At 70.8% G+C, this 40,407-nt stretch carries 36 protein-coding genes and 1 pseudogene; 16 read left to right on the forward strand and 21 right to left on the reverse strand.

Going from position 1 to position 40,407, the window contains the following annotated elements:
* Both ACFWYS_RS24450 and ACFWYS_RS24455 read left to right on the forward strand, forming a co-directional pair.
* Nucleotides 1-475: pseudogene (locus ACFWYS_RS24450) on the forward strand (hypothetical protein); the annotation flags it as partial.
* A 115-nt stretch (nucleotides 476-590) separates the two neighbouring features.
* A complete protein-coding gene (locus ACFWYS_RS24455) occupies nucleotides 591-1,820 on the forward strand; it encodes a lactonase family protein (RefSeq protein WP_384772717.1) in 1,230 nt (409 codons plus the stop codon).
* On the opposite strand, the gene ACFWYS_RS24460 is transcribed toward ACFWYS_RS24455, so the two are convergent.
* Entirely contained in the window at nucleotides 1,788-2,513 is a 726-nt protein-coding gene (locus tag ACFWYS_RS24460) for a DUF2470 domain-containing protein (RefSeq protein WP_384772720.1), read from the reverse strand. The genes ACFWYS_RS24455 and ACFWYS_RS24460 overlap by 33 nt on opposite strands.
* 103 nt (nucleotides 2,514-2,616) lie before the next feature.
* Nucleotides 2,617-3,225 carry a TetR/AcrR family transcriptional regulator gene (locus ACFWYS_RS24465; protein ID WP_384772723.1) on the reverse strand — a complete coding sequence of 203 codons (609 nt, stop codon included), beginning with the start codon at nucleotides 3,223-3,225 and terminating at the stop codon, nucleotides 2,617-2,619.
* A 107-nt stretch (nucleotides 3,226-3,332) separates the two neighbouring features.
* On the opposite strand from ACFWYS_RS24465, the gene ACFWYS_RS24470 reads away from it, so the two are divergent.
* A complete protein-coding gene (locus tag ACFWYS_RS24470; RefSeq protein ID WP_384772726.1) occupies nucleotides 3,333-4,856 on the forward strand; it encodes a cytochrome P450 in 1,524 nt (507 codons plus the stop codon).
* Here ACFWYS_RS24470 and ACFWYS_RS24475 read toward each other — a convergent pair.
* Nucleotides 4,818-5,657, reverse strand: coding sequence for a pentapeptide repeat-containing protein (locus ACFWYS_RS24475; protein WP_384772729.1), 840 nt, complete (start codon nucleotides 5,655-5,657; stop codon nucleotides 4,818-4,820). The genes ACFWYS_RS24470 and ACFWYS_RS24475 overlap by 39 nt on opposite strands.
* Before the next feature lie 160 nt (nucleotides 5,658-5,817).
* Between ACFWYS_RS24475 and ACFWYS_RS24480 the strand changes: the two genes are divergently transcribed.
* Nucleotides 5,818-6,018 carry a DUF5999 family protein gene (locus tag ACFWYS_RS24480; RefSeq protein WP_384772731.1) on the forward strand — a complete coding sequence of 67 codons (201 nt, stop codon included), beginning with the start codon at nucleotides 5,818-5,820 and terminating at the stop codon, nucleotides 6,016-6,018.
* A gap of 4 nt (nucleotides 6,019-6,022) precedes the next feature.
* On the opposite strand, the gene sigJ is transcribed toward ACFWYS_RS24480, so the two are convergent.
* The 10 genes from sigJ to ACFWYS_RS24530 form a co-directional block, all read right to left on the reverse strand.
* Nucleotides 6,023-6,922 (reverse strand): RNA polymerase sigma factor SigJ, encoded by a 900-nt coding sequence (sigJ, locus tag ACFWYS_RS24485; protein WP_384772734.1) that lies wholly within the window; start codon nucleotides 6,920-6,922, stop codon nucleotides 6,023-6,025.
* Between the two features lie 50 nt (nucleotides 6,923-6,972).
* Nucleotides 6,973-7,716, reverse strand: coding sequence for a PIG-L deacetylase family protein (locus ACFWYS_RS24490; protein WP_384772736.1), 744 nt, complete (start codon nucleotides 7,714-7,716; stop codon nucleotides 6,973-6,975).
* A 28-nt stretch (nucleotides 7,717-7,744) separates the two neighbouring features.
* Nucleotides 7,745-9,046, reverse strand: a complete 1,302-nt coding sequence (locus ACFWYS_RS24495) for an alpha/beta fold hydrolase (RefSeq protein ID WP_384772739.1) — start codon at nucleotides 9,044-9,046, stop codon at nucleotides 7,745-7,747.
* Between the two features lie 101 nt (nucleotides 9,047-9,147).
* Nucleotides 9,148-10,173, reverse strand: a complete 1,026-nt coding sequence (locus tag ACFWYS_RS24500) for a LacI family DNA-binding transcriptional regulator (protein ID WP_384772741.1) — start codon at nucleotides 10,171-10,173, stop codon at nucleotides 9,148-9,150.
* Nucleotides 10,174-10,260: 87 nt separating this feature from the next.
* On the reverse strand, nucleotides 10,261-11,691 hold the full coding sequence (locus tag ACFWYS_RS24505; protein ID WP_384772744.1) for a BNR repeat-containing protein: 1,431 nt from the start codon (nucleotides 11,689-11,691) through the stop codon (nucleotides 10,261-10,263).
* 25 nt (nucleotides 11,692-11,716) lie between these two features.
* Nucleotides 11,717-12,037: an L-rhamnose mutarotase gene (locus ACFWYS_RS24510; RefSeq protein ID WP_384772747.1), complete on the reverse strand. Its 321-nt coding sequence runs from the start codon at nucleotides 12,035-12,037 to the stop codon at nucleotides 11,717-11,719.
* Nucleotides 12,038-12,054: 17 nt separating this feature from the next.
* A complete protein-coding gene (gene rhaS / locus ACFWYS_RS24515) occupies nucleotides 12,055-13,134 on the reverse strand; it encodes a rhamnose ABC transporter substrate-binding protein (protein WP_384772749.1) in 1,080 nt (359 codons plus the stop codon).
* Nucleotides 13,135-13,234: 100 nt separating this feature from the next.
* Nucleotides 13,235-14,209 carry an ABC transporter permease gene (locus ACFWYS_RS24520; RefSeq protein WP_384772752.1) on the reverse strand — a complete coding sequence of 325 codons (975 nt, stop codon included), beginning with the start codon at nucleotides 14,207-14,209 and terminating at the stop codon, nucleotides 13,235-13,237.
* Nucleotides 14,202-15,242 carry an ABC transporter permease gene (locus tag ACFWYS_RS24525; protein ID WP_384772755.1) on the reverse strand — a complete coding sequence of 347 codons (1,041 nt, stop codon included), beginning with the start codon at nucleotides 15,240-15,242 and terminating at the stop codon, nucleotides 14,202-14,204. The genes ACFWYS_RS24520 and ACFWYS_RS24525 overlap by 8 nt, the downstream gene beginning before the upstream one ends.
* Entirely contained in the window at nucleotides 15,239-16,756 is a 1,518-nt protein-coding gene (locus ACFWYS_RS24530; protein WP_384772758.1) for a sugar ABC transporter ATP-binding protein, read from the reverse strand. Before ACFWYS_RS24530 ends, ACFWYS_RS24525 begins: the two co-directional genes overlap by 4 nt.
* A gap of 282 nt (nucleotides 16,757-17,038) precedes the next feature.
* Between ACFWYS_RS24530 and rhaI the strand changes: the two genes are divergently transcribed.
* From rhaI to ACFWYS_RS24560, 6 genes are all read left to right on the forward strand, one after another.
* Complete coding sequence (gene rhaI / locus ACFWYS_RS24535) at nucleotides 17,039-18,199, forward strand: L-rhamnose isomerase (protein WP_384772760.1); 1,161 nt, start codon at nucleotides 17,039-17,041, stop codon at nucleotides 18,197-18,199.
* A gap of 141 nt (nucleotides 18,200-18,340) precedes the next feature.
* Nucleotides 18,341-20,380: a bifunctional aldolase/short-chain dehydrogenase gene (locus tag ACFWYS_RS24540; RefSeq protein ID WP_384772763.1), complete on the forward strand. Its 2,040-nt coding sequence runs from the start codon at nucleotides 18,341-18,343 to the stop codon at nucleotides 20,378-20,380.
* Nucleotides 20,377-21,840 (forward strand): rhamnulokinase family protein, encoded by a 1,464-nt coding sequence (locus ACFWYS_RS24545; protein WP_384772765.1) that lies wholly within the window; start codon nucleotides 20,377-20,379, stop codon nucleotides 21,838-21,840. The genes ACFWYS_RS24540 and ACFWYS_RS24545 overlap by 4 nt, the downstream gene beginning before the upstream one ends.
* Nucleotides 21,841-21,911: 71 nt before the next feature.
* Complete coding sequence (locus ACFWYS_RS24550; RefSeq protein WP_384772768.1) at nucleotides 21,912-22,676, forward strand: (Fe-S)-binding protein; 765 nt, start codon at nucleotides 21,912-21,914, stop codon at nucleotides 22,674-22,676.
* Entirely contained in the window at nucleotides 22,673-24,160 is a 1,488-nt protein-coding gene (locus tag ACFWYS_RS24555) for a LutB/LldF family L-lactate oxidation iron-sulfur protein (protein WP_384772771.1), read from the forward strand. Before ACFWYS_RS24550 ends, ACFWYS_RS24555 begins: the two co-directional genes overlap by 4 nt.
* A complete protein-coding gene (locus ACFWYS_RS24560) occupies nucleotides 24,157-24,825 on the forward strand; it encodes a lactate utilization protein C (protein ID WP_384772774.1) in 669 nt (222 codons plus the stop codon). Before ACFWYS_RS24555 ends, ACFWYS_RS24560 begins: the two co-directional genes overlap by 4 nt.
* Here ACFWYS_RS24560 and ACFWYS_RS24565 read toward each other — a convergent pair.
* From ACFWYS_RS24565 to ACFWYS_RS24575, 3 genes are all read right to left on the reverse strand, one after another.
* On the reverse strand, nucleotides 24,798-27,920 hold the full coding sequence (locus ACFWYS_RS24565) for a family 78 glycoside hydrolase catalytic domain (RefSeq protein WP_384772777.1): 3,123 nt from the start codon (nucleotides 27,918-27,920) through the stop codon (nucleotides 24,798-24,800). The two genes, ACFWYS_RS24560 and ACFWYS_RS24565, sit on opposite strands and share 28 nt — an antisense overlap.
* A gap of 189 nt (nucleotides 27,921-28,109) precedes the next feature.
* Nucleotides 28,110-29,039, reverse strand: a complete 930-nt coding sequence (locus ACFWYS_RS24570) for a hypothetical protein (protein WP_384772780.1) — start codon at nucleotides 29,037-29,039, stop codon at nucleotides 28,110-28,112.
* Between the two features lie 105 nt (nucleotides 29,040-29,144).
* Nucleotides 29,145-29,735 carry a hypothetical protein gene (locus tag ACFWYS_RS24575; protein WP_384772783.1) on the reverse strand — a complete coding sequence of 197 codons (591 nt, stop codon included), beginning with the start codon at nucleotides 29,733-29,735 and terminating at the stop codon, nucleotides 29,145-29,147.
* Between the two features lie 268 nt (nucleotides 29,736-30,003).
* On the opposite strand from ACFWYS_RS24575, the gene ACFWYS_RS24580 reads away from it, so the two are divergent.
* From ACFWYS_RS24580 to ACFWYS_RS24590, 3 genes are all read left to right on the forward strand, one after another.
* The gene (locus ACFWYS_RS24580) at nucleotides 30,004-31,200 is read left to right on the forward strand and encodes an IS110 family transposase (protein ID WP_384772786.1); all 1,197 of its coding nucleotides are present in this window, start codon (nucleotides 30,004-30,006) and stop codon (nucleotides 31,198-31,200) included.
* A 160-nt stretch (nucleotides 31,201-31,360) separates the two neighbouring features.
* Nucleotides 31,361-32,152: an ABC transporter ATP-binding protein gene (locus tag ACFWYS_RS24585; RefSeq protein WP_384772789.1), complete on the forward strand. Its 792-nt coding sequence runs from the start codon at nucleotides 31,361-31,363 to the stop codon at nucleotides 32,150-32,152.
* Between the two features lie 3 nt (nucleotides 32,153-32,155).
* Nucleotides 32,156-33,466, forward strand: coding sequence for an FtsX-like permease family protein (locus ACFWYS_RS24590; RefSeq protein ID WP_384772792.1), 1,311 nt, complete (start codon nucleotides 32,156-32,158; stop codon nucleotides 33,464-33,466).
* A gap of 43 nt (nucleotides 33,467-33,509) precedes the next feature.
* On the opposite strand, the gene ACFWYS_RS24595 is transcribed toward ACFWYS_RS24590, so the two are convergent.
* Nucleotides 33,510-34,076, reverse strand: a complete 567-nt coding sequence (locus tag ACFWYS_RS24595) for a TetR/AcrR family transcriptional regulator (protein ID WP_384772795.1) — start codon at nucleotides 34,074-34,076, stop codon at nucleotides 33,510-33,512.
* A gap of 121 nt (nucleotides 34,077-34,197) precedes the next feature.
* Here ACFWYS_RS24595 and ACFWYS_RS24600 point away from each other — a divergent pair, with 121 nt between their 5' ends.
* Together ACFWYS_RS24600 and ACFWYS_RS24605 are read left to right on the forward strand one after the other, a co-directional pair.
* Nucleotides 34,198-35,055, forward strand: a complete 858-nt coding sequence (locus ACFWYS_RS24600) for an AAA family ATPase (RefSeq protein WP_384772815.1) — start codon at nucleotides 34,198-34,200, stop codon at nucleotides 35,053-35,055.
* On the forward strand, nucleotides 35,052-36,410 hold the full coding sequence (locus ACFWYS_RS24605; protein ID WP_384772797.1) for a VWA domain-containing protein: 1,359 nt from the start codon (nucleotides 35,052-35,054) through the stop codon (nucleotides 36,408-36,410). Before ACFWYS_RS24600 ends, ACFWYS_RS24605 begins: the two co-directional genes overlap by 4 nt.
* A gap of 29 nt (nucleotides 36,411-36,439) precedes the next feature.
* Here the strand turns inward: ACFWYS_RS24605 and ACFWYS_RS24610 are convergent, their stop codons facing one another.
* Nucleotides 36,440-37,144 (reverse strand): SDR family oxidoreductase, encoded by a 705-nt coding sequence (locus ACFWYS_RS24610; protein WP_384772799.1) that lies wholly within the window; start codon nucleotides 37,142-37,144, stop codon nucleotides 36,440-36,442.
* A gap of 206 nt (nucleotides 37,145-37,350) precedes the next feature.
* Between ACFWYS_RS24610 and ACFWYS_RS24615 the strand changes: the two genes are divergently transcribed.
* Nucleotides 37,351-38,328, forward strand: a complete 978-nt coding sequence (locus ACFWYS_RS24615; RefSeq protein ID WP_384772802.1) for an NAD(P)-dependent alcohol dehydrogenase — start codon at nucleotides 37,351-37,353, stop codon at nucleotides 38,326-38,328.
* Between the two features lie 24 nt (nucleotides 38,329-38,352).
* Here ACFWYS_RS24615 and ACFWYS_RS24620 read toward each other — a convergent pair whose 3' ends face one another.
* From ACFWYS_RS24620 to ACFWYS_RS24630, 3 genes are all read right to left on the reverse strand, one after another.
* Nucleotides 38,353-38,712 (reverse strand): cupin domain-containing protein, encoded by a 360-nt coding sequence (locus ACFWYS_RS24620; RefSeq protein WP_272112316.1) that lies wholly within the window; start codon nucleotides 38,710-38,712, stop codon nucleotides 38,353-38,355.
* Between the two features lie 141 nt (nucleotides 38,713-38,853).
* On the reverse strand, nucleotides 38,854-39,831 hold the full coding sequence (locus tag ACFWYS_RS24625; protein ID WP_384772805.1) for a threo-3-hydroxy-L-aspartate ammonia-lyase: 978 nt from the start codon (nucleotides 39,829-39,831) through the stop codon (nucleotides 38,854-38,856).
* Nucleotides 39,828-40,407 (reverse strand): transcriptional regulator (locus ACFWYS_RS24630; protein WP_384772808.1); only part of this gene is annotated, 580 nt, incomplete at its 5' end. The genes ACFWYS_RS24625 and ACFWYS_RS24630, both read right to left, overlap by 4 nt.

Below are 40,407 nucleotides of genomic sequence, written 5' to 3' on the forward strand. Positions count from 1 at the left end.
CTGGGGCCCCGCGCGCCCCTGGGGGCCCCGGGCCCCCGGGGGGGGGGTCCGGGCCCCCGGGGGGGCTCGGGGGGGGGGGGGGGGCGGGCCCCCCGCGGCGATGGGGCTGGGGGTCGGCGGCTCGATGCGCCAGGAGGTCTACGAGGACGACCGGCCGCTCTCGGACTGGGAGGACCGCCCCCGCGGCCGGGTCTTCGTCCATCTGGTGACGCCGCCCGAGTGGCGCCGCATCACCGGCGAGGCTCCCCCGCCGTCGCCGGTGGACCGGGCGGCGTACACACGCGCGGGGCTGCCCTGGTTCGACTACTACGACGAGGACGCAGAGGATCTCGCCCCCACCGACACCCTGGAGGCGGTGAAGCCGGTCGGCGACTGGCTCGGCGACGACCACGAGCCCTGGCAGGCGCCGACGCCGGGCCAGGTGCTGCCGCTCAAGGACGCCCAGGGCAAGCCGGTGGAGGACGGCGACTGGTAGGCGACTGCACGCCATTGCACACAATGCAACGCCCGTTGCCCTTCTTGCGCTCGGCGGGTGATCCACGCCAAGGTGGCTGTCGCGACCACGACGACCGACGACCTGAGGTGTGGACATGGGCAGTGGTGGGCTGAGCAGGCGCCGATTCGTCGGCACCCTCGCGGGATCGGCCGCCGGTGTGACACTCCCGGCGGCCACGGCGTGCGACGACGCGCCCGCCCCCGCGGACACACCGGACGCGGCCGACGCGGCGACCTCCGGGACGAACAGCCCCGGGACCCGCCCGAGCGCCCAGACCGAGAGCCGTGAGCCGTCCGGCCCGCGCCCGCTCTACCTCGGCACCTACACCTCCGTCGAGGGCGGCGGCCAGGGCATCGGCCTCGCCACGTACGACCCGGTCACGGGCCGTATCACCGGCACCGGAACGATCAAGGGTGTCGGCGACCCGTCGTATCTGGCGCTGCACCCGAACCGCCGGACGCTGTACGCGGTCGACGAGCGCGAGGACGGCGCCGTGACCGCCGTCCGCCTCGCCGACCGCGAGATCCTGGGGAGCCGGAGCACCGGCGGGGCGGCGCCCTGTCATCTGTCGGTGCATCCGAGCGGACGCTGGCTGCTGAGCGCCAACTACGGCACGGGCAGCGTCGCCGTGCATCCGGTCGACGCCTCGGGCGCGCTCGGTGAGCGCACCGACCTGGTCACGCACTCCAGCCCGGCGCCCGGTCCGGGCCAGGAGGGCCCGCACGCCCACCAGTTCATCACCAGCCCCGACGGCCGCCATGTACTCGCCGTCGACCTGGGCACGGACACCGTGTACACCTACCGCCTCGACCAGAAGGCGGGCACGCTCACGGAGGTCGCTCAGGCCCGGACCGAGCCGGGTGCGGGGCCGCGTCACCTCACGTTCCACCCGGGCGGCCGGTACGCGTATCTGGCCAACGAGGTCGACAACACCGTCGCGGTCTGCACGTACGACGCCGACTCGGGCCGGCTGACCGTCGGCGCCGAGCAGGAGACGGGCACGGGCTCCGGCACCAGCTATCCGGCGCAGCTCGTGGTGACGCCGAACGGCCGCTACGCCTATCTCGCCAACCGGGGCCACAACAGCCTCGCGCGCTACGCCGTCGAGTCGGACGGCGCCCGGCTCAGGCTGCTCGGCACGGTGCCGGTGTCCGGGGACTTCCCGCGGCAGATCGCCCTCTCGCCGGACGGGACGCTGCTGTTCGCCGCGAACCAGCGGTCGAGCACCGTCAGCGTCTTCCACGTCGCCGAGGACAGCGGTGAACTGCGGCTCGCGGACAAGCCGTTCGCGTCACCCGTCGCCGTCTGTGCGCTGCCGCTGTAGGGCGCGCGGGCAGGACGCGGCGCTGGCCTGGGCGAGCAGGATGTGCATGCGCTCGGTGAGCTGCCCGACGTCGTCGGCGGGCCGGTGGAACGCCAGCCGTACGTCGGCCTGTGCGCGGGTGCGCTCGATGCGCAGCGTCAGTCCGTGCCGGTCGACGGCGAGAGGCTGGACGCGGACGGCGCCGTGCAGGCTGTCGGAGTCGACCAGGCGGGTGAGCCGCTCGACGGCGTCCGGGTGACAGTCGGCGAGGTGGGTCAGCAACTGGGCCTCGGCGGTGGCCAGCGGGTCGGGCTCGGCCACGGCGAACTCGTCGAGGTCGACGACCACCGCGCCGGACTGCTGCCGCAGCACCGCGCGCGTGGCCTGGAAGGCCAGTCTGCCCTCCTCGGGGGCGAACCAGCCGGACAGCCACAGCCGTGTGCGGATACGTTTGCGTACGGGCACGGGGGCGACGTCGGCGAACTCCAGGACGGCGGACGGCTCCCCGCGGGGCGCGCAGATCGCCGCCGTGACGAGCACACTGTCCTCCGGCACGTCCAGCAGGACGCGGCCGTCCTCGGTCACACTGTGCGCACCGACGAGTTCCTCGCGGCAGCCCTCCGCGGTCACCGCCACGGACCACGCGGCGGCGAGCACGGACCGGGCCCGTTCCGCCGCGGACGGCGCGGCCGCCCAGGTTTGGCTGTCACCCATCCATTCCTCCTTAGGTAAGGCTTGCCTAACCTATCGAAGATCGGGCCGCACGCCAACCGGCCACGCCGATCCGGCGTGATCTCTTTGCAGGAGTACGGGGCACTCAGGGCGCGATGACGCCCAGCAGCGCACGGGCGCACAGGTCGCGCACCTGCTCACGGGAGAGCTCCGAACCCCTCAGCCACTCCAGGCACACGGCCGTGGTGAACGCCAGCCAGCCGCGTACGGCGATCCGGACATCGGGGCGCCCCTCGAAGACGGGGCCGAACTCGGGATCCGCCGCCATCGCCGCCAGGATCTGCTTCTCCTGTGCGGCCAGGGCGCGTTGGTAGACCTTGCGCACGGCCTGGTCACCGGCCGCGTCGGCACGATGGAAGGCCCGGTAGCCGTGGGCGTGGTCCTGGACGTACTCCAGGAACGTGTCGAGGCCGGCGGGGAGCTGCTCGCGCACCGGGACCCCGGGCACGGCGGCCGTCATCCGCAGCATGCGCTCGCTCTCCCGCTCGACGACGGCCGCGAAGAAGTCCCGCTTGGTCGGGAAGTAGTGGTAGAGCAGCCCGCGCGAGACACCGGCGATCTCCGCGACCTGCTCGATCCACACGTCGTCGTACGGACTCTCCGAGAACAGCCGCGCCCCGACCGCGAGAAGCTGCTCACGACGCTCCTCGGTGCTGAGCCGGCGGCGTGTGCGCCCACCCTGTTTCGCGGCCATGTCCGCACTTTACTTGACGTGGATTCAACAGCGGGACCAGACTGACCGCGTTATTGAACCCATGTACAACTAGCTCGACCTGCCGCTGGATCAAGGGAGATCGCGTCATGGCGGAGACGACGACCGGGACCGGACTTCCGAAGGGGTTCCGCAGCGCCGAGCAGGGCTGGCCGGAGCTGTTCCGGATACCCCATCCCCCGCACCGGCTCCCGCTGCTCGGCGATGTGCTGGGCGCGAGCAGGCGTACGCCGCTCCAGGACTCCCTGCGTTTCGCCCGCGAGCTGGGGCCGATCTTCCGGCGCCGGGCGTTCAACCGGGAGTTCGTGTTCGTGTGGGGCGCCGAACTCGCGGCCGACATGGCGGACGAGTCGCGCTTCGCCAAGCATGTCGGGCTCGGCGTCGCCAATCTGCGGCCGGTCGCCGGGGACGGCCTGTTCACGGCGTACAACCACGAGCCGAACTGGCAGTTGGCGCACGACGTCCTCGCCCCCGGGTTCAGCCGGGAGGCGATGGCGGGCTACCACCCGATGATGCTGGCCGTGGCCGACCGGCTCATGGCCCACTGGGACCGCGCGCTGGCGGCGGGCCGGTCGGTGGACGTGCCCGGCGACATGACCAAGCTGACCCTGGAGACCATCGCCCGCACCGGCTTCGGACACGACTTCGGCTCCTTCGAGCGCGCCCGCCCGCATCCCTTCGTGACGGCGATGGTCGGCACGCTCACCTACGCCCAGCGCCTCAACTCCGTACCGGCACCGGCCCTGCTACGACGTGCCGCGCGCCGCCACCAGGCCGACATCGCCTACCTCAACCGCACGGTCGACGACCTGGTCCGCGCCCGTACGGCGGACGGGCCCGGCGACGGGGACCTGCTGGACCGCATGCTGGAGACCTCGCATCCCGAAACGGGCGAGCGGTTGTCCGCGCAGAACGTCCGCCGGCAGGTGATCACCTTCCTGGTGGCCGGCCACGAGACCACCTCGGGTGCGCTCTCCTTCGCCCTGCACTACCTCTCCCGGCACCCCGAGGTCGCGGCCCGGGCGCGCGCCGAGGTGGACCGGGTCTGGGGCGATGCGGCGGTGCCCGCCTACGACCAGGTGGCGAGGCTGCGGTATGTGCGCCGGATCCTCGACGAGTCGCTGCGGCTGTGGCCGACGGCGCCCGCCTTCGCCCGGGAGGCCCGCGAGGACACCGTGCTCGGCGGGGAGCATCCGATGCGGCGGGGCGGCTGGGCGCTGGTGCTCACGGCGATGCTGCACCGCGATCCCGAGGTGTGGGGCGCGGACGCCGAGCGGTTCGATCCGGACCGCTTCGAACCCGGTGCCGTACGCACCCGTCCGCCGCACACCTTCAAGCCGTTCGGGACGGGGGCGCGGGCGTGCATCGGGCGCCAGTTCGCGCTGCACGAGGCCACGCTGGTACTCGGGCTGCTGCTGCGCCGGTACGAGTTCAGGAGCGACCCGGCCTATCGGCTGCGGGTGACCGAGCGGCTGACGCTGATGCCGGAGGGGTTGCGGCTGCGGCTGGAGCGGCGGGCGCCGACGCCGACGGACCCGGCAGGTGTCCCGCCCCAGGCGGACGAGGGCGTGCCGTCAGAACTGCGCTGTCCAGTGCACCGGGCGGGCGACTGAGCCGGGCAGCCGGGTGCCCGCGCTGCCGCGGGCCGCGTTCAGCTGGGGCTGGGTCAGGAAGAAGGCGTCCGTCAGATCGGCGTCCGTGAGGTCGGTGTCGCGCAGGTCGGCGCCGATGAGGTCCGCGCCGCGCAGGTCGGCGCCGGTCAGGTCGGCGGCGATCAGGTAGGCACCGCGCAGGTTCGCGCCGCGCAGGTCGGCGCCCTTGAGACGGGCGCCCATCAGGTCGGCGCCCCGGCGGTTCTTCTTGCGGCCCCGTACACCCGCCCGCGCCAGCTCGCTGGTCTTCAGCAGCAGGACGTTGACCTCCTGCCGGTGGGCGGCGACGTCCAGCGCGGCGAGTGCCTCCGGGGTCCCGCGGGTGAGCTCCTCGGTCGTCTCCCGGATCTTGCGCAGCTCGGCGTGCAGGGGACGGGCGGCGGGCAGGGTGAGCGCCTCGGTCAGGTACCAGAGCAGCTCCTGGAGCTGGCGGACGACCGGGAAGACGTCGAACATCCGCCGGGCGTGCTCGCGGGAGGCGGTGCGCCAGTCCTTCCCGGCGAAGGTGACCTGCGAGACCTTCTGTCCGGCGCCGAAGCAGTCGTAGACCGTGCAGCCGCTGAAGCCGCTCTGCCGCAGCCTGGCGTGGATGCCGCAGCGGTGGTCGTCCTGGAGGTTGCGGCAGGGCGTCCCGGCGTCCTTGTCCAGCGCGAAGTCCGCCGAGGCGGTGAAGGGCAGCGCGACACAGCACAGCCCGAAGCAGTTCGCGCAGTCTCCGCGCAGGTCGGTCAGGTCAGTCGGGCCGACGGGATGATCTTGCATGCCCTCAAGCCTAATGTCCGCCGCGGAACAAAACCTCACCGATAGGTTTCCGCCGCTGTGGGGGGCCTCTCATACAACGGAAAACAAGCTCGGCTACTACAGAGATACGAGCCGACGGAAACAGGAGCATCGCCCCGCAACGAACCCGAGGAGAGCCGTCATGTGCAGCCACCAGCCCGCCTGCCCCACCGCCGACAGCCCGGAACACCACACCGCTCTGATCGTGTCGGCCCACCCCGAACAGGGCTGGAGCCTGCTGTGCAACGGCACCATCGTCTTCGACGACACCGGTGAACTCCTCCCGGACGGGCGGGTGGTGAGCCCGCACCGAACGGTCGGCGTGCTGGCGGTGGCCGCCTGAGACGTCAGGCGGCCAGGCCGGTCAGGTCCAGGCGTCCGAGGCGCTCGGGGTCGGCCAGGATGTACATCTCCGTGATGCGGCCGTCGGCGATGGTGACGGCCATGACCGACTGCGGCTTGCCCTCCGGGGCGTTGAGGATCCCGATCGTGCCGTTGACGAGGACGAGCGCGAACTGCGTGTGCCGCGCGAACTGCCTGAACAGCAGCGCCTGTTCGGCCACCGGCTTGGCGCCGCGCACCACCTTCGACGCCGCGACACCGCGGGCCAGCGGCCCGGAGTCGGCGCGCAGCACGACCTCGGGGTCGAGGACCGCGAGCAGCGCCTCGAAGTCCCCCGCGCGGGAGGCCGCCATGAAGGCGTCCAGGACCTGCCGCTGTCTGCCGAGGTCGGGCTCGGCCGAGGGCGTGGCGCCCCGCACCCGGCGCCGGGCCCGGCTGGCCAGCTGGCGGGTCGTGGCCGAGGTGCGTTCCACGATCGGCGCGATGTCGTCGAAGGGCACCGCGAACATGTCGTGCAGCACGAACGCGATCCGCTCGGCGGGCTCCAGCGTCTCCAGCACGACCAGCAGGGCCAGGCCCACCGAGTCGGCCTGGAGCACTTCCTGCTCCGGGTCGATCTGCGACAGCGGCCGGAGCACGGGGTCCGGGACGAAGGTGTCGTCCAGCGGCTCCTCATGGCGCCGGGTGCGTGAGCGCAGCATGTCCAGACAGACCCGGCCGACCACGGTGGTCAGCCAGCCGCCGAGGTTCTCGATCCCGTCCGCGTCGCTGCGGCTCAGCTTCAGCCAGGCCTCCTGGACGGCGTCCTCGGCCTCGGACAGCGAGCCGAGCATGCGGTAGGCGACCGCCTTGAGATGGCCGCGGTGCTCCTCGAAGCGGCCCGCCAGCAGTTCCGTGTCGTTCACGTCTCCCACGTCTCCCCCGTCACCCCGTCTCTTCCGTCAGCCGGTCGGCGCTACCGGCTGAACAGCTCGAACGCCACGGCCGGCTTCCCGCCGAACCGCTCCCCCGTCGCCTGCGCGTTCCCGGTGAGGAAACGGCGGGCGTATGTCTCCGGGTCCTCGTCGGTCAACACCTCGATGTAGGTGCGGTGTTCGAGCAGCGAACGCACCCCGCGCTCCAGACCGGCCGTCGCGTCCACCGCGTGCGTGGGCGTGCTGGAACCGGCGACCGCGACCCAGCGGACGCCGTTCCACGGCTCCAGGCCCTGTGCGGCCAGCTCCGGGAAGATCCAGCGGTTGCCCGCGTCACCGGCCGCGTCCAGCGTGGCCCGGCCGACCGCCACATGGTCCGGCGTGTTCCAGGCGACGCCGCCCCAGGTGTCCCGGTGGTTGAGCGTGATCACCAGCTCGGGCCGGTGCCGGCGGATCGCGGCGGCGATGTCGCGGCGCAGGGCGGTGCCGTACTCGATCACGCCGTCCTGGTGGTCGAGGAACTCCACCGCGCTCACGCCTACGACAGCGGCGCTGGCCCGCTGCTCGCGCTCCCTGAGCGGGCCGCACTTCGCGGGCTCCAGGGTGTCTATGCCCGCCTCGCCGCGGGACACCAGGACGTAGGCGACCTCACGGCCTCCGTCCGTCCAGCCGGCGATCGCCGCCGAGCAGCCGTACTCAAGGTCGTCCGGGTGCGCGACGACGGCGAGTGCGCGCCGCCAGTCGTCGGGCATGGGCTTCAGCTGAGTGGTCGTCGGCTCGGTCATGTCCGCACCCTAACCCGTGACCCTGACATCACGCTTCGTCACGGGTGAGCGCGAGCAGCCGGTCCAGGACGCGGGGGCCGCCGGCCCGTACGCCGTCGTGCTCGAACTCGTCCGTGACCCAGGTCCGCAGACCGCGGATGGCGCGGGCGGTGGCGAGGGAGTGGGCGGTGTCGACGTACATGTCGTCGTGGTAGACGGCCGCCGCGACCGGCACCTCGTTGGCGGCGAGGCGCGCGGAGTCGTACAGGGGCGTCCAGTCGGTGCGGGCGGCGAGGAGGTCGGCGGTCTCGCGCAGCGGGCGCAGGGCCGGGTCGCTGTCGAACATCCAGGGGTGGATGGTCTCGCCGGTGAACAGCAGCGGTCCGTCGCCCGCGAGCGTCTTGGCCGCGTCGAACTGCGGGAACTCGGCGCGCACCCGCTCGGCGGACCAGGCGGTGGGGCGGGTGTCCTGGCCGTAGATCGCCTCGTGGACGAGGGCGTACAGCGGGTGGCCCGCGTACGACAGCAGGCCCTGGGCCTCCTCCTGGAAGGCGTCCGAGAGGGCCGGGCCCTGCGGGGTGCGGACGAAGGCGTTCTCCAGGAGGTAGTGCAGGCGGTGGCTGCCCTCGCTGCCGCCGAGGACGATGCCGAGGGACTGGAAGGCCTCGGCGGTGAGGCGGTAGCCGTTCGGCAGGACCACGTCGTGCGCGAGGAGGTGGTCGGCGATCCGGCGGGCGCGCTCGACGTCCTGCGGGTAGCGGGCGTAGTGCGCGGCGACCTTGCGCTCGATGCGCGGGAAGGCTGCACGGTAGACGTCGTCGGCGTGGGCGTCGAGCGAGGGCAGGCCGCCGGTGATGACGGCGGCGGTCAGTCCCTCGGGGGCGGTGGAGAGGTAGTTGACCGTGCAGAAGCCGCCGAAGCTCTGGCCGAGGACGGTCCAGGGGGCGCCGCCGGTCACCTGGCGGCGGATCGCCTCGCAGTCGCGGACGATCGCGTCGGCGCGGAAGTGCGTGAGGTAGTCGGCCTGGGCGGCTGGGCCGCCGCGCAGCGGGAGCGTCTGCCGGTTGGCGGGCGTGGAATGGCCGGTGCCGCGCTGGTCGAGGAGCAGGACGCGGTACTCCTTCAGCGCACGGGCCAGCCAGGCGCCCCGGCCGACGAAGCGGTTCGCGCCGAAACCGGGGCCGCCCTGGAGGTAGACCAGCCAGGGCAGGTCCTGGTGCGCCTTGTCGCTCGCGACGACCTCACGGGCGTAGAGCTCGATCGTCTCCCCCGTCGGGGTGTCGTGGTCGAGGGGCACGGTGAAGTGGCGGTCGGTGAGGACGACGCCGGGCTGGCGGTAGCTGACGGTCAACAGGGCTCCCGGGACGCAGGGTTTTCTGGCCGCGTCCCAGTTCAGCACATGTTCGTCCGCCGACCGAGCCCCGGGATCATGAAATCGTACTGAATGGCGGATCAGCGGGCCGAGAGACTGGACCGGCGCACCACCAGCTCCGGCTGGAGGACGACACGCCGGTGCTCGTGCCGCCGCGTCCCGGTCTCCTCCTCCGTCTCCTCCAGCAGCATCTCCGCCGCGAGGGTGCCCATGGTGACGGCCGGCTGCCGTACGGAGGTGAGGGGGACGGCCGCCGCGGCCGCGAACTCGATGTCGTCGTAGCCGACGATCGCGAGGTCGTCGGGGACGCCGACACCTGCGGCGTACATGGCCTGGAGGACGCCGAGGGCGAGCAGGTCGTTGGCGCAGAAGACGGCGGTGGGGCGCTCGGCGAGGCCGAGCAGGCGGGCGCCGGCGTCGCGGCCCGCGGCGACGTCGAGCCGTTCGGTGGGCAGCTCGCGCAGGGAGTCGGGGCCGAGACCGGCCTCCTTCAGCGCGTTCAGGGCGCCGGTGCGGCGGTCGCGGACCTGGTTGAGGCCGGGCGGGCCGCTGACGTAGGCGATGGAGCGGTGCCCGGCGTCGACCAGGTGCCGCACGGCCAGCGCGCCGCCCGCGACGTCGTCCACGGAGACCGAGCACTCGGTGGTGCCCTCGGCGACCCGGTCGACCAGGACGAAGGGGATGTTGTGCCGCCGGAACGTCTCGATGTTGCGGCCGGTGGCGTCGGCGGGGGTGAGCAGCACGCCGCGTACCCGCTGTTCGGCGAAGAGGGAGAGGTAGTCGGCCTCCTCGCTGGGGCTCTGCGCGCTGTTGCAGACCATCACGCCGAGCCCGGCGTCGCGTGCGGTGCGCTCGGCGCCGCGCGCCACGTCGACGAAGAAGGGGTTGCCCATGTCGAGGACGAGCAGGCCCATGATCCGGCTGCGGCCCGCGCGCAGCTGGCGGGCGGACTCGCTGCGGACATAGCCCAGCCGGTCTATCGCGGACTGCACCCGCGCCCGGGTCTCGGTCGCGACCGTGTCAGGACGGTTGATGACGTTCGAGACCGTACCGACGGAGACTCCGGCGGCGCGAGCGACATCCTTGATACCCACCGACTGGGCCATCGGGCAGGGACCTCCAGGGAGACGGTTGAGACGTGGGGCGGCGGGAAGGCCTTCACATTACCGTCAAGCCGCCCACAACGACTGCGATCAGGCAGGCAGCCGGAAGTTGAGGTTACGCAGCGCCGAGGGCGTCGTACCGGTGGACTTCTCCTGGTACATGATCGACAGGAAGTTGTCCTGAGCGACGCGTGTCTCGTCGATGACGACCTCACCGAACGCGTTCAGCCCGGCCGTGACGCCGTCGTACAGGACCGACCAGTCCGTGTACCCGGAGGCCTTGGACGCTCCGGCTATCCGGCAGAACGGGAAGATCGCGTACGCGTTGTCGTACTTGTCCAGGATCAGCTTGGTGCGCTGGCTGGAGTTGAGCGGGACCGGGATCTCGGTCTTCTGCCAGGCGCCCGAGGAGTTCTTGCGGAGATGGAAGGCGCGGCCGTTCGCGGTGCGGTCGGCGACGTAGTTGGTGGTGCACTGCCCGAACCGGCCGGGGACGTAGCTGATGATCGCGTGCGGTCGGCCGGCGGAGTCGGTGAACTGACTCTCCTGGTTCATCAGGGAGTGGTCCGGGTTGAGCGCGTCGATCACCAGGCCGCTGTCGGTGACGGCGACCTTGTCGGAGCCGCCGGTGGTGCCGACGACGGTGCCGGCGTTGTTGCGCCAGGTGCGACCGCGGTCGTCGGAGTAGACGTAGCCGGTGTCGTGGTTGGTGATGCCGCCGCCGTTGCACATCACGGCGCCGTTCTGCTCGCGCCAGGTGAAGAAGGAGTGCAGTCGGCCGTTCTTGTCGTAGTCGATGCCGTGCAGGTACATGTTGCGGGCGGTCGAGGAGCCGTGCTCGCTGGTGTAGGTGCCGGTGGAGCTGCTCCACTCCCCCAGGTCGGTCCAGGTCGAACCGTCGTATTCGGCGAGGGCGTTGCGCCCGTTGCCGGAGACGGCGACGCGGTAGCTGAGCTGGAGCTTTCCGTCGGGGGTGGAGACGAACTGCGGGTAGGTGAACTGCGAGGTGAGGGCGAGGCCGTCCAGGGTGGACTGTGGTGCGCCGAAGCGGCTCGCGGTCCAGCTCAGACCGGCCGGGTTGTCGACGAGCCCCGCAACCGACTTGACGTAGGTGAAGCCGTCGCTGTGCGAGTCCATGTTGAGGTGGAGGCGCCCGTCGACCTTGGAGATTCCCATCGAGATCACGTTGTGGGAGTCGTTGTAGCGCAGGGTGTGGCCGACCTTCACCGTGGACCAGGTGCTGGCGCCGAGGGCCCGGCGGGCCACGACGGCGTTGCGGTCGGCGGTGTACCAGACGGCGTACTGGTAGCCCTTGTAGGTCAGCAGGCCGTTCTTCTGGAAGGCGTTGTTGTTGACCAGGCCGTCGTACGACACGAAGAAGATGGCCTGCGTGTCGAGCGTGGTCGTGCCGGTCAGGGTGAGGGACGGGCCGGGGTCGGCGGCACGGGCGGTGCCGGAGGCGAGGGCGGGGGTCATGACGGCTCCGGCGAGTGCGGCGCCCAGGAGGGTGCGTCTCTTCATGGATACGGCTCCTGAGGAGGGTGGTTCAGGCGAGGTGGAACACTTCGGTGAGCGGCTTCATGGCCTCGTCGGGGCGGGCGCCGTCGAGGGCCTCGAAGAACTCGCCCATCTCGGCCTGCCAACGGGCGTTGACTTCGGTGGCCTCCATACCGGCCTTGGCGGCCTCGAAGTCCTCGGTCTCCAGGTAGCCGACGAGGAGGCCGTCGTCGCGCAGGAAGAGCGAGTAGTTGTGCCAGCCAGTGGCCGAGAGTGCTTCGAGCATCTCCGGCCACACGGCGGCGTGGCGTTCGCGGTACTCGGCGAGCTTGTCCTGACGGACCTTGAGCAGAAAACAGACGCGCTGCATGAAGTACCGTTCCAGACTCAGAAGTTGAACTGGTCGATGTTCTTGGCGTCGAAGACGGTCGGCTTGCCGAGGCTGATCACGCCGTCCTTGCCGATGGTGTACGTGGTGTCGCCGGCCTTGAAGGTCTCGCCCTCCTTGCCGGTGATCTGCCCGGAGACCAGGGCGACGGCGGCGCGGGCGGCCAGGTCGCCGAGCTTGGCCGGATCCCACAGCTCGAACGCCTCGACGGTGCCGTTCTTGACGTACTTGCGCATGTCGTTGGGGGTGCCGAGGCCGGTCAGCTTGACCTTGCCCTTGTACTTGGAGCCCGACAGGTACTGGGCGGCGGCCTTGATGCCGACCGTGGTCGGGGAGATGATCCCCTTCAGGTTCGGGTACTCCTGGAGCAGGCCCTGGGTCTGCTGGAAGGACTTCTGGGCGTCGTCGTCGCCGTAGGCGACCTTGACCAGCTTGACGTCCTTGTACTTGGGGTCCTTGAGCTCCTGCTTCATGAAGTCGATCCAGATGTTCTGGTTCGTCGCGGTCTGCGCCGCGGACAGGATCGCGATCTCGCCCTTGTAGCCGATCTGCTCGGCGAGCAGCTGCACCTCGGTGCGGCCGAGGTCCTCGGCGGAGGCCTGCGAGACGAAGGCGTTGCGACAACCGGCGGTGGTGTCGGAGTCGTAGGTGACGACCTTGATGCCGTTCTTCATGGCCTGCTTCAGCGCGGTGCACAGCGCACCCGGGTCCTGCGCGGACACGGCCATCGCGTCGACCTGCTGCTGGGTGAGCGTGTTGACGTACGACACCTGCCCGGCGGTGTCGGTGGCGCTGGACGGGCCGACCTCCTTGTAGCTGGAGCCCAGCTCCTTCAGGGCCGCCTCGCCGCCCTTGTCGGCGGAGGTGAAGTAGGGGTTGTTGACCTGCTTGGGCAGGAAGCCGACGGTCAGCCCCTTCTTCAGCTCGGCGTTCGGGTCGGCCTTGCCGGCGGTCGCGGCCGAGGCCCCGTCGTCCTTGACGTCCTCCTTGGTGGTGCCGCCGCAGGCGGTGAGGGCGAGAGCGAGGGATGTCGCGGCGGCGAGGCCGGCGGAGGCACGGCGGAGGGATGACTTGCGCATGACGGTTCCTTTGAACGGAGGTGAGTGGATGCCCCTAGGGGCGCGGGGCTGTGTCGATTTGCGGCTCCGCCGCGTGAGCGCGACCAGCCACACACGGCCTCTAGCCGGACGATTGAGCACGCACGACGGCGATCTGCCGAGCCACCCGCGGCCCGAGGACGGAAAGAACGAGCAACACACCGGTGACGACGATCTGCGACTGGGCGGAAACATCCTGGAGGCTCATCACGTTCTGCAACGCCCCCAGCAGGAACACCCCGGCGATGGCACCACCCAACGTGCCCTTGCCGCCGTCGAAGTCGATCCCACCGAGCAACACGGCGGCCACGACCGACAGTTCGAGCCCGGTGGCGTTGTCATAGCGAGCGCTGGCGTAATGCAGCGCCCAGAAGATCCCGGTGAGCGAAGCCATCAGCCCCGTCACCGTGAACAGGATCAGCTTCTGCCGCTTGACCCGGATCCCGGCGAACCGCGCCGCCTCCTCGCTCGCGCCGATGGCGAACAACGACCGCCCGAACGGCGTGGCGTGCAGCGCGACCACGGCGATGGCGAGCAGCACCAGGAAGGGCAGGAAGGCGTACGGGATGAACGTGTCGCCGAGGCGTCCGGCCGCGAAGTCCAGGTACTGGGTGGGGAAGTCGGTCACCGCGTCGGACCCGAGGACGATCTGCGCGATGCCCCGGTAGGCGGCGAGGGTGCCGATGGTGACGGCGAGGGAGGGCAGTCCCAGCCTGGTCACCAGCAGACCGTTGATGAGCCCGCACACCACACCGAGCAGCAGACAGACCGGGATGATCGTCTCGATCGCCATGCCCTGGTTCCACAGGGCGCCCATCACCGCGCCCGAGAGACCGGCGGTGGAGGCCACCGAGAGATCGATCTCGCCCGAGACGACCAGGAGCGTCATCGGCAGGGCGATCAAGGCGATCGGGAGGGTGTTTCCGATCAGGAACGACAGGTTGAGGGCGTTCCCGAAACCGTCGACCGTGGTGAAGGACAGCAGGAGCACGACCACGAGGAGGGCGCCGACCACCGTGTCCCAGCGAACGGCGCGCGCGAGCGAGAAGTCAGCCATGGCGGGCGTTCCTCTTCTTCAGGGCGGTGGCCACCCGCAGCGCGACGATCCGGTCGACCGCGATGGCGAGGATGAGCAGGATGCCGTTGATGGCGAGCACCCAGACGGAGCTGACGCCGAGGGCGGGCAGCACGCTGTTGATGGAGGTCAGCAGCAGCGCGCCGAGCGCGGCGCCGTAGACGCTGCCGGAGCCGCCGGTGAAGACGACGCCGCCGACCACGACCGCGCTGACGACGGTGAGTTCGTAGCCGTTGCCGGTGCCGGAGTCGACGTTGCCGAACCGGGCCAGGTACAGGGCGCCCGCGAGACCGGCCAGCGCACCGCAGAAGGTGTACGCGGCGAGGATCCGTTTGCGCACCGGGATGCCGGCGAGCCGGGCGGCCTCGGGGTTGGAGCCGAGGGCGTACAGCTCGCGGCCGCTGCCGTAGTGCTTGAGGTAGTAGGCGGTGGCCACCAGCACGGCGAGGGCGATCAGCGCCAGCCACGGCACGGCGGAGATGCCGCCGGAGCCGAAGTCGACGAAGCCGTCCGGGAGGTCGGCCGCGGTGATCTGGCGGGAGCCGACCCAGATGGAGTCGATGCCGCGGATGATGTAGAGGGTGCCCAGGGTGACGACGAGTGCGGGCACCTGCCCGAGGCTGACGAGCAGGCCGTTGAGCAGTCCGAAGCCGATGCCCAGCAGGACCGCCAGGAGCACGGCGACGACCGGGTTCCCGCCGCCCTGGAGGTAGGTTCCGGCGGCGAAGGCGCTGATGCCCAGCGTGGAGCCGACCGACAGGTCGACGTTCCTGGTGATCACCACGAGGGACTGGCCGGTGGCGACCAGGACGAGGATCGTCGCGTTCAGGAGCAGGTCCTTGATGCCCTGCTCGGTGAGGAACTCGCTGTTGCCCAGCTGGGTGACGACGATCATCACCACGAAGACGGCCAGGATGGCGAGTTCGCGCATCTTGAAGACGCGGTCGACCAGGCGGGTGCCGCTGGACTTGGGTACGTCGGTCACGGGGGCCTCTTGGGGAGTGGTCACCGTCATGCGGCGGCCCTCCCGGTGGCTGCGGCCATCACGGTTTCCTCGGTGGCTTCGGAGCGCGGGATCTCGGCGGTGAGGCGGCCCTCGTGCATCACGAGGACGCGGTCGGCCATGCCGAGGATCTCGGGCAGATCGGAGGAGATCATCAGGACGGCGACCCCGTCGGCGGCCAGCTCACTGAGCAGCCGGTGCACCTCGGCCTTGGTGCCGACGTCGATGCCCCGGGTGGGTTCGTCCACGATGAGCACCTTGGGGCCGGTGGCGAGCCACTTGGCGAGGACGACCTTCTGCTGGTTGCCGCCGGACAGGGTCGACACGGTGTCGGCGATGCGGGCGTACTTGACCTGGAGCTTGACGGCCCAGTCGAGGGAGCGGCTGCGTTCGGCGCCGCGGTCCATGAAGCCCGCCCTGACCGTCGTACGAAGCCCGGTCAGGCCGATGTTGCGCTCGATGGACATGTCCATCACCAGGCCCTGGGCGCGCCGGTCCTCGGGGACCAGGGCGAGGCCGGAGGCCATGGCGGTGGAGGGGGCGCCGTTGGTGAGCGCCTTGCCGCCGACGGACACCTCGCCGGCGTCCCAGCGGTCGATGCCGAACACGGCCCGCGCGACCTCGGTACGGCCCGCGCCGACGAGCCCGGCGAGGCCGACGATCTCTCCGCGCCGGACATCGAAGGAGACGTCGGTGAAGACGCCCTCACGGGTCAGCCGGCGCACACTGAGCGCGACTTCGCCCGGCTTCACGTCCTGCTTGGGGTACAGCTCGTCCAGATCGCGGCCGACCATGCGGCGCACGAGGTCGTCCTCGGTCATGCCCTCGATCGGTTCGCTCGCGATCCAGGCGCCGTCGCGCAGGGTCGTGACCCGCTGGCAGATCTGGAAGATCTCCTCCAGCCGGTGCGAGATGAACAGGACGGCGGCGCCCTGTTCGCGCAGGGTGCGGACGACTCCGAAGAGACGGGCGACCTCGCTGCCGGTGAGGGCGGCGGTCGGCTCGTCCATGATCAGGACGCGGGCGTCGAAGGAGAGCGCCTTGGCGATCTCGACGATCTGCTGGTCGGCGATGGACAGGCCGCGCGCGGGGCGGTCTGGGTCGAGTTCGACGCCGAGCCGCTGCATCAGGGCCAGCGTCGCGGCGTGCGTGGCCTTGTGATCGATCCGGCCGAGGGCACGCCTGGGCCGGCGGCCCATGAAGATGTTCTCGGCGATCGACAGGTCGGGGAAGAGGGTCGGCTCCTGGTAGATCACGGCGATGCCGGCGTCGCGGGCGTCGCCGGGGCCGTGGAAGACGACGGGCGCACCGTCGAGCAGCACCTGGCCGGCGTCCGGCCGGTGTACTCCGGCGAGCGCCTTGATCAGGGTCGACTTGCCCGCGCCGTTCTCCCCGGCGAGGGCGTGTACCTCCCCGGGGAACAGCTCCAGGGAGACGTCCCGCAGGGCGCGGACCGCGCCGAAGGACTTCGAGACGTCCCTGAGCGCCAGAACCGGGGCCGGACCCGTGGTGGACGGGTGGGTCATGGGGGCTCCTCGACGACGCCGGCGGGACGGCCCTCACGGCGTCGTGAAAGGTTTCAACTTGGTTGCCGGGACGTTAGGCATGGAGCGCATGTCACGTCAATGGGTCCGTGTCGAAAAGATTTCGATGAACGAAGGTCACGGGGGAGTCACAGCCATCAGCCTTGGTCGCGGGGCTTGACACCCCTTCGGGGGACTCATACGTTCCCGTCTTGAATCGTTTCACAGTGAAGCGGTTCAGTTGACTTCCGTCCGACCTCCGTCCCGACGTCACAGGAGCCCTCAGTGACCGAGCTCGCCGCGGTGAAGGCCGCACTCAAGACCCAGGCAGTCGAAACGCCGTCGTGGGCGTACGGGAACTCGGGGACGCGGTTCAAGGTGTTCGCCCAGGAAGGCGTGCCGCGGACACCGCGGGAGAAGCTGGAGGACGCGGCCCAGGTGCACGCGTTCACCGGTGTGACGCCGACCGTCGCGCTGCACATTCCCTGGGACAAGGTCGAGGACTATGGCGCGCTGGCCAAATTCGCCGAGGAGCGTGGCGTGCGGCTCGGCGCGATCAACTCCAACACCTTCCAGGACGACGACTACAAGCTGGGCAGCATCTGTCATCCGGACGCGGCGGTGCGGCGCAAGGCCGTAGATCATCTGCTGGAGTGCGTCGACATCATGGATGCGACGGGTTCGCGGGATCTGAAGCTGTGGTTCGCGGACGGCACGAACTATCCCGGGCAGGACGACATCCGGGGGCGCCAGGACCGGCTGGCCGAGGGGCTGGCGGAGGTGTACGAGCGGCTCGGGGACGGGCAGCGGATGCTGCTGGAGTACAAGTTCTTCGAGCCGGCGTTCTACACGACGGATGTGCCGGACTGGGGGACGGCGTACGCGCACTGTCTGAAGCTCGGGCCGAAGGCGCAGGTCGTGGTCGACACCGGGCATCACGCGCCCGGCACCAACATCGAGTTCATCGTGGCGACGCTCCTGCGGGAGGGGAAGCTCGGTGGGTTCGACTTCAACTCCCGGTTCTACGCCGACGACGACCTGATGGTGGGGGCGGCTGATCCGTTCCAGTTGTTCCGGATCATGTACGAGGTCGTGCGTGGGGGTGGGTTCACTCCTGACGTCGCGTTCATGCTCGATCAGTGCCACAACATCGAGGCGAAGATTCCGGCGATCATCCGGTCGGTGATGAATGTGCAGGAGGCGACGGCGAAGGCGTTGCTGGTCGACGGTGTCGCTCTGGCCGAGGCGCAGGCTGCCGGTGATGTGCTCGGGGCTAATGCCGTGGTGATGGATGCGTACAACACGGATGTGCGGCCGCTGCTTGCCGAGGTACGGGGAGAGATGGGGCTGGATGGCGATCCCCTTGCCGCGTATCGCCGGTGCGGGTGGGCCGAGAAGATCGTCGCCGAGCGAGTCGGTGGGCAGCAGGCCGGGTGGGGCGCGTAAGCGTCTGCCGAGTTCTGTTGTCTGCGGACTGCGGGCCGGATGTGGCTGGTCGCGCCCGCGCGGCGGTAGCCGCAAATTCAACACAGCCCCGCGCCCCTGAGGGGCATATCCGCTCCCTTTCTCAGATAGGACTGAACGTTCATGGCTACCCATCCCGAAGCCGCCGCCCTTCTCGCCCGCTCACACCGGCTCGGTTCCGATCCCCGTAACACCAACTACGCCGGCGGGAACGCGTCCGCCAAAGGCACCGACACCGATCCCGTCACCGGTGGTGATGTCGAGCTGATGTGGGTCAAGGGGTCCGGTGGTGATCTCGGCACGCTCACCGAGGCCGGGCTGGCCGTGTTGCGGCTGGATCGGATGCGGGCACTGGTCGACGTGTATCCCGGTGTCGAGCGTGAGGACGAGATGGTCGCCGCGTTCGACTACTGCCTGCATGGGAAGAGCGGGGCGGCTCCGTCCATCGACACCGCCATGCATGGGCTGGTCGAGGCGGCGCACGTCGATCATCTGCATCCCGACTCCGGGATCGCGCTCGCCTGCGCCGCCGACGGGGAGAAGCTGACCGCCGAGTGTTTCGGGGACACGGTCGCCTGGGTGCCCTGGCGGCGGCCCGGGTTCCAGCTGGGGCTGGACATCGCCGCCATCAAGGCGGCCAACCCGCAGGCGATCGGCGTCGTCCTCGGTGGGCACGGGATCACCGCCTGGGGGGACACCTCCGAGGAGTGCGAGCGCAACTCGCTGCACATCATCCGCACCGCCGAGAAGTTCCTGGAGGAGCGTGGCAAGGCCGAGCCCTTCGGGCCCCTGATCGAGGGGTACGACGCCCTTCCCGAGGCCGAGCGCAACGAGCGGGCCGCCGCCCTCGCGCCGTATGTCCGTGCGATCGCCTCGCAGGACAAACCGCAGGTCGGGCACTTCAACGACTCGGCTCCGGTGCTGGAGTTCCTGGCCCGGGCCGAGCATCCGCGGCTCGCCGCCCTCGGTACCTCCTGCCCCGATCACTTCCTGCGGACCAAGGTCCGGCCGCTGGTCCTGGATCTGCCGCCGACCGCTCCGCTGGAGGAGGCCGTCGCCCGGCTGGGGGAGCTGCACGCCGAGTACCGCGAGGAGTACGCCGCCTACTACCGGCGGCACGCGCTGCCCGACTCCCCCGCCATGCGCGGCGCCGACCCGGCGATCGTGCTCGTTCCGGGCGTCGGCATGTTCAGCTTCGGCAAGGACAAGCAGACCGCGCGGGTGGCCGGTGAGTTCTATGTCAACGCCATCAATGTGATGCGCGGGGCCGAGGCCGTCTCCACCTACGCGCCCATCGAGGAGTCCGAGAAGTTCCGGATCGAGTACTGGGCCCTTGAGGAGGCCAAGCTTCAGCGGATGCCCCGGCCGAAGCCGCTGGCGACGCGGGTCGCGCTGGTGACGGGCGCGGGCAGCGGGATCGGGAAGGCCATCGCACGGCGGCTGGTCGGCGAGGGCGCGTGTGTGGTCGTCGCGGACCTCAACGCCGGGAACGCCCAGGCCGTCGCCGAGGAGCTCGGCGGTCCCGATAAGGCCGTCGCCGTGCCGGTGGACGTCACGTCCGAGGAGCAGATCGCCGACGCGTTCAAGGCGGCCGTGCTCGCCTTCGGCGGCGTCGATCTCGTCGTCAACAACGCCGGGATCTCCATCTCCAAGCCGCTCCTTGAGACCACGGCCAGGGACTGGGACCTCCAGCACGACATCATGGCGCGCGGTTCCTTCCTCGTGTCCCGGGAAGCGGCGCGTGTGATGATCGCGCAGGGGCTGGGCGGTGACATCGTCTACATCGCCTCCAAGAACGCGGTCTTCGCCGGTCCCAACAACATCGCCTACTCGGCCACCAAGGCCGACCAGGCTCATCAAGTGCGCCTGCTGGCGGCCGAGTTGGGCGAGCACGGCATCCGCGTCAACGGGATCAACCCGGACGGCGTCGTGCGCGGGTCCGGCATCTTCGCCGGAGGGTGGGGAGCCAAGCGGGCCGCCGTGTACGGGGTCGAGGAGGAGAAGCTGGGTGAGTTCTACGCCCAGCGCACCATCCTCAAGCGTGAGGTGCTCCCGGACCATGTCGCGAACGCCGTCTTCGCCCTGACCGGCGGGGAGCTGACGCACACCACCGGGCTGCACATCCCGGTCGACGCCGGCGTCGCGGCCGCCTTCCTGCGGTGAGCGCGGCCGTGAAGTCGTACGCCGCGGTCGACCTCGGCGCGTCCAGCGGGCGTGTCATGGTCGGCCGCGTCGGCCCCGACAGCCTGGAGCTGACCGAGGCACACCGGTTCCCGAACCGGCCCGTGCGGGTGCCCGAGGGGCTGCGCTGGGATGTGCTCGGCCTCTATGCCGGGGTGCTGGACGGGCTGCGGGCGGCCGGTGCCCACTGCGGTGGACGACTCGACTCGGTCGGCATCGACAGCTGGGCCGTGGACTACGGGCTGCTCGATGCCGACGGGGAGCTGCTCGGCAATCCCGTGCACTACCGGGACTCCCGGACGGAGGGGGTCGCGGAGAAGGTGTGGGCGAGTGTGCCGACTCAGGAGCTGTACGCCGCGACCGGGTTGCAGTACGCGCCCTTCAACACCCTGTACCAGCTGACCGCGGCGCGATCGACCAACCAACTGGCTTACGCCAAGCGGCTGTTGCTCATCCCCGACCTCCTCACCTACTGGCTCACCGGCGAGCAGGGCACCGAGCTCACCAATGCCTCCACCACCCAGCTCATCGACCCCCGCACACGCGACTGGTCGTACGACATCGCCTCGCGGCTCGGTATCGACCTGGGGCTGTTCGCGCCGCTCAGGCAACCCGGTGACTCCGCGGGGGTGTTGCGCGACGAGGTGCTGGAGGAGGCCGGGCTCAGTGGGCCGGTGCCGGTGACGGCGGTCGGGTCGCATGACACCGCGTCCGCCGTGGCCGCCGTTCCGGCCGGGGGCGAGCGGTTCGCGTACATCTGCACCGGGACCTGGTCGCTGGCGGGGCTTGAGCTGGACGCGCCGGTGCTGAGTGAGGAGAGCCGGGCCGCCAACTTCACCAATGAGCTGGGCCTTGACGGCACGGTCCGGTATCTGCGGAACATCATGGGGTTGTGGCTGCTCCAGGAGTGCGTACGGGCCTGGGGGGACCCGGAGTTGGGTGCGTTGCTGCTGGACGCGGCCAAGGTGCCGGCGCTGCGGTCGGTGGTGGACGCGGGTGACTCGGCGTTCCTGGCGCCGGGGCGGATGCCGGAGCGGATCGCCGAGGCGTGCCGGGCCTCGGGGCAGCCGGTGCCCGTCACGCCCGCCGAGATCACCCGGTGCATCCTCGACTCGCTCGCCCTCGCCCATCGCCGGGCCGTCGCCGAGGCGCAGCGGCTGGCCGACCATCCGGTGGACGTCGTGCATGTCGTGGGGGGCGGCACGCGCAACGCCCTGTTGTGCCAGCTGACCGCCGACGCCTGCGGGCTGCCGGTGGTGGCCGGCCCGACCGAGGCCGCCGCCCTCGGGAACGTCCTCGTCCAGGCACGGACGCACGGCCTGGTCGGCGACCTCGCCGGCGGGCGGCGACTGCTCACCCGTACCCAGCCGTTGACCCGGTACGAGCCGCGCGGGGACGCGGAGCGCTGGAGCGAGGCGGAGGCCCGGCTCGCCCGGGGGTGAACGGGGTCTCCCCGCGGCCGCGCTGTCGCATTACCCTGCACTCATCCGATGATCGATCACTAGGAGCCGCGATGCGTGTCGCCCTGTTCCTGACCTGTGTCAACGACACGCTCTATCCGGACACCGGGCGCGCCGTGGTGAAACTGCTGACCAGGCTGGGCGTCGACGTCGACTTCCCGATGGCGCAGACCTGTTGCGGGCAGGCGCACTACAACACCGGTTACCGGCATGAGGCCGAGCCGCTGGCCCGGCATTTCTCCGATGTCTTCGGGGAGTACGAGGCGATCGTCACGCCGTCCGGGTCATGCGGGGCGATGGTGCGGGAGCTGTATCCGCGGATGGGTGAGCGGGCCCGGGCCGAGGGGCGCGGGGACACGCTCGCGGCGACGCTGGCACCGGTGGTGCCGAAGACGTACGAGCTGACGGAGTTCCTGGTGGACGTGCTGGGGGTGACGGACGTCGGGGCCTACTACCCGCACAAGGTGACCTACCACCCGACCTGTCACGGGCTGCGCGGGCTGGGGCTCGGCGAGCGGCCCCGGCGGCTGCTCCAGGCCGTCAAGGGGCTGGAGCTGGTCGAGTTGCCGGGGGCGGAGGAGTGCTGCGGGTTCGGCGGCACCTTCGCGCTGAAGAACTCCGATGTCTCGGCGGCGATGGGCGCGGACAAGGTGCGCAACGCCGAGTCGACGGGAGCGGAGGTGCTGTGCGCGGCGGACAACTCCTGTCTGATGCACATCGGCGGCACCATGGCGCGGCTGAGCACCGGGATGCGGCCGGTGCACATCGCGGAGATCCTGGCGAGCACGGAGGAGTCGGCGGAGGTGGCGGCCGGATGAGTGGGACGTATCTCGGGATGCCGGCGTTTCCGAAGGCCGCGCACGAGGCCGTGCACGACGCCACCCTGCGCGGCAATCTGCGGCACGCCACGCACACCATCCGCGCCAAGCGGGCCAACGCCGTCGCCGAGGTGTCGGACTGGGCGGCGCTGCGCGAGGCAGGCAAGCGGATCAAGGACCACACGCTGCGTCATCTCGACCGGTATCTCGTGCAGTTGGAGGAGTCGGTCACGGCGGCGGGGGGCAAGGTCCACTGGGCCGCCGACGCCGACGAGGCCAACCGGATCGTCGCGGACCTCGTGAAGGCGACCGGCGAGTCGGAGGTCGTCAAGGTCAAGTCGATGGCCACGCAGGAGATCGGGCTGAACGAGGCCCTGGAGGCGGAGGGGATCCGCGCCTACGAGACCGATCTCGCCGAGCTGATCGTGCAGTTGGGCAAGGACCGGCCCTCGCACATCCTCGTCCCGGCGATCCACCGCAACCGGGGCGAGATCCGGGACATCTTCCGAAGTGAGATGAGCGAGTGGGGCCGCCCGGCGCCCGAGGGCCTCACGGACACACCCGCCGAACTCGCCGAGGCCGCCCGTCTGCATCTGCGCGAGAAGTTCCTGCGGGCCAAGGTCGGGATCTCCGGCGCCAACTTCATGGTCGCCGAGACCGGCACGCTGGTCGTCGTGGAGTCCGAGGGCAACGGGCGGATGTGCCTGACCCTGCCCGAGACGCTGATCTCGGTCGTCGGCATCGAGAAGATCGTGCCGACCTGGCGGGACCTGGAGGTGTTCCTGCAGACACTCCCCCGCTCCTCCACCGCCGAGCGCATGAACCCGTACACGTCCATGTGGACCGGTACGACGGACTCCGAGGCGGCTGACGGGCCGCGCACCTTCCATCTGGTCCTGCTCGACAACGGCCGTACCGACACGCTCGCCGACGAGGTCGGCCGCCAGGCCCTGCGCTGTATCCGCTGCTCGGCCTGTCTCAATGTGTGCCCGGTGTACGAGCGGGCGGGCGGGCACGCGTACGGCTCGGTCTACCCGGGCCCGATCGGCGCCATCCTCAGCCCTCAACTCCGGGGCGTGACAAGCGAGATCGATGCCTCGCTTCCGTACGCGTCATCGTTGTGCGGTGCCTGCTACGACGTGTGCCCGGTCGCGATCGACATTCCCGAGGTGCTGGTGCATCTGCGGGAGCGGGTCGTGGAGGGCGGCGAGGTGACGGCTAACGGCAACAAGGTGGTGCTCAAGCCGGCGAAGGGGCATGCCGCCGAGCGGGCCGCGATGCGGGCGGCGCGCTGGGCGTTCGGCCGTCCCGGCGCCCTGCGGGCCGGCCAGCGGCTCGCCTCGCGCACCCGTCGGCTGCATCCGCGCTCGCTGCCCGGACCGGGCAAGGCGTGGAGCGGGACCCGGGATCTGCCGGCGGTGCCCGCCGAGCCGTTCCGGGACTGGTGGCAGCGGACGCAGGGTGGAAAGGACGGCGCCAAGTGAGCAGCAGGGAACGGATCCTGGGCCGGGTGCGGCGGGCTCTGGCCGACGTGCCTCGTGACGACACGCCGTACGAGCTGGCGGTTCCGCGTGACTATCTCCGTGAGCACGGCGAGCGCAGTGTCGCGGAAACAGTGGATCTGCTGGCCGAGAACCTGGCGGACTACCGGGCGATCGTGCACCGAACGGACGAGGAGGAACTGCCCTACCTCATCATGCGGCTGCTCGCCGAGCGAGGATCTGAGCTGGTGCTCGTACCCCCTGCGCTGCCACCGGAGTGGATGTCGGCCGCCGATCCCACCCGCATCCACGACCGTGCCGTGAGCACCCCCCACGAGCTGGACCGGGTGGACAGCGTGGTCACGGCATGTGCGGTGGCCGTCGCAGAGACCGGCACCATCGTCCTGGACGGCTCCCGCGACCAGGGCCGCCGGCGCATCACGCTCGTCCCCGACCATCACATCTGTGTCGTACGGGTCCCCGAGCAGGTCGTCTCCTCCGTCCCCCAGGCTCTCGAACTCCTCGACCCGGCCCGTCCGTTGACGTGGATCTCCGGTCCGTCGGCGACCAGCGACATCGAACTGGACCGGGTCGAGGGGGTGCACGGTCCGCGCACCCTTGAGGTGGTGCTGGTCGGGGATCAGGCGAGCGCGGACGTCAACTCGTAGCGGCCGGACGGGAGTCGATAGGAGGCGGTGCCGTCCGCGAAGCCCAGGTACTCCACACCGTCGACCTGGGAGAGGGGGGTGCGGCCCTCGCGGACGGTGGACGGGTCGCTGGTGGGGATGTGCAGGGTCGCGGTGCTGTTCGTGGGGACCGTCGCCCGGTAGGTCAGCTTCCGGTCGTCCTTGTGCCACTCGCTGACGATCTCGCCGTACGGCGAGAGATGCGCCCCGGTGACCCGTGTGACCTTGCCGGTCGGGTCGAGGTGGGGCTTGAGGAAGAAGTGCCGGAATCCGGGGTGGGCCGGGTCCTTGGCGATACCGGCCATGCCCTCGTACATCCACTCCATGATCGCGCCGTAGGAGTAGTGGTTGAACGAGTTCATGTCGACCGGACCGAACCCGTCCTCCTTGGAGTACGAGTTCCAGCGCTCCCAGATGGTGGTGGCGCCGTTGCGTACCGAGTACAGCCAGGACGGCATGGCGTCCTGGTGGAGCAGCTTGTACGCCAGGTCGGCGCGGCCCTCGTCGGTGAGCACGGGGGCGAGGACGTTCACGCCGAGGAAGCCGACGGAGAGGGTGTTCTCGGCGTACTTGACGCGGGTGCTGTCGGGGTGGGCCTGCTTGTAGGCCTCGTCGTTGCCGATGTTCGCGGCGAGCAGCTCGACGAGGCGGCGGCGCTGGGCCTCGGTGTCGTAGAAGCCGAGCTTGAGGACCCAGAGCAGGGCGGTCTGGCTGTTGTCCTCGGGCTTGCCCCCGGTCCACGGCGGTGCCTCGCCCAGACTGGAGCGGAGCGTGACCTCGCCCGTGGCGGGGTCGGTGACGAGGTACTTGGCGACGAAGGCCCGCTTGATACGGGAGAAGAGCTCGTCGTAGGCGCGGGACTCGGTGTCGCGGCCGGTGGCGCGGGCCATGTCCGCCATCAGACGGGCGCTGTAGCCGTAGTAGACATCGCTGATGAGCTGGGTGCTGGTGACCTGGAACGCCAGCCAGTCACCGAAGATCGCGCCCTGTCCGGCGTAGCTGTCGCCGGTGCGCTGCCGGATCCAGTCCAGGTACTTCGTCATCGCGGCCCAGCTGCGGTCGATGACCGTGGTGTCGCCGGACATCTGCCACACCGTCCACGGCACGACGACCCCGCAGTCCGCCCAACCGCTGGCGGGGACCGGCTGGTTGTAGCGGGAGCCGGGTGCGACCCAGGTGAACTGGGCGCCGTCCTGTCCGTAGGTCTTCTGGGAATCGATCAGGACGTCCTCGAAGTGGCTGAGGAAATTGACGGCGTCGGCGTTGTAGAGGCCGGTGTTGCAGAAGAGCTGGGTGTCGCCGGTCCAGCCGAGGCGTTCGTCGCGCTGCGGGCAGTCGGTGGGCACCCAGAGGTAGTTGCCGCGCTGGCCCCAGCGGACGTTGCTGATCAGCTGGTTGACGTCCGTGTCGTCGGTGGTGATCGTGCCGGTGTCGCGGAGGGCGGAGCTCGCGACGCGGCCGGTGAACCGGGTGAGGGTGACGGTGTCGGTCGCGGTGACGGAGACGTAGCGGAAGCCGTAGAAGGTCAGTGAGTCCTCGTGGGTCTCGCCGTCGGGGTCGCCCTTGAGGAGGTAGGTGCTGGTGGCCTTGGCGGCGCGCAGGTTGGCCCGGTAGACCGAGCCGACGGGGCCGTCGGCGCCCGCGCTGTCGTCGTTGAGCATCTCGCCGGGTTTGAAGGTGACTTGGGCGCCCGCCGGGCCGCGCAGGGTGTAACGGGGCACGCCGACCATGTTCTGGCCGAGGTCGATCACGGCGGTGTCGCCGGGGCGCAGGGTCACGGAGGCGGTGGCCGCGGCGGCCGGGTCGGTGACCGTGCGGGCGGGGTCGACGACGATCCGGCCCTTGCCGTTGGGGCTGCCGTCCTGGCCGGACACGCCGGTGTAGACGGTGAGGGAGTGCGGCTTGCGGTCCCAGTCGGGCACCAGGCGGGCGCTCTCGCCGGGGTAGGCGACCAGTCTCGCGTCGGGGAACCTGCCGGTGAAGTCGTGCTGCTCGGTGCCCGTCCAGGTGGCGGTGTCGAAGCCGTTCGCCGTCCAGCCCGGGAGTTCCCGCCGGGCGTCGTAGGTCTGGCCGTCGTAGATGTCGTCGGCGCGGTAGGGGCCGGTGTCGGTGGCCTTCCAGTCGTCACCGGGGGCGGTGACGATCGTCTGCTCGGATCCGTCGGCGTAGCGGATGAGGAGTTTGGCCTTGAGGGCGAGGCGGTTGCCGGTGGCCGAGTAGTACTTGCTGTTCTCGGAGACACGGCCGTTGTACCAGCCGTTTCCCAGGACCGCGGCGAGGGTGACGTGGCCTTGGCGCTCCCCCGCGACCAGGTCGGTGACGTCGTAGGTGAAGTAGTTGACGGTGCTGTCGTAGTTGGTCCAGCCGGGAGCCAGCAGTTCGTGAGTGGTGCCCGCGCCCTGCGGTACGGCGACGCGGTGGCCGTTGACGTGGGCCTGGTACACGCCGAGGGCGGTGATGTAGAGCCGGGCGGTGCGTATCCGGCTTCCTGTCAACGTGGCTTCCCGGCGCAGCAGTGGGGCGCCGGGGGTGTTGGGCTTCTTGCCCGCCATGGCTATCCACTGGGCGCCGTCCCAGCCGTCCGTGCCGTCGGTGCCGAGGAGGCCGGTCTCGAAGTGGGCGGTCGGGGCGGCGGGGGTGGGGCGGCCGGTCTCGTCCCAGGCCGTGACCGTCCAGTGGTAGCGGGTGGAGGGGTGCAGGGCGGGGCCTTCGTAGCGCACGGCGACCGAGTTCGGTGAGGTGACTCGGCCGCTGTTCCAGACGTCGGCGCGGGTGGGGGTGAGGCGGTCGGGGCGGGTGGCCACCAGGATCCGGTACGCCGACTGGCGGCGGCCGCGTGCCGAGGAGGTCAGGCGCCAGCCGAACCTGGGACGGGTGGCGTCCACGCCGAGGGGGTTGGTTCTGTGCTCGACCGTCAGGCCGTCAACCGCGGTGCGTGGCGAGGTCGGTGCGGCCGACGCTGGTCCGCCTGCCATGATGCCGCCCGCCATGGCCAGGGGTGCGGCGCCGAGTGCCGTGGTGAGCACCGTCCTTCGGCGCACCCCGTCGCCCTGTGTGCTGTCGACTCCGTCATTCATGCCGTAGTCCCTTTCGGCTGCTCGGAGTTGGAACGATTCAGCTCGAACGACGGTGAAGCTAGTGGCAGAAGTGAAGGGTGTCCATGCCTGGATCAGGACGGATTCGGTGCAGACTTCAACGGAACTCCCCAGCGGTAAGGATCTGTTGGAGCGTCAGGGAGTTCCGATTGAAACCGTTCAAAAGCGGAATCAGGTGCTCTTGCCCGCTCGCCGCGTCGAGTCGCGGCTCAGGATGCCGAAGGCCCACCGCTCGTTGAAGCCCGCCACGAAGCCGACGGCGCACCAGAAGCCCCAGAACTCGGTGCCCAGCGCGGCCGATCCCGGGCTGCCCGCGGCCGGGCAGATCTCGGTGGTGGTGGCGGGCGGTTCGAAGACCGGCATGATGCCGCCGCTGAGCAGGAAGTAGACGGCGAGGGCGAGGATCCAGCCGACGAAGACCCGGTACACGCCCTCGTGGCGCATGGTGCGGGCCATCTGGCCGGGGACGACCAGGCCCTCGCGCCCGTCGGTCTTGCGTCGCACCAGCTGGTCGGCACTGCCCCGCAGCCGTACCAGCACGCTCAGCACGGCCCCGAACGCGCCGACGCCGCCGCACACGAACGCGCCCAGCAGACTCCAGCGGTTGGTGCAGTTCAGCGTCACACCCAGAGCGCCGAGCAGGCCGACGCCCCAGAGCACGGGTACGGCGAGCAGGGCGAGGCTGGCGGCCGAGCCGATGGTGAGGCCGATGTTGAGGCCCCGGCTGACGGCGGTGGCGCCGTCCTGGGCGAGCCGGCCCTTCAGGTCGGCGATCTCCTCGTCGAGATACAGGGTCAGATGCTCGTTCGGCTTGGCGTCGGCGAGCCGTGGATCGCTCAGCGCGTTGCCGAGCACCCGCACCACCGCGACCCGCCCCGAGACCCGTGTCCTGCGTTCGAAGGCGCGCTGGGAGGCGCCGTAGAGGAGCTGCAGTTGCACCTGCTGCTCGGGATAGAGATCGCAGAACTTTGCGTAGGCGCCGTCGAACCCGGCCGGCACGACCTCCAGCAGTCCCTCGGGCCACAACTCGGTGTCCGCCCCGTGGACCGACTCATGTAATCCCCGCCACCAAGGATGGCGCTGTCCCCCGTTGTCCGTCATGAGAAATCTGTACCGGCATCGGCACCCCGGCCGGAAGCCCCACCACGGCACCAGACGGCACCAGTCCGGTCACCGATGTCACGGAGCCGCGACCTCCGCCCGCCGTCAGGAGTAGACGATCGGGCAGCCACGCCTGAGCGAGTGCTGGGCGGCGCGCAGGTACAGCGCCACGTAGAAGGACACGTCGAGGTCGTCACCCCAGCGTCCGGGCCGGGCCGCTGCGGTCCTGTTGGCCTGACCGTCCAGGAACCAGCTGGTCAGCTCCAGATTGTCCGATGTCGCCGGTATCTCGTCGGACGGCAGCCCGACGGCCTTCGCAAGGCGCTCGGCGAGGGCGAGAACCTGTGGGGCGCCGGCGACGGTCGTCGTCAGGTCGTAGGCGGACTCGACGGGCAACTCGATCTTCTCGTCGAGCGACACGGGCACGAGCACCGTCCAGCCGCAGAGCAACTCCTCCTCCGCCCGCGACAGATGGGTCCGGCACAGCGCGCTGAAGCCGTCCATGGGCGGAACGAGTTTCTCCTCGAAGCCGGTCCCGGAACCAGGAGCGAACGCAGCCTCTTCGGGAACGCTCGTGTACGGCGCAAGCCCGCGCCGCCTCAACTCCTCGTTCAGACCGGCGGCGACGTCCCCCCGCCCGTCCTCCTCCTCGCCGAACCACTCCTGCGCGCCGACGCTCACCAGATAGATCCCCATGCCCGCAACGTACCGCCCACCACTGACATTGATACTCGTGGCGGCTTCTGGCGGTCGTGGCCCAACCACTGACTGACGCCCTGCTGGGCTGTCTTCGCGTTGGTCTGCCCGGCCGCCGGAGCTGGTTCTCATGGCTCCGGCCGGGCGGACCATGACCTGATAGGAGCTTGGCCAGAAGCCCCCTCAATGTCCTGTCTGAGCCACCCGGCCGACGCCACCTCCTGCTAGGAAGGCGTTCACCAGCATGGCAGCAGCGGCCTCGGGAAACATGACTGGCACTGACCAGAACGTGTTCGGAGGTGTCGACTCCCACACCGACACCCTCCATGTCGCAGTCATCAGCGACAACGGCGGCCACCTTGCCGACGCCGAATTCGCCACCACCTCCGCCGGATACGCTGCGGCCCTGGCCTTCATCGACGCCCACGGACGCGTGACCGCGATCGGCGTGGAAGGCACATCCTCCTACGGGGCCGGCTTCACTCGTACCGCCCGCTCGCGCGGGCACCAGGTCATCGAGGTCAACCGCCCCGACAAGGCCGAACGCCGGCGGGTCGGCAAGTCCGACCCCATCGACGCCTACGCCGCAGCCCGCGCCGCCATGTCCGGACGGGCCTCCAGTGCGCCCAAGGACGACACCGTCACCGGCATACGTGCCTTGCACAACGCCGCCCGCTCCGCAGTGAAAGCACGAACTGCCGCACTCAACCAGATCGGCAGCATCCTCATCTCCGCCCCCGAGGCGATCCGCACCAAGTACGGTCCGCTCAAAGCGACCGACCGCACCGACGCCCTGGCTCGACTGCGGCCGGCTGGAGACGCAGTCCATGCCGCGGTCCTGACCGCGCTGAAGAACCTCGCCCGGCGCGTCAAGGAGCTGACCGCCGAGCATGAAGCCCTCACCAAGGCCCTGGACACCGCGGTCACCGCCGACAATGCCGGCCTGCGAGCCGCCTACGGAGTCGGCCCGGACACCGCCGCACAACTACTGATCACAGCAGGAGGCAACCCCGAACGCATGCGGACCGAGGCTTCCTTCGCCGCACTCTGCGGAGCCGCACCGGTCCCCGCCTCCAGCGGCAGAACCAACCGCCACCGCCTCTCCCGCGGCGGCGACCGGGCCGCCAACGCCGCTCTTTACCGCATCGCCCTGGTCCGCATGGCCGGTGACGCCCGCACCCGCGCCTACGTCGCACGGCAAACCGCCGCCGGAAGGACGAAGAAGGAGATCATCCGGCTCTTGAAACGAGCCATCGCCCACGAGGTCTTCCGCTGCCTGACCACCACGATCAACGTTCCCGACATCGCCGACCTACGCCCCCTGCGGCAGTCCAAGAACATCACCATCACTGCAGCCGCACGACACCTCGGGGTCTGGCCGACCAGGATCTCCGACATCGAACGCGGAACCCGTCGACTCGACGACCTCGCCCACGCCTACCGCAACTGGCTCCAAGCCGCTTGACCAGCAATAGGAGCATCATCGCCTTGGGACACCGGCTGCCGGCCCCCCGTCGGCGGTGTCGCTGAGTACACCCGTCAATACGGGTTCTGCGCCCAATGTGGTCGCCCCGCCCGCTCCGTAGCTTCTTCGGCAGGGCACAGGGAGTGCCGGACGGAGAGTGATGACGATGTTTCGGGCAGGCTCACCACGTACCCACGACAAGGGACCCGCCGCCGAGGCGCTGCGGCTGGTCAAGGTCACCAAGACCTACGGTGCGGACGACAGTGCCGTGACCGCTCTGGACGGGGTCACCCTCGGGCTCGGGCGGGGCACCTTCACGGCGGTGATGGGGCCGTCGGGTTCCGGCAAGAGCACGCTGCTGCACTGCGCGGCCGGGCTCGACCGGCCCGACAGCGGGATCGTGCGCGTGGACGGCACCGAACTGACCGGGGGCGGCGAGGCCGAGCTGACGAAGTTCCGGCGGGGCCGGATCGGGTTCGTGTTCCAGCAGTACAACCTGCTGGAGACGCTGACCGTCGCGCAGAACACGGTGCTGCCGCTCAAGCTCGCCGGGCAGCGCGTCGACCGGCGGCGGGCCCGGGAGATCCTGACCTCCGTCGGCCTCGGCGACCGGCTCGGGCACCGCCCCGACCAGCTGTCCGGCGGTCAGCGGCAGCGTGTCGCGATCGCCCGCGCCCTGGTGACCGAGCCCCGGGTGATCTTCGCGGACGAGCCGACGGGCGCCCTGGACACCCGCAGCGCACGCGATGTGCTGCGGCTGCTCCGGCAGGCGGTGCGGGTGCACGGCCGGACCGTCGTGATGGTGACCCACGACCCGGTCGCCGCCTCCTACGCGGACTCGGTGCTGTTCCTCGCCGACGGCCGGCTGGCGGGGCGGTTGGAGGCGCCGACGCCGGACGCGGTGGCCGAGCGGCTGGCGCACCTCGGCGACGACGTGGCGCTGGGGGTGTGAGCGATGTTCATGCTGGCCATGCGGTCGATCCGGCACCGCCCCGGGCGGTTCCTCGCCACTTTGCTGTCCGCGTTCCTGGGCGCGGCGATCATCATGACGTTCAACTCGATGCACGACACGGCGGCACAGGACGGCGTCGACTCCACCAGCGCGGAGACCCTGTCCACCGCGGCGGGCGTCGTCGGCGGCTACGGCACCGTGCTGGTCTTCTTCGCGGTCGCCTCGGCCCTGACGGTCAACGTCCGTCAGCGCACGGCCGAGTTGGAGCTGCTGCGCTGCTCGGGGGCGACTCCGGCGCAGCTCAGGCGGATGGTGGTGGGTGAGGCCGTGGTCGTGGCCCTGGTGGGGGCGGCGCTGGCGATCGGCCCGGCGATGCTGGGCGGCCGGGCGTTGCTGGAGGTGTTCCAGGACAGCGGCCAGGTCGCCGACTCCGTCGACCATTCCTTCGGGCCGGTCGCGCTCATGACTGGCATCGACATCACCCTGCTCGCGTCGGCGGGCGCCGCCTTCCTCGCCGTACGGCGGGCCACGCGCGGGCACGAAAGGCGGGGCGGGGCACGGAAGTTCCTCGCGTATGCCGCGCTGCTCACCGGTGCGGCGTCGGTGACCTCCACCTTTGTGTTCTCGGCGACGGACGCGGCCCTGATGGCGCCGCCCGCCTATGGGGCGATCCTGCTGTCGGTGGGCTTCGCGCTGCCGGCGCCGCGGCTGCTGGAGGGGGTGCTGGACCGGCTGCCGCTGAAGGGGGCGAGCGGCTGGCTGGCGGTACGGAATCTGCGGGAGCGGGCCGGGCATCTGGCCGGGATCCTGATGTCGCTGATCCTGTTCACGGCGGTCGCCACGGCCACGCTCACCATGCAGGCGGTGGAGAGCGACGCCGTCGAGGCCTCGGGCCTGGCGAAGTCGGTCGACGCCAAGAACCTGGAGACGCTCAACTTCACGGTCGTCGGCATCATCGTGGTCTTCGTCTGCGTGATGCTGGTCAACTCGCTGTACGCGGCGACGAGTTACCGCGGCCGGGAGTTCGGGCAGCAGCGGCTGGCAGGCGCCACGCCGGGGCAGGTGCTCGGGACGGTCGGTGTCGAGGGGCTGATCCTCACGGTCACGGGCGTCTTCTTCGGCGCGCTGGCCGCGCTCGCGGGGATCATCCCGTTCACCGTGGTCCGCTCCGACGCGGTGCTGCCGGGCGAGGTCTACGGCATCGGGCTCGCGGTGGTCGCCGTCGCGGCGGCGGTGACGCTGGGGACCGGCCTCGGCACGGCCCGGCGGATGCTGCGCACTCCGGCTGTCGGGGCGGTCGCGGTGGCGTCGTGAACGGGACGGGGGGGACGGGGCGGCCGCTTCGGCGGCCGTCCCGTCATGTCACGCCGGCCGCGTCCAGCAGTGTGGTCACGGTCGCCACGGCCAGCCCGTCCAGCGTCTCGACCCGGGCCCCCGCCCGCGCGCTGGCCCCGTCGAAGACCAGCATCAGCTGACGGGCGAGCAGCTCCGCGTCCCGGGCTCCGCCCTCCTGCGCAAGCGTCTGCAAGTAGCCCTTCATCCAGTCCTTCGCCCCGCGGGCGACCGCGCTCGCGGGGTGTTCCGGATCCTTGAGCTCGACCAGCGCGGCGAGATACGGGCAGCCCTGGTAGGCGGGGTCGGTGGACGCCTTCTCCAGCCGTTCGAAGACGTGCAGGATCCGCTCGCGAGGCGGGGCGGCCTGCGGCGCGCCGGCCAGCTGGGCCTCGTACCCGGGAAGTCGTCGCTCCAGGCTGGCGGCCAGGACCTCGTCCTTGCTCGTGAAGAGCTGGTACATGGACCGCTTCGAGACCCCGGCCGTCCGGCACAGCGCCTCGACGCCGATGGAGACACCTTCGCGGTAGAAGAGCTCGGCCGCCGCGTCAAGGAGCCGGTCCCTGGTGGACGCCTTGTCTGTTGTGGCCATGAGGGCGAGATTACCTCGCCGGGAGCCGAGAGAAAACCGATCGGTCTCTCACCTTCCGGTCCACCGAGCCCGCATGGCATCATCGCTGAACAAGCGCTTAGACATTAACCTGGAGGCCCCGTTGTTCACGTCCGTCGACGACGTCTCCGCGCGTCTGGCCGAGACCGGCTATCTCGCCTCGCCCGCGGTCGCCACGACCGTCTTCCTCGCCGACCGTCTGGGCAAGCCGCTCCTGGTGGAGGGCCCGGCCGGGGTCGGCAAGACGGAGCTCGCGAAGGCCGTCGCCGAGGTCGCCGGGGCGCGGCTCGTACGTCTGCAGTGCTACGAGGGGGTCGACGAGTCCCGGGCGCTGTACGAGTGGAACCACGCCAAGCAGCTGCTGCGCATCAGCGCGGGCCGCGACGAGACCTGGGACGAGGCGCGCACGGACATCTTCAGCGAGGAGTTCCTGCTCACGCGTCCGCTGCTGACGGCCATCCGGGGCGACGACCCGAAGGTGCTGCTGATCGACGAGACCGACAAGGCGGACGTCGAGGTGGAGGGCCTGCTCCTGGAGGTGCTCAGCGACTTCCAGGTCACGGTCCCCGAGCTGGGCACCATCACCGCGACGCGCCGCCCGTTCGTCGTGCTCACCTCCAACGCGAGCCGGGAGCTGTCCGAGGCGCTGCGCCGCCGCTGTCTGTTCCTCCACATCGGCTTCCCGGACGAGGAGCTGGAGCGCCGGATCGTACGGCTGAAGGTGCCGGGCCTCGACGAGGCGCTGGCCCGTTCGGTCGTGCGGGTGGTGGGCGCGTTGCGGGCGATGGACCTGCGGAAGGTGCCGTCGGTCGCCGAGACCATCGACTGGGCGCGCACGCTGCTGGCGCTCGGCGCCGACACGCTGGACGAGACGGTCGTCCAGGCCAGTCTCGGTGTGCTCCTCAAGCATCAGGACGACGTCCTCAAGGCGGGCGCCAAGCTCGATCTGGACGCCCTGTGACCACGCCCGCGGGTGTCGCGGAGCGGCTGACATCCCTGGTCGGGGCGCTGCGTGCGCACGGCATCCGGATCGGCACGAGCGAGACGGTGGACGCGGCGCGGGCGATCGAGGCCCTCGGGCTCATGGACCGGGAGCGGTTGCGCGAGGGCCTGGCGGCGACGCTGTTGCACGGCCCCGGCGGGCGGCAGGTCTTCGACCCGGTCTTCGACCTGTACTTTCCGCGAGGTGTCGGCGCGCCGGAGCAGAAGGCAGCGGGGCGGGCCGCGCTGCGCGACCGGCTGGCGGAGGCGCTGGCCGCCAACGACCAGGCGCTGATGGGCCGGTTGGCGGTCGAGGCGGTGGACGGTTTCGGCGGCTACGGTGCCGCGCCGGGGTCGGACGGCTGGTCGTCGTACCAGGCGCTCGAACGGCTGCGTCCGCAGACCCTGCTCGCCCGTGTGCGTGACAACGTCCGGGTGCAGGGCGGGAGTTCGGGGTTCGCCGACCGCCTCCTTGAGGACGAGATCCGGCAGCGCATCGAGGCGTTCCGGGCGCTGGTGGCCGCGGAGGCGCGGCGCCGGGTGGCCGAGCGGCGCGGCCGGGACGAGATCGCCCGCCGGGCGGTGACGCCGACCGCCGACCGGGTCGACTTCCTGTACGCCGGGAAGGCCCAACTGGCCGAGCTGCGCAGGGCCGTTCAGCCGCTCGCTCGCAAGCTCGCCACCCGGCTCGCCTCCCGTCGCCGCCACGCCGCGCGGGGCACGATCGATCTACGGCGGACCCTGCGCGGGTCGCTGTCGACGGGCGGTGTGCCGATGAAGCCGGTGCTGCGCCGACGGCGTCCCGTCCGTCCCGAACTGGTGCTGCTGTGCGATGTGTCGGGCTCGGTGTCCGGCTTCTCGGACTTCACGATGCTGCTGGTGCAGGCGCTGCACGACCAGTTCAGCAAGGTGCGGGTGTTCGCCTTCGTCAACCGGATCGACGAGGTGACCGGGCTGCTCGAACACGGCACCGCCGATCCGGAGGGGCTGGGCGCCCGCATCGAGGCGGAGGCCAGGCTGACCGGCTACCACGGCAGCAGCGACTACGGCATGGCGCTGGGCGAGTTCGCGGAGCGGTACGGCGACGCGGTCGGCCCGCGCACCACCGTGTTCGTCCTCGGGGACGCCCGCACCAACATGAGCGACCCGAACCTTCCGGCGGTCCGGCAGATCGGCGAACAGGCCCGCCGGGTGTACTGGTTGAACCCCGAGCAGCGCTCCCTGTGGGGCACCGGCGACTCCGTCGCGCCCGCCTACGCCGAGCTGGTCGAGATGCACGAGTGCCGCACCGCCCGGCAGCTCGGCGCGCTCGTGACGCGACTGCTGCCGGTCTGATCGGGCGGCGGTCCGCGGATCCGGTGTGATCAGGCGGCGGCGAGCTGCGGGTAGAGGGCGGCCGGGTCCGCCGCCAGGCCCGCCTTGACCTGCCGTGACAGATCGTCGGCCAGGACCTCGTAGGCTCCCGACGCGATCCCGTCGAGGGCCTGGGCGGCGACGCTCTCGGGCGTGGCCTTGGGCGCGTCGATGCCGGTGGTCAGGTCGGTGTCGACGTATCCGACGTGCAGTCCGGTGACGTCGATGCCGCGCGGCTTCAGGTCGAGGCGCAGTGAGTTGGTCTGCGACCACAGGGCGGCCTTGGACGCGCTGTAGGAGCCGGCGAGGCCGATCCATGACAGCACGGAGTGGACGTTGAGGACGTGGCCGCCGCCGTTGCGCTCGATGACGGGGACGAAGGCCCGGGTGACCAGGAGCGGCCCGTAGAAGTTGGTCTCGAATTCACGGCGGACGTCGTCGACGGGCGAGTCCAGGAAGTTCGCGTTCACCGAGGCGCCCGCGTTGTTGATCAGCAGGGTGACGTCCTGCGCCCGCTCGGCGGCGGCCTCGACGGAGGCGGGGTCGGTCACCTCCAGGGCGAGCGGCACGGCGTCCGGGTGCGTCACCGTGCGCGGGTCGCGGGCGGTGGCGTACACCTTCTTCGCGCCCCGCTCGTAGAGGGCTGCGACCAGGGCGCGGCCGATGCCGCGGCTGCCGCCGGTGACCAGGGCGACGGAGCCTTCGATGGCGGTCATGGGGTTCTCCTGACTGAGGGAAGGGTCGATGCGTGCGACGCGGCGAGCATTGGGAAACCGATCGGTTTCCACCCGCAGGAAGCAGCGTAAACCGATCGGTTTCCTCAGGGCAACCCTGGTGTCCGACCCCGGAGAAGATCAGGGTTCGTCCCCGATGTCCGCGGTGCGGGCACGGCCGTACTGTCCTCGGTAGCGGAGGGGGACTCATGAAGGCAGTGGTTCAGGACCGGTACGGCTCGGCGGACACGCTGGAGTTCACGGACATCGACCGGCCGGTGCCGGCCGCCGGTGAGGTGCTGGTGCGGGTGCTCGCGGCGTCGGTCAACGCCTACGACTGGCACTTCATGCGCGGTGACCCGTTGCTCGGCCGCGGCATGATGGGCCTGCGCCGGCCCAGGACGCGGGTGCGGGGCCGGGACTTCGCCGGACAGGTGGAGGCGGTGGGCGCCGGAGTCACCGGAATCGAGCCGGGCGACGAGGTGTTCGGGGAGGCCGACGGCGCGTTCGCGGAGTACGTGTGCGCGCGGGAGGGCGAGGTGGGTCCGAAGCCGGCCAACCTCACCTTCGAGCAGGCGGCGGCGATACCGCTGGCGGGGAACACCGCCCTCATCGGCCTGCGTGACGTCGCGCGGGTGCGGCCGGGTCAGACGGTCCTGGTGAACGGCGCGTCGGGCGGCGTGGGCACCTTCGCCGTGCAGCTCGCCAAGGCGTACGGCGCCGAGGTGACGGCGGTGTGCAGCACGAGGAACGTGGACCTGGTCCGGTCACTCGGGGCGGACCGGGTCATCGACTACAAGCTGGAGGACTTCACCCGGGGCGAGCGCCGCTACGACGTGGTGCTGGACCTGGTGGGCAACCACTCGCTCGCGGAGTTCCGGCGCGTGCTCACCCCCACCGGGGTGCTCGTCCTGTCGGGCGGAGGGGTGTACGAGGGCGGCAGCGTCGTCGGACCGATGGGCCTCTTCCTCAAGCGGCGGCTGGTGGCGCCCTTCTCCCGCCACCAGCGGCTGCTCGAAATATCGGCCCGGCAGAGCAAGGCGAACCTCGCGGCGCTGCGGGAGCTGGCCGAGTCCGGGAAGTTGGCCCCGGTCGTCGAGCGGACGTATCCGCTGAGCGAGGCGGCCGAGGCCATCCGGCACCTGGAGGTGGAGCACGCGCGCGCGAAGATCGTCGTCACCGTGTGACGCGCCGGGGCGGTCCCGTCGGCACTACTTCGGCTTCGCGTACTCCCTCGCCGTCTGCCCCTGGAAGTCGTAGACCACGACCTGCTCGTCGCCCACGACCCAGGCGTCGTGTCCGGGCGAGCACACGAAGACATCCCCGGGACCGACTTCGGTCTCCCCGCCCTCGTCCATGGTGATGTGCATCCGGCCCTGGACCATGTAGCAGTTGTGGTGCATCTGACAGCTCTCGGTGCCCGCGAGCGGGGCCACGGACTCCGACCAGCGCCAGCCGGGCTCGAAGGTCGCCACGGCGAAGTCGAGATCCGTCATGTGGACCGCTTCGAGGTGCCCGCGGGGGAAATCACGCCGCTCGTCCGGCTTTTCGAGGGGCTTCACTTCCAACATGACGTGCTCCCTTCCGGCCGCGGTTGACTCGCGGCCGGGGCCGGTCGCCCCGGCGGCCCTGGGCACCCCCGTCGACGGCCGGCCCCCTACCACTCAATCGTCCGCCCGGCCATCCGGGGCCGCCATTCGGGGCAGGCCCGCTCAGACCCCGCTGGCACAGAGCTCGGCGAAACGCCGGGCGTCCACATTGCCGCCGGAGATGATCACGCCGACCCGGCGCGGAAGCGCACCCACCCGGCCCGTGAGCAGCGCCGCCAGCGGGGTGGCGCCGCTCGGCTCGACGACGATCTTCAGCCGCTCGAAGGCGAACCGCATCGCCTCCCGGATCTCGTCGTCGCCGACCAGCGCGATCTCGTCCACGAGCCGCCGGTTGACGGAGAAGGTGAGCTCGCCGGGCGTGTGCAGGGCCTGGCCGTCGGCGATGGTCCGCGGCACCGGGATGCTGATGCGCCGCCCCGCCTCCAGGGACCGCTTGGTGTCGTCGCCGGCCTCCGGCTCGACACCGATCACCCGGGCGCCCGGGTGCAGCCCCTTGACGACGGTGGCGCTGCCCGCGATCAGCCCGCCCCCGCCGACCGGCGTGATCAGTGCGTCCAACTCCCCCACTTCTTCGAGGAGTTCGAGGGCAGCGGTGCCCTGCCCGGCCATGACGTGCGGATGCTCGTAGGGCGGGATCAGGGCGAGACCGCGCTCGGCCGCCAGGGCCTCCCCGATGGCGACACGGTCGCCGGTGTAGCGGTCGTAGGTGACGATCTCCGCGCCGTAGCCGAGGGTGGCGTCGCGCTTGGACGGCGGGGCGTCCTCGGGCATGACGATCACCGCACTGGTACCGAGCTCGCGGGCGGCCAGGGCGACGGCCTGGGCGTGGTTGCCGGAGGAGTAGGCGGCGATGCCCCGGGCCAGTTGCTCGGGGCTCAGCCGGGACGCGGCGTTGTAGGCGCCGCGGAACTTGAAGGCGCCGACCCGCTGGAAGTTCTCGCACTTGAGGAAGACCTCGGTGCCGACGAGTGCGTCGAGCGTGCGTGAGCGCAGCACCGGGGTGCGGTGCGCGACGCCCTTGAGCCGGGCGGCGGCATCGCGGACGTCGTCGAGGGTGATCGGCGGGGTGGTGGTCGTCACGCGTGTCCTCCAGGGGAACTCGTAGCGGTCGTGGCGCCGTCCGCCGCCGTCCCGGCCTCGGCGCGCGCCTGCGACAGATAGCTGTAGGCGGACGCGCGGGAGATGCCGAGCCGGGCCGCGACCTGCTCGATCGCGCGCCGCACGGCGAAGACGCCCCGTTCGTCCAGGCCCCGGAACAGCTCCAGCCGCTGGGCGCGGTCGAGAGCAGCCCAGCTGCCGTTCTGCCGGAGGCGGTGGGCGTCGAGGATGGCGTCCACGACGGAGTCGATGTCGTTGCCGAACGTGGTGACCGGCGGTTCGGCCGGGGTGCCGCCGAGGCCGGCGAGAGCGCCGAGCAGGGCGTGGGCGTCGCCGACGGCGGTGACGTCCAGGTTGACGCAGAGGGCTCCGAACACGGTGCCGGTGGAGTCCCGCAGCACCATCGTGGACGCCTTCACCAGCTTGCCGCCGCGGGTCCGGGTGACGTAGTTCAGCTCGTCGCCCGCGTCGTCACCGCGCGCCACGATCCGCATGCCGATCTCGCTCATCGCCCCGCCCACGGCCCGCCCGGTCACCGAACCGGCCACGGCGACCACC

This window comes from Streptomyces sp. NPDC059010, from assembly GCF_042740355.1.
Lineage (GTDB): Bacteria > Actinomycetota > Actinomycetes > Streptomycetales > Streptomycetaceae > Streptomyces.

Coding starts and splice junctions, on each gene's coding strand:
- ACFWYS_RS24470 (WP_384772726.1), top strand. CDS start 3,333: ATGGCGGAGACGACGACCGGGACCGGACTTCCGAAGGGGTTCCGCAGC.
- ACFWYS_RS24590 (WP_384772792.1), top strand. CDS start 32,156: ATGTTCATGCTGGCCATGCGGTCGATCCGGCACCGCCCCGGGCGGTTC.
- ACFWYS_RS24500 (WP_384772741.1), bottom strand. CDS start 10,173: ATGGCCCAGTCGGTGGGTATCAAGGATGTCGCTCGCGCCGCCGGAGTC.
- ACFWYS_RS24620 (WP_272112316.1), bottom strand. CDS start 38,712: ATGTTGGAAGTGAAGCCCCTCGAAAAGCCGGACGAGCGGCGTGATTTC.
- ACFWYS_RS24490 (WP_384772736.1), bottom strand. CDS start 7,716: ATGACCGAGCCGACGACCACTCAGCTGAAGCCCATGCCCGACGACTGG.
- ACFWYS_RS24525 (WP_384772755.1), bottom strand. CDS start 15,242: ATGACGGTGACCACTCCCCAAGAGGCCCCCGTGACCGACGTACCCAAG.
- ACFWYS_RS24615 (WP_384772802.1), top strand. CDS start 37,351: ATGAAGGCAGTGGTTCAGGACCGGTACGGCTCGGCGGACACGCTGGAG.
- ACFWYS_RS24465 (WP_384772723.1), bottom strand. CDS start 3,225: ATGGCCGCGAAACAGGGTGGGCGCACACGCCGCCGGCTCAGCACCGAG.
- ACFWYS_RS24570 (WP_384772780.1), bottom strand. CDS start 29,039: ATGACGGACAACGGGGGACAGCGCCATCCTTGGTGGCGGGGATTACAT.
- ACFWYS_RS24505 (WP_384772744.1), bottom strand. CDS start 11,691: ATGAAGAGACGCACCCTCCTGGGCGCCGCACTCGCCGGAGCCGTCATG.
- ACFWYS_RS24480 (WP_384772731.1), top strand. CDS start 5,818: ATGTGCAGCCACCAGCCCGCCTGCCCCACCGCCGACAGCCCGGAACAC.
- ACFWYS_RS24475 (WP_384772729.1), bottom strand. CDS start 5,657: ATGCAAGATCATCCCGTCGGCCCGACTGACCTGACCGACCTGCGCGGA.
- rhaS (WP_384772749.1), bottom strand. CDS start 13,134: ATGCGCAAGTCATCCCTCCGCCGTGCCTCCGCCGGCCTCGCCGCCGCG.
- ACFWYS_RS24595 (WP_384772795.1), bottom strand. CDS start 34,076: ATGGCCACAACAGACAAGGCGTCCACCAGGGACCGGCTCCTTGACGCG.
- ACFWYS_RS24520 (WP_384772752.1), bottom strand. CDS start 14,209: ATGGCTGACTTCTCGCTCGCGCGCGCCGTTCGCTGGGACACGGTGGTC.
- ACFWYS_RS24530 (WP_384772758.1), bottom strand. CDS start 16,756: ATGACCCACCCGTCCACCACGGGTCCGGCCCCGGTTCTGGCGCTCAGG.
- ACFWYS_RS24565 (WP_384772777.1), bottom strand. CDS start 27,920: ATGAATGACGGAGTCGACAGCACACAGGGCGACGGGGTGCGCCGAAGG.
- ACFWYS_RS24585 (WP_384772789.1), top strand. CDS start 31,361: ATGACGATGTTTCGGGCAGGCTCACCACGTACCCACGACAAGGGACCC.
- ACFWYS_RS24510 (WP_384772747.1), bottom strand. CDS start 12,037: ATGCAGCGCGTCTGTTTTCTGCTCAAGGTCCGTCAGGACAAGCTCGCC.
- ACFWYS_RS24455 (WP_384772717.1), top strand. CDS start 591: ATGGGCAGTGGTGGGCTGAGCAGGCGCCGATTCGTCGGCACCCTCGCG.
- ACFWYS_RS24575 (WP_384772783.1), bottom strand. CDS start 29,735: ATGGGGATCTATCTGGTGAGCGTCGGCGCGCAGGAGTGGTTCGGCGAG.
- ACFWYS_RS24550 (WP_384772768.1), top strand. CDS start 21,912: ATGCGTGTCGCCCTGTTCCTGACCTGTGTCAACGACACGCTCTATCCG.
- ACFWYS_RS24540 (WP_384772763.1), top strand. CDS start 18,341: ATGGCTACCCATCCCGAAGCCGCCGCCCTTCTCGCCCGCTCACACCGG.
- ACFWYS_RS24580 (WP_384772786.1), top strand. CDS start 30,004: ATGACTGGCACTGACCAGAACGTGTTCGGAGGTGTCGACTCCCACACC.
- ACFWYS_RS24555 (WP_384772771.1), top strand. CDS start 22,673: ATGAGTGGGACGTATCTCGGGATGCCGGCGTTTCCGAAGGCCGCGCAC.
- ACFWYS_RS24460 (WP_384772720.1), bottom strand. CDS start 2,513: ATGGGTGACAGCCAAACCTGGGCGGCCGCGCCGTCCGCGGCGGAACGG.
- ACFWYS_RS24610 (WP_384772799.1), bottom strand. CDS start 37,144: ATGACCGCCATCGAAGGCTCCGTCGCCCTGGTCACCGGCGGCAGCCGC.